Raw genomic sequence first — 57671 nt, 5'->3', positions numbered from 1 at the left:
TTTCTATATTTAGGGGATAAATATAGTTAAGTACCTTGCAATGAACAGTACTAAGTGGTATATTATGGATAAAATAGGTACCGTGTATTAAACAGTACTAAAATAAGAAAGGAGGACTGTCCTTGAACGTTCAGTTTAAAAAAGGTGTGTTAGAACTGTGTGTATTGGCACTTGTAAAACGTAAAGATTGTTATGGCTATGAACTGGTTCAACAAATCTCTAATAAGTTTTTAATATCAGAAGGATCAGTATATCCGTTATTGCGTCGTTTAACGAAAGAGGGATATTTTCAAACATATTTAAAAGAGTCTACGGAAGGGCCGCCTCGTAAATATTATCAACTAACTGAGCAAGGTGAGACGCAACTTCATTTATTAGTAGCAGAGTGGCGTGATTTTGCGAAAGGTGTACAAGAAATTATTGAAGGGGTGAATTGGGATGAATAAAGAACAGTTCCTTCGGGAATTATCGAATCAGCTTAGAAAGTTACCGGAAGAAGAGAGGAAAGACATTTTATTTGATTATGAAGAGCACTTTCAGTTTGGGGTAGAAGAGGGGAAAACTGAATCGGAGATAATAAAAGGACTTGGTTCTCCGAAAGTGATTGCAAAGGAATTACTTGCGATGTATCGCTTTGATGAAATGAAAAAAGATCCATCGACTTCAAATGTGACAAGAGCTGTCATGGCGGCGATTGGACTTAGTTTGTTTAACTTTATTATTGTGTTAGGCCCATTAATTGCAATTATTGCTACTATATTTTCTCTTTGGGTTGCGGGGATTTCTAGTGTAGTGACGCCATTTTTCGTTATTTTAAAAGTGTTTATGGGTACTTTTTTATGGATTGACTTATTCGTTAGTATCACGTTTGTTGGAGTTGGTTTGTTGTTATGTATTGCAGCTTATTATAGTACGAAGTGGTTTAAAAGATTATGCGTACGATATGTAATATGGAACTTCAAAATGATAAAAGGGGAGTAGATGATGAAAAAAATATTGTTAGTAGCTATCGCTTGTATCATTATTGGAGTAATAGGGATTTCACAAACATATGAAAAAGCAGTACAAACTGCAGAAAAAGGAAATAAAGAAGACGTAATTAAAAACGAAACGCTAAAAAATGTAGAAGTTAAGTTAGATGCTGGAGATATTGTTGTCCGAAAATCTCCTGATTCCTCTTTTTATGTAAAGCAATCAGGAGATTTACGTAAACAGGAGATTCGTATTGCTGAAGATGGTGACACATTAAAAATTAATGGAGAAATAGAGAAAGGTGTTTCATTTGATTTCTCATTTTTTACTTTCAATTTTCAAACGCCTACATTGACTATATTTGTACCTGAACGTTCTTATCAAGAGATAAAAGTAAATTCAGCCGCTGGACAAATAGAAATAAGTGATGTGAAAAGTGACCGCGTAAGTGTTGGAACACTCGCTGGAGAAGTGGATTTGAAACATATAACAGCTAAGAATGTGGATGCAACTTCAAAAGCTGGTAGCGTGAATATTAAAAAAGTAATAGGGAAAGTAACAGCAAAAACGGCTAGTGGTGATGTGGATGTTATTGATCATGATTCTAAATATGATCTAGAGGCAAGCTCAACTGCTGGAGATGTAGATATTACTTTATTGGAAAAACCGAAAGACGCAGTTATAACCGGGCGAAGCGCTGCTGGAGAAGTGACAATTTTTAATGAGGAAAATAAAAATATAACAATTGGTAATGGAAGTACAAAGATTAGTGGGAAAACTTCTGCTGGAGATGTTACTATTGAAACGCGTTAATAATTAATTAGATGTATTCGTTCAATTAGTTTTTAAATGAACGGAAATCTATCAAAATACAAAAAGAAGAAAATTACTTATATAAATAAGGTAATTTTCTTCTTTTTATTATTTTTAGTGTAAATCGCGATATACGCCAATTACTTTTCCAATAACTGACACTTGTTTTAAAATGATAGGTTCTAATGAAGAGTTTTCCGGTTGTAGACGGAAATGATCTTTTTCTTTATAGAAACGTTTAACAGTTGCTTCATTGTCTTCGGTTAAGGCAACTACAATTTCACCATTGTATGCAGACTGTTGTTGGCGAACAACGACTAAATCACCATCAAAGATACCAGCTTCAATCATACTATCTCCAGAAATTCGTAACATAAACACTTGATCTGCTCCGGCAACAATGCTAGCTGGAAGCGGGAAGTGCTCTTCTACACTTTCGACTGCTGTAATCGGTAAACCAGCAGTAACTTTTCCGACGATTGGAACTTGAATAACAGATTGTGTTTCTGTTTCCATTCGGTTGTCACCTAAAATTTCAATTGCTCGTGGTTTTGTTGGGTCACGTCGAATATATCCTTTTTCTTCTAGTCGTGATAAATGTCCGTGCACTGTAGAACTAGAAGCGAGGCCGACTGCTTGACCGATTTCACGTACGGAAGGTGGATATCCTTTTTCTTGTACTTTTAGCTTAATAAAGTCGAGAATGTCTTGCTGGCGTTTCGTTAACTTTTCCATGTTTTCTAACACCTCGTTTTCTTTCATTTTTCTTATTAATAAGTATAACATGTGAAAAAACATTCTACAAACATAAGTTCGAACGAAAGGCGGATTTATGATACACTAGAGGGAAAATATAGTGAGAAAGAGGGGTTCGAAATGAATGCAATTATTTATGCACGTGTGAGCACAACAAAAGAAGCGCAGGAAACATCATTATTGCGTCAAAAAGATGAATTATTGCATTTAGCTGAGCGCTATCAAATGAATGTTATAAAGGTAATTGAAGAGCAGGCTAGCGGTTATACAATTGAACGTGATGGCATATTAGAAGTGCTAGATACAATTCGAGATGAACAAGTTGATGTGCTTCTTATACAAGATGAAACGCGTCTTGGTAGAGGGAATGCGAAGATTGCGTTAATGCATTGTTTACATAAAGAGGGAATAAAAGTTTATACGCACACGCATAGTGGTGAATTACAGCTTTCGGATTCTGACTCGATGGTGTTAGATATAATTGGGATTGTTGAAGAGTACCAAAGAAAGATCCATAATTTGAAAATTAAACGTGGTATGCAAAGAGCAGTGGAGAAAGGATTTCGTCCAGAGAATAATTTGAAAAATCGTCATTTAAGCGTAGGACGTGAGAAAAAAGAAGTGCCTATTGAAGAAATTGTACGTTTGCGTAGGAGTGAATTAACTTTTGAAGAGATTGCAGCAACACTTCGTGGTTTTGGTCATAATGTTTCAAAAGCAACTGTACATCGAAGATATGTAGAATATACAAAGCAATTGCTTGATAAAGAAGACTAACTATTGTATGATAATAATCAGTTTTGAGTAGAAGGGGGATTCGAGATGCTAAGTCACGAACTCATTGAACGCATTAACTTCTTAGCGAAAAAAGCAAAAGCTGAAGGCTTAACTGAAGAAGAACAACGTGAGCGCCAATCGCTACGTGAACAATATTTAAAAGGATTTCGTCAAAATATGTTAAACGAATTAAAAGGAATTAAAGTCGTTAACGAAGAAGGCACTGATGTTACACCGACGAAATTAAAAGCTTTAAAAAAGCAAGATAATGCAAAATTAAATTAAAAGATGGGCGTAGCCCATCTTTTTTTGATATTAATAGACAGATTCGCTATTTAATAACTTTCCAGTTATGATTTGTTGTTGCTTCTATCGTTTTATGCTTCAATATATAGTTAGCGATAAGTTCAGACATATCTATTGGTATGTCTTTTATAATGGGCTTATTTTGATACATAAGGAAGTTTCCGCCACCACTTGCACGATAATTATTCATAACGACATCGTATTCTTGCTTCATGTTGATTGGAAGTCCATCATATTCTAAAAAAGTAACTCTTTCGCCAATTGGTTTTGAAATGTTTAATACGTATGAAATTCCTTCCCACATATCGTAATTATAGTGCTGCGGTTTCGGTTCTATGTATGTAGGATTTACAATGATGTTTCCGCCCCCTTGTAATGTGAAATAGGCAGCAGAGAGTTCGAGAGCTTCTTTTATATCTGCTCCAGTCACTCGAATAACTTTTAATGTATTTGGATAAATATAATTTGAAACGATGTCACGCATTGTGACATGTTTTGGAAAACCCGGAGATTCATTGTGAAACAAACTTGTGCAAGAAATAGCAACTTCTGCTACATCCATCTGTATTTTATTAATAAATTCAATAAAGGGATGGTCTCGTAGACGCGTTTGCAGAGCATCAGAAATTTGCATATCTCCATTGATAACCCCAATGGGCTGATCAAGCCACTTTTGTGTTTTATCCTCGTAATCACATACAACAGAAAGGATAGCTTTATCTTCCTGAATCCCTTGTACAGACAATATTTCTGAATGACATTCTGTCGTAATCCATTCATTATTATTTCTTTCAAATGTCACTTTCATTTTTCCTAATGAATGCCCATTACAGCCGACTTGTAAAATTGTAACACCATTCACTTTTGTGTTTGTAATCGTTCGGTGTTGATGACCTGTTAGTAAAATATCTATATCGTCAATTTCATGACACATTGCATAACCTTGATTTTCACCTGTTAAAGCTTCAGTAGGTTCTCCAGTTTGTAAATCGCGTTCAAATCCTCCATGGTAGGCAACGACGAGTAAGTCAGGTTTTTCGTTTTCACGGATGTAAGAAACCCACTTTTTTGTTGTTTCTAGTGCATCTTCAAATAATAAATCTTCAATATGATGAGGTTGCTCCCAATTTGGGATGTAATGCGTTGTTACCCCTAAAATAGCAATTTTTATATTCGGCTCAATTTGCTTTATGATATATGGTTTTCCAAAATACGGTTTCTTTCTGTTTTTATCTAAAATATTGGCTGATAAATAGGGGATATTGGCAGTTGAAATAGCATTGTTTAATATGTCCATCCCGTAATTAAATTCATGATTTCCGATAATTGCAGCATCATAATCTAGATAATTGGCTAATAAGGCCATTGGGTTCTCTTTATCTTTTTCATAAGTAGCATAATGATAAGTGAAAGGAGTTCCTTGGATGAAATCACCGTTATCAATTAAAATCACATGTTCATTTGTAGAACGCTCTTTTTTAATGAGTGTGGAAATTTTGGATAGTCCCACGTCTGCTGGTAAGTTATTTTGATAGTGAATTGGATAAACATTACCATGTATATCGCTCGTTAATAAGATGTTAATAGTTACAAATCGATTTTGATTCAACATAATCCACCTTTTCTATTGTTATCTTACGATCAATCATATCAGATATGTGAAATGAAGTTTGATTGGAATGTTTAGAATGTGTAAAAATTCTGTAAATAAATAATTGTATGGGAAAATATGTGATATATTTCTACGTGTTTACAAAAAGTAAATTTATAACAAGGAAAATGGAGGCTTTAACATGTTGAAAAAAGTTTTTGCAATGGGTACATCGGTTGTATTAGCGGCGGGATTATTAAGTGGTTGTGGGGCGAAGGAATCAAGTACAAATAAAAGTGAAGATACGAAAAAAGGTTATGTACCCAAGACTTTAAATGTTCAATTTGTTCCATCGCAAAATGCTGATACGTTAGAAGCAAAAGCAAAACCACTAGAAAAACTGTTAAGTGATAAGCTGAATATACCTGTAAAAGTTAGTATTTCGACGAATTACAATACGATTGTAGAAGCGATGGCATCAAAACAAGTAGATGTAGGTTTCTTGCCTCCAACGGCATATGTATTAGCGCATGAAAAAAAGGCCGCAAATGTAATTTTACAAGCACAACGATTTGGAGTAGATGATGCAACAGGAGCTCCAACAAAAGACTTGGTAGATTATTATAAGTCTGAGTTTGTTGTAAAGAAAGATTCTAACATTAATAGTGTGAAAGATTTAAAAGGTAAAAAAATCGGGTATCAAGATGTAACATCTTCAGCAGGATATGTGTGGCCTGCAGCTGTATTGCTGAAAGAAGGGATAGATCCATTAAAAGATGTGAAACCTGTTACATTAAAAGGTCATGATCAATCTATTATCGCTCTATTGAATGGGGATGTAGATGCTGCGGTTGTATTCCAAGATGCTCGTAATATTGTAAAAAAAGACTATCCTAATGTGTTTGATCAAACAAAAATTGTGAAATTCACAGAAAAGATTCCTAACGATACTATTTCTGTACGCTCCGACTTAGATGCTGAATGGAGTGAAAAATTACAAGACGCATTTATCGAAATTGGAAAGAGTGAAGAGGGACAAAAAATTATTAAAGAAGTATATTCGCATGAAGGATATATTAGATCTGATGATAGTAAATTTGATATTGTTCGTGATTATGGAAAGAAAGTAAAAACGCAATAATACATACGGATATTTTACAGGTTCAGTGAAAATGGCGACTAACTGGAATTGTGTGTGTTTTCAGTTAGTGGGCCGTTTTTCGATTTTTATTATTAAGTAGAAAGTAGGTAAAAGGCGTGATTGAGTTTCGAAATGTTTCCAAAGTTTATCCGAACGGTACAAAAGGATTGAATAATATTAATATGGAAATTCAAAAAGGCGAGTTTGTCGTTATGGTAGGGTTATCTGGGGCTGGAAAATCAACACTTCTCAGATCGATTAATCGACTTCATGAAATTACAGGTGGAGAAATTATTATTGATGGAGAATCTATTACTGTTGCGAAAGGAAAAGAGTTACGACGTATGCGACGAGACATTGGTATGATTTTTCAAAGTTTCAATCTTGTGAAGAGATCTACTGTTTTAAAAAATGTATTAGCCGGACGTGTTGGATATCATTCTACATTACGTACAACGCTCGGGCTATTTCCTAAAGAAGATGTAGAGCTTGCTTTTCAAGCCTTGGGACGAGTGAACATCTTAGAGAAAGCATATACGCGGGCCGATGAGTTATCAGGAGGACAACAGCAACGTGTATCAATTGCAAGGGCACTTGCGCAAGAGGCAAAAATTATTTTAGCTGATGAGCCAGTCGCTTCTTTAGATCCGCTTACTACGAAGCAGGTAATGGATGATTTAAAGAAAATTAATCAAGATTTTGGAATTACAATGATTGTAAACTTACATTCTATCGATTTGGCTAGAGAGTATGCGACGCGCATTATTGGGTTACATGCAGGTGAAATTGTATTTAATGGACCTGTAGTAGAGGCAACGGATGAAAAATTTGCTGAGATTTATGGGAACTCCATTCAGAACAGTGAATTGTTAGAGGTGGCAGTCAAATGAATGATGTGACTATACATTCGAAAACGATACCGAAACCCCCTAGTAAACTGAAGCATATGTTAACTGCTGCTATTATCATTTTATTATTGTGGAGTAGCAGTGTACAGGTAGATGCATCATTTTCGAAACTTGTAACTGGCTTTCCAAATATGATGGATTTGCTGAAGGAGATGGTACCACCAGATTGGGGCTATTTTCAGGTAATTACAACGGCGATATTAGACACAATTCGTATGGCTATTATTGGAACGACTTTAGGTGCCATTTTAGCTATTCCTCTTGCATTATTCGCGGCGAGTAATGTGTTTTCAAATATGGCTTTATATGGTCCGGCTCGATTCGTTTTAAATTTAATTCGAACGATACCAGATTTATTATTAGCAGCTATTTTTGTAGCGATTTTTGGAATTGGACCACTTCCAGGTATTTTGGCGCTTACTTTTTTCTCTATTGGGCTTGTTGCGAAGTTATTATATGAATCAATCGAATCGATTGATCCAGGTCCATTAGAAGCAATGACCGCTGTAGGAGCAAATAAGGTGCAGTGGATTGTATATGCAGTAATCCCGCAGGTGAAGGCACACTTCGTTTCTTATGTTCTGTATACATTTGAGGTGAATGTACGTGCAGCCGCTGTTTTAGGGTTAGTTGGAGCAGGCGGAATTGGATTATATTATGATCGAACGCTTGGGTTTTTACAATATCAACAAACTGCTTCTATTATTATTTATACACTCGTTGTTGTATTGGGAATTGATTATATAAGTACATTGTTACGGGAGAAATTATGATGAGTGAACCGAAGATGGTGGTACCGAAACCAAGGAAACCGAGTTTATATCGTTGGGTTATTTTTATTGCACTTGCAGTTCTCTATATATGGGCATTTTCCGGAGTACCGCTAGAAGGAATAAAGGATACAGCTGGCGAAATTACAAAAGCGATCATGACAGGGGTGTTACATCCAGATTGGTCGTACGTGTCATTACCGGATGGCGAAGACTTATTGCAGGGTTTAATTGATACGTTAGCAATCGCAATATTAGGTACATTTATATCAGCATTTTTATCTGTCCCATTTGCATTTTGGGCAGCAACAAATATGAGTACGGAAAAAGTGACTTCTGGAACAGGGAAATTTGTACTAAGTTTTATTCGTACATTTCCGGAGTTAGTTATGGCACTATTATTTATAAAGGCTGTTGGTCCAGGTTCTTTTGCGGGTGTATTAGCTTTAGGACTGCATTCTATTGGAATGTTAGGGAAACTGTATTCGGAAGGGATTGAAAATATAGATAAAGGGCCGACGGAAGCGTTGATTGCAACAGGAGCGAATCGTCTTCAAATACTTTGGCATGCAGTATTACCACAAGTATTACCGGATTTCTTGTCATATACGTTATATAGGTTTGAAATTAATGTACGCTCCGCTTCAATTTTAGGAGTTATTGGAGCAGGCGGAATTGGTACACCCTTAATTTTTGCACTAAGCTCACGAAATTGGTCTCGTGTAGGTATTATTTTACTAGGTATTATTTTGATGGTAATTATTATTGATTTTATTTCGAGTTCGATTCGAAAGAGAATCGTATAAGTGTTTTTTGAAGCACCCACTCAAGGTGCTTTTTTTGCATAATAAGAGAAATAATTCGGATAGTATTTAATAACACGGGTATATTTCACATTTGTGGATGTAGTGTTTTGTATAAAAATACAGATAATTCTCTTTCTTCCTAAAATAAAAACATTGAAAAAGTATGTCATATTGAATGCCCATACATTGCCGGAATCATTGATTTTTTTATAAAAAATCAAAAAAACATCAACATATTTGTCGATACATGTTGTATAATCTTGCGTGGGAAGCTATCATATAAATGTATAAAACGTTTACTAATATAAGCGAAGGGAAGAATAGCATGTCACATTCAATCGAACAACTTTCTATCAACACGATTCGCACATTATCCATTGATGCGATTGAAAAAGCAAACTCTGGTCACCCAGGAATGCCAATGGGTGCAGCACCAATGGCTTATACATTATGGACTCAATTTATGAAACACAATCCAAATAACCCAACGTGGTTTAACCGTGATCGTTTCGTATTATCTGCAGGTCATGGTTCAATGTTATTATACAGCCTACTTCACCTATCTGGTTACGATGTAACGATGGATGATTTAAAGAACTTCCGTCAATGGGGAAGCAAAACTCCAGGACATCCTGAGTATGGTCACACAGCAGGTGTAGACGCAACAACTGGTCCACTTGGACAAGGTATTGCAACTGCTGTTGGTATGGCGATGGCTGAAAGACATTTAGCAGCAAAATATAACCGTGATGCGTACAATGTAGTTGATCATTTTACGTACGCTATTTGCGGTGACGGCGATTTAATGGAAGGCGTTTCTGCTGAAGCATCTTCATTAGCTGCACACTTAGGATTAGGTCGTCTTGTAGTGTTATACGATTCTAATGACATTTCTTTAGATGGCGATTTAAATCGTTCATTCTCTGAAAGTGTAGAAGATCGTTACAAAGCATACGGTTGGCAAGTAATCCGTGTTGAGGATGGAAACGATATTGAAGCAATCGCAAAAGCAATTGAAGAAGCGAAAGCTGACGAAAAACGCCCAACGCTAATTGAAGTAAGAACGACAATTGGTTTCGGTTCTCCAAACAAATCAGGAAAATCAGCTTCACACGGTTCTCCACTTGGTGTAGACGAAACAAAATTAACGAAAGAAGCATATGCTTGGACTGCTGAACAAGATTTCCATGTATCAGAAGAAGTATATGACAACTTCCGTAAAACAGTACAAGATGTTGGTGAAACTGCACAAGCTGAGTGGAACACAATGTTAGGTGAATATGCACAAGCATATCCAGAATTAGCAAACGAGTTGCAAGCAGCAATGACTGGTCTTCTTCCAGAAGGTTGGGAGCAAAACTTACCAACTTATGAATTAGGATCAAAAGCAGCAACACGTAATTCTTCAGGTGCTGTAATTAATGCTATTGCAGAGTCTGTACCATCATTCTTCGGTGGATCTGCTGACCTTGCTGGTTCTAACAAAACATACATGAATAACGAAAAAGACTTCACAAGAGCTGATTACAGCGGTAAAAACATTTGGTATGGTGTTCGTGAGTTTGCGATGGGTGCAGCAATGAACGGTATTGCACTACATGGCGGTTTAAAAACTTACGGTGGTACGTTCTTCGTATTCTCTGATTACTTACGTCCAGCAATTCGCCTTGCAGCATTAATGCAATTGCCTGTAACGTATGTATTCACACACGACAGTATTGCTGTTGGTGAAGATGGTCCAACACATGAACCAATCGAACAATTAGCAGCACTTCGTGCAATGCCAAATGTTTCTGTTATTCGTCCAGCTGACGGTAACGAATCAGTTGCAGCTTGGAGATTAGCTCTAGAATCTACAAAAACACCAACTGCATTAGTGTTAACTCGTCAAGATCTTCCAACATTAGAAGGCGCAAAAGACGATACTTATGAAAAAGTGGCAAAAGGTGCATATGTAGTTTCTGCAAGTAAGAAAGAAACTGCTGATGTAATCTTAATTGCAACTGGATCTGAAGTAAGCTTAGCAATCGAAGCGCAAAAAACTCTAGCAGCAGACGGCGTTGATGCAGCTGTTGTTAGTATGCCATCTATGGATCGCTTTGAAGCTCAAACTGCTGAGTACAAAGAATCTGTATTACCAAAAGCAGTAACGAAACGTTTCGCAATTGAAATGGGTGCTACAATCGGATGGCACCGTTACGTAGGTCTTGATGGAGATGTACTAGGTATCGATACATTCGGTGCTTCTGCTCCTGGTGAGAAGATTATGGAAGAGTATGGATTTACTGTAGAGAACGTTGTTCGTAAAGTAAAAGAAATGCTTTAATGATTTTAGAAAAATCTCTCCAGCATGGAGAGATTTTTCTATGTAATTGAGTTTTTTCGACAGAAAAAGTTTTTTCTCTCTCCATAGTCAGACAATCATTGCAAATTTTCTTTTATATAATGTAGGGAAAAGGTTGTCCAGATCGGGAGGGAAAAAATGAAAACGTATGAATTGTATTTAATTCAAGAGGATATTGCGAAAGCTTACTTTGGTCGTGAATATTTGTTTTTTGATTTATTTGCTCGATTTTCAGAATCTGGGTCCCTTTCGGAGAAAAAAGTGTTATATAAGCAAATGATGTATATTACAATGCCGTTACAAGTAATGAAAATTCATCATAAATTAGAACAAGCCTTGCGTGTTATTGGTAAATATGAAAGAACACATCACGCGCATACACTTTATACGGGAGCGGAATATGGTGAAATAATGGTAAAATCACAATATATTCGAATGAATACTTCTGGAAATGTATCTATGGAAACAACTTTCTTTGAGGTGCTTAGAAAGTGTGAGTTAACATTTTTAGCAATGGATTATGAGAATAAAAAGTATGGTTGGTTAAATCCTCTCAAACAAGTACGGACATATGTGTAAAAAATGTCGAATAGTATCTTGTCTTATTGAAATGGTTTTAGTACACTGTAAGGTAGACAACATGAAGGAGGAAAATATATGTCAATTTGGTTAGGTGTTCTAGTGGGCGTAGTAGCACTAGTAGCAGGCGTGGCATTAGGATTTTTCATTGCACGCAAATACATGATGAATTACTTACAAAAAAATCCACCAATTAACGAACAAATGTTAAAAATGATGATGATGCAAATGGGACAAAAACCTTCCCAAAAGAAAATCAATCAAATGATGAGCGCGATGAACAAGCAACAAACAAAATAAGCGCTAAAGGGCACTCTTACCGAGTGCCCTTTCCTTTTGAATCTTGAAAGTGTTTAAAACTTTTAAAAATTCTGTATTTTTGTTAAACTGAAAACATCGCTCATTTTAAGGGAGGAGGATAAATATGAAAGTGTTTTTAAATTTATCTTGGTTTTTTAAACAAGAAAAACGAGCATACATAATCGGAATTATTATGTTATTTGGCGTCGCGCTTCTTGAACTTGTAGCACCCAAAGTACTAGGGATTGTAGTAGATGAAATTAATAATGGAACATTAACGTCTGAAAAATTGTTGAAATGGGTCATTCTGCTAGTAGTTGTAGGGATTACTATGTACATATTACGTTATTTATGGCGAATTATGATATTTGGATCATCGTTAAAACTAGCCCGTCAATTAAGAAAAAATTTATATGAACATTTTACAAAGATGAGCCCAACTTTCTATCAATCGCGTCGTACGGGCGATTTAATGGCACATGCGACGAATGATATTCAGGCGATTCAGCAAACTGCTGGATCGGGTGTTTTAACACTTGTTGACTCATTAGCAGTTGGAGGATGTGTACTCGTAGCGATGGGGTTTACAATTAGCTGGAAGTTGACGTTATTAAGTTTAATTCCGATGCCAATTGTAGCGATTTCTACAAATTATTATGGAACTTTATTGCATAGAAGATTTCATAAAGCGCAGCAATCGTTTTCTGAAATCAATGATAAAGTACAAGAAAGTATGAGTGGGATGAAGGTAATTCGCTCGCTCGGACAAGAGAAAGAGGATTTACAAGCGTTTCGGAAGAAATCGGAAGATGTCGTACATAAAAATATGTTAGTCGCACGTATTGACTCGTTATTCGACCCAACGATTGCACTTATTGTCGGATTTTCGTTTTTAATCGCAGTTTGTTACGGATCACTATTAGTAGTACGGGGCGAATTAACTGTAGGGGAACTAGTAACATTTACAACATACCTAGGGACTCTTGTATGGCCAATGTTAGCCTTTGGGTGGTTGTTTAATATTATGGAGCGTGGACGCGCTTCATATGATCGTGTGGAGAAAATACTTTCACAAACTTCAGATGTAGTGAATAGGGAAAATGCTATACATACTATAGCGAGTGGTGATGTTTCATTCGCTGTTGATTCGTTTTCTTATAAGAAAAATGAACTATTAAACTTAAAAGATATTTATTTTAACTTAAGAAAAGGTGAAACGTTAGGGATTGTAGGACGTACTGGTGCAGGGAAGACGACGTTGTTAAAATGTTTAATTCGTGAGTATGACCATTTTAATGGTGAATTAAAAGTTGGTGAGCGGGATATTCGAGATTTAACACTTCACGGTGTACGCTCTGCAATTTCATATGTGCCGCAAGATCATTTTTTATTTTCAGCGAGTATTGGGGAGAACATTGCGTTTGGAAAGGCCGATGCTACATATAAAGAAATTACCCGTGCTGCTGAGATTGCTTGTATTCATAATGATATTATTCAATTTCCAGAAGGATATGACACGGTAGTAGGTGAAAGAGGGGTTTCGCTATCAGGAGGCCAAAAACAGCGAATCTCCATTGCGCGTGCGTTATTAACGAATGCTGAAATTTTAATTTTAGATGATTGTTTATCGGCTGTAGATGCAAAAACAGAAGAAACGATTTTAACTGCATTGAAACGGGAAAGAGCAGAAAAAACGACAATTATTACTGCGCACCGTTTAAGTGCGATTCAGCATGCAAATCTTATTCTTGTTATTGATGAAGGTATGGTTGTGCAGCGAGGAACACATGAGCAGCTAATGAACGAAAATGGTTGGTATAAAGAAATGTACGAAAGCCAGCAGTTAGAGGCGTTGGTAGAGAAAGGAGGCGTATGATGGCTAAGAAAAAGCGGAGTGATTTAAGGAGATTGCTTTCTTATATGAGGCCATATAAAGGGTTATTATCGCTAGCATTTATATTTCTAGTTGGTGCAACTGTAACTGAAATGATGGGTCCTTTTTTGATTAAACAATTTCTTGATGAACACTTAGTACCACGCAACTTTGAACAATCGGCACTTGTTACTCTATTTGTAGTGTATATTATTGCTCACTTATTAAAAGTGTTATTTACTTATTTAGACCTATTGTACTTTCAAAATATCGCTTTTAAGATTGTTCAGGATATGCGAGTTGAAGTGTATGAACACGTTCAAAAGTTGTCATTAAGTTTCTTTGATCGTACGCCGATTGGTACGCTCGTATCTCGCATAACGAATGATACGGAAGCGATTAAGGATTTTTATGTTAGTGTACTATCAACATTCGTGAAAAATGTAGTCTTTTTAGTAGGGATTTTAGTAGCGATGTTTTTATTAGATGTAAAATTAGCGCTATTTTCTCTCATATTAATTCCAATTATGTTTACGATTATGGTGCTGTATCGCCGGAAAAGTGCAGCTTTTTATTTAGAGGTACGTAATCAACTAAGTATATTAAATGCAAAGTTAAATGAGTCCATCCAGGGGATGAATATTGTTCAAGTATTCCGACAAGAAAAGCGGATGAGAAAAGAGTTTGAAGAAGTAAACAACAAGCATTATAGTGCTGGGCGCCGTACATTAAAATTAGATGCATTACTTTTACGTCCAGCAACAGATCTTGTTCATATTGTAGCAATTGCGTTAGTTCTTGGGTTATTTGGAATCGACGCTTTAAAGAGTCCTGTTGAAGTAGGAGTTTTATATGCTTTCGTTAACTATATTCACCGTTTCTTCCAGCCCGTAAATGAAATGATGATGAAATTGTCTTTCTTCCAGCAAGCGCTCGTTTCATCATCGCGTGTATTTCATTTAATGGATGATAAAGATTTAGCTCCTGTTCAAATGGGGAGTGAAAATCCACGAGTAGATAAAGGAGAAATTCAATTTAAAGATGTTACCTTTTCATATGATGGGAAGCGTGACGTATTAAAAAATGTATCTTTTCACGTAAAGCCAGGGCAAACGGTTGCTTTCGTTGGACACACTGGTAGTGGTAAGAGTACAATTATGAATTTATTAATGAGGTTTTACAATATTAAATCAGGGAATATTGTAATAGACGGAGTCGATTTAGAGAAGTTTGGAGAACAAGAAATTCGGAAGAAAATTGGTCTTGTGTTACAAGATGCATTTTTATTTGCGGGAAATGTAAAGCAAAATATTCGTATGTATAATGAAGAAATTACGGATGAAGAGATAGAAGAAGCAGCACGATTTGTGCAAGCGAATACGTTTATTGAAAAATTACCAGAGCAGTATGATACAGAAGTAGTCGAAAGAGGAGCTGCATTTTCTAGTGGTCAAAGGCAATTAATTGCTTTTGCTAGAACGATAGCAACCAATCCGAAAGTATTAGTATTAGATGAAGCGACGGCAAATATTGATACAGAAACTGAAGAGGCTATCCAAACGGCATTACAGCAAATGCGAAAAGGTAGAACAACGATAGCGATTGCACACAGATTGTCTACAATCCAAGATGCGGATCAAATATTTGTTATGCATGAAGGGGAAATCATAGAAAGAGGAACACATCAAGAGTTACTTAGTAAACAAGGACTTTACTACAATATGTACTTACTACAAAATAAAGGGAGTTTACAAAAGGCCTTGTAATTACAAGGATTTTTTGAGGTATTAATGGAGCAAGTGGTGGAGGTAATGTTTCTCCACCTAATAATGCGACTCCAGTATACGGAGTTGCTGTAATTAATGGAGATAATGTGAATTTACGAAGTGGACCATCTTTACAGTCTAGTGTAATTCGCCAATTGAATCGTGGCGAATCATATGAAGTTTGGGGAGAACAAGATGGATGGCTCGGCTTAGGGACAAATCAGTGGGTATATAATGATTCAAGTTATATTCAGTATAAACATTATGTGGCAACTATTACTGGCGATAATGTGAATCTACGAGACGCTCCATCATTAAACGGGAATGTTATAAGACAGTTACATCATGGCGAATCATATCGAGTATGGAGTAAGTAAGGTGGATGGTTTTGCTTAGGGACAAATCAATGGGGATACTATGATTCAAGTTATATTCAATATGGTATGCAATAAAGTGAAATTTTATTGATGAGGATTGTCCACACTGATTATTGGACAATTGACCAGTACCAATTGGTTTTTACCAGCAGTCTTACTATAAAACGGTATCTTACTTGAGGTGCCTTTTTATAAAAAAATATAATTTTTATAAAGTGTATATTAAAAGCATAGTATAATATAATCGATATATTTATAAAAATAATCGGAAATGAAATAAAGGAGAAAAAACATGGAGTATGTGCTAATAGGTGGAATTTTAATATTATTAGCTGCAGTGTTTGTACTGTTTTATAAAAATAAACAGTTAGAATCAGAGAGTCAGCAAGTAGAATTCGAAAAGAAACAAGCGATTGAAACGTATGAAAGTGAAATTGCAGCTACGATTACAGAGCATAAAGAACAACAAAGTACTTTAAAGAATATGGAACAGAAAAAATATAATGATTTACAAGTGAGTACAGCTAGAGAACTTGAAAATATGCGTATGATGAAAAATCAACTAGCTGTTCAACATAGTAAAGAACGCAGTGAAATGCAAGATAGGCATAGTAATGAACTACATATGTTTCAAAATTTAATTGCAGATTTACGAGAGTATGCCAAAAATAGTGCTGAAGTGAATACACATGAAACATTACATTATATGAAACGAGGTTTTGTTGAACAAGGAATCATACTAGAAGATGAGTTTCATATTATGCCGAACGTTTTTATGAGAAGTAATAAATATAGAGATAAACGTGAAATAAACGATAATCGAATCCATCACCTCATCTTATGCAAAACTGGCATTTATCTAATTGAGACGAAAGAATGGACAGGGAAATTAATCCATGGCTTAACGAGAGAAAATGCGGGTATATATTCATTTATGATTGATGAAATCGGCAAGTATCAATATGAAATTGAAAAAGAAGAGACATTTGAATTTATTACGGATGGAACTTCATTAACTTTGCAAGTAAGAAATGAAGGGAATCCAGCATATAAAGCGAAAAAATTAGCTCAAACTGTATATAATTATTTGGAAGGAATACAAGTAGATATTGTAAAGGAAAAAGTGAAACCGGTTGTATATTTTGAAAATGAGAGTGGCAAAGAAATTATTGACCTTTCTAATGAAAAATTGCCGAGATTAAAAGATAGAGAGCAAATTGTAACGTTTTTCAGAAATGAAATTTTAACAGGTAAAGTAATATATACAGCACAAGAACTACAAAAGATTAGAGATATAATTGGCCAGATGAATTATGTTACGAAGTGAAAAGTAAAGTGAGACTTTAGTCAGTGAGGGTATCCATCCTACGCTGATAATTAGTTATACCAATTGGGCTTTTACGGGCAAACTAATTTCCACTTAATTTCTTTGCTGTACGGCCGAATTTTGAGGTGTGAGTCATACTGAGCTTAAATAGTGGGATAAAGTAGGTGTGCTGGGTGAAGAAAGGTAAAAGTTCTATATTGTGGGGGATATTGTACATTTATTTTTGTTTGCATATATTAATGTACATTACGTTTATTATCGTTATTAATATGGTTCATGTGTCATTGAGTGTAATGAGTGTTTTGGTAGTAGGAATACCGTTTATTTTATTAGTTATTATTCAAAAGTCTATCTTACATGTTTCGGAAAGGCGTAATAAAGATAAGAAACAACTGTTCACAGTAATGATGGTGGGTCTCATTCCATTAATAGTGTGCACTGTACAATTAAGTATAAATGAATATACTTCAAACTTTAATCAGAATCGGTGGTTAAATTATGAAGAAAAACGGGTACATATGGTAGATGACCTATTACAGCAGTATAAATTGATAGGAAAATCCAATGATGAAATTATAAAATTGTTGGGGGCCCCTACGGAAACAAGAGGTTTGGAAGAGGGAATTACTACTTTGTATTATCTTGGGAATGAACGTGGTTTCATTTCTATAGATAGTGAATGTCTTGTGTTGCAATTCGATAGAGATGGTAGGGTTATAGACTATAAGGTGCAACGAGATTGAAATAGTGAGAGGAAGAAGCTATACCTTTTATAGCTTCTTTTCAATATTCCAATATAGAAAAAGTAGGCAAATAGTAGTCATTCCTATCTATACGAATGGGGTAGAGTTTGTTATATTGTATATGGCTATCTAGTTTAGAAGTTTACTAGATAGGATTAAATTTTTAGATTAGGGAGGGAAGTTAACACGAATTTTGATATAAGCGTGTTAAATAATTAGTATGAAAAAAGGATTTTATAATGTTTTAGCTGCATCAATTGTATTTAGTTTGGTAACGATTCCAAGTTCTTCCTATGCTGACACAGTAGAAAAGACCGTAACAATTTCAACTGACGAGCAAGCTTTAAAAAGTATTGAAACCCATATGAAAGATGAAGATGGGCGTGGAGAGGACAAAGGAATAACAAATGAAGCGCAAGGAGATTTTCTTGTACATATAATAAGTTCAACACCTTTATATGATTCTGCTGATTTACAAAAAGCGACAGGTGTTCAGATTTCAAATCAAGTAGTGAAAGCTGAGAAACGAAAAGGAAACGCTTACTATGTTGAAACATCATCTGGAGCTGGCTGGATACAAAATAGTGAAGGAAATGTAGAGGTTAAGGGAATTTATCACTTATCAAACGAACAGTTAGTAATTAATGAAGAAACAGCTACATATTCCGCACCATTCAATTCATATAAAGAAGAGAAAATATTACAGCCGCAAACAATTATTGCTATTGGACAAGCTGGAGAGTGGTTCCAAGTCCAAATAGATAATGAGGTGAAATGGATCTATTCACCTTCAGCAAAATTTGAGGGTACAAAAGCATCTCTTATTCAAAGCACAACCCCAACTCGTAAGAAACGTGAAGCAGTTATGTATGCAGCACCATCAGCAGAGAAAACAACGGATATTTACGGTGTACCATTAAAGGAAATGATTGTACCGACAGGAAATGAAAATATTCGTCCAGGCTATGCGATGAAACCAAAATACATTACAATTCATGAGACAGATAATTATAGTGTTGGAGCAAATGCTAGAAACCATGCACAATATTTATACAGTCAAGCAACAGGAACGACTGATCGTTCGGCATCTTGGCATTTTACAGTAGATGATAAAGAAATTTATCAACATCTACCATTAAATGAAAATGGCTGGCATGCTGGAGATGGAGCAGAAGGAACTGGTAATAGAGAATCAATTGCTATTGAAATTGCTGTCAACCAAGATGGTGATTATAATAAAGCTGTGGAAAATGCTCGCAAACTAGCGGCTTATTTAATGGGGGAATTAAATATTCCTTTAGAAAATGTGAAAAAACATCAATTTTGGAGCGGGAAAAATTGTCCGGCTATTATGATAAAGAATAATGCATGGGAACCATTCTTACAGGGAACAAAAGCTTACTATGATGCAAATCATAAAGATGATATTACAGGCGGTTGGTATGAAGCTGATATTCGTGAATTAAATAAAAGAGGTATTATGGTTGGAGATGGAAATGGTTCTTATTGGCCTGAGCGTCTTGTAACACGCGGGGAATTTGCGAATTTAGTTTCAAGATCATTACAATTACCAGAGGGGAAATCGAATTTCAAAGATTTAAACACAGCGCATCCATCGCTAGTAGATGGTATTAATCGTGCAGCTAGTGCTGGGATTATAAGTGGACGAGGAAATGACCTATTTGCACCGAATGATACGATTAAACGTGATGAAGCTGTCATTATGATTGATCGAGCGTTACAATACAAAAATATTAAGGGTAATTTAGTTCAATTACCATTCACGGATCAAAATTTAGCGTATGATAAGCAAGCTGTTCAACGTGTTTATGGGCTTGGAATTGTAAAAGGAAATGAGAACAATGAGTTTATGCCGAAAGGTTCCGCAACACGTGGAGAATCGGCAGCATTTATTAATAGAATGCTAAAAGTAATAGAGAGTAAATAATATAGAAAGGCATTCGCTTTAGCGAGTGCTTTTTTATTTTTCAATATGTTATAGAAAGGGGATGTGAATTTTGACTGGAATAAGGAATGAAAGCGGAGGTGATGCATATATTTAGATGCATTGGGTAGTTTTTTGTAATATTGTATAAAATGAAAAGGAGGTAAGACGGTGAAAAAGATACCGACTGATGTCCTGAGTAAGGAATTGATGGAAAGAGAAGGGGTTATATCTATTACAGTGAATGAATTTGAAAAGATAGAAGTGGCAGGAGTAGTTGTCTCTGGTCCAGCTGTTATTTTAATTAATCAAGATTAAGTACATATTATCAATAAAGAAAAGTAGTAAGAGCATCCGTTTAGGATGCCTTTTATTTGTATGGAAGAGAGGATATATTAGATAATTGGGGTACTGGAGGGGGATTATGTGGCAATTATTACAACTATGTTATTAATGGGTGTTTTATTAGGATTTGTTGGAGCGGGAGGAGCAGGATTTATCATCGCGATACTTACTTTAGTATTCCATATCCCTATTCATGTTGCGCTTGCAACATCTTTAACTGCTATGGCATTTACGACATTATCCGGAGTAGTAAGTCATTACCGAGAAGGGAATGTTGTACTTGTAATAGGCGGGATTGTTGGGGGATTCGGAGCAATTGGTTCCTTTATTGGTTCAAAGTTTGGTTCGCTAATACCAGCGAATCTTCTACACTGGTTTACAGCGGGGATGTTATTTTTATCTGCAATTTTTATGTTTATTCGTTTGATTATGTTTCAAAACAGGGAGCAGTCGTCTTTAAAAGGGCATAAAGAACTTTCGAATGATAACTTGATTAAATGTATATGTCTCGGACTGGTTACTGGAATGTTAGCTGGTTCATTTGGGATTGGTTCAGCACCCTTTATCCAACTCGGATTAATGGTTCTATTAGGTTTAACGATTCGGCAATCTGTAGGGACGACAATGCTTGTTATATTACCAATCGCAATTGGAGGGGGATTTGGATATAGTTCGGAAGGGTATTTAGATTATGTATTATTAGTACAAGTTTTAATTGGGACAATGTTAGGAGCATATATAGGAGCTAAGTTTACAAATTATGCACCTCGTGTGCTACTAAGGTTTTCGATGATTATGACACCGATATTAGCTGGGTGTATGTTGTTAGTCTAGTGAGAAGTATATATAGAAAACTATTAATATGTTTTACGAATGAATTATGTAAGTAATTCATATTTCCCATATAAAAGGATTTGCTTTAATATAATGAGTGTAAAGTTCGAGTATTCGAAGTATTACTTGAATTATATCCCTATCCCTTTTCTAAAAATGCGAACAAGTTTTGCCCTATTCTATTCAATAGTTTATTGTATAGAAATATATTGTTCGATGACCATTATGGAACGCACATAATGGAAAAATCCCGATCCTTAAAGAGGATGCCCCTAATCTTCATGTGAAAATATGATCGGATGAAAGCTGGCCAATTTATGGTCAGCTTTCTTTTGGTTCAATAAGTAATTCTTCTCTAATCTCTGTTTGTAATAATAAAGTTTTTCCAAAGCGGCGTTTGCACTCAGCTCTTACCTTTTGAATTGCCAGTAGCTGAGAAGTGGCGGGCACTGTGACAATGGCTTGCCGAGGTTTTCGATTTTCTTCACAAAAGACACACTCCACAACATATTTAGAAATCATACTTTCATCCTTCCATATTGAATTTCTAAGAAGGGACTGCTCATGAAGTTGATGTAATCTTTCGTCATCTTTTTACTTTTTTCCTCTTTTTTTCAAGGATAAATATAAAGGAAGATCGAAATTTAGTATGGGGGGAGATGGGATGAAAAGATGGATTGGTACGGCAGCTATATGTATGAATGAAAAGAATGAATTTTTAATGGTACTACAAGGAAAAGTAGATGAAGAGAAACGATGGACTGTGCCAAGCGGGGGACAAAAAGAGGGAGAAACACTTGAAGAGTGTTGTGTTCGTGAAGTATGGGAAGAAACGGGGTATGAAGTGGAAATTATAGAAAAACTATGCGAAAAGAAAGGGGTAACATATGGGGTACCAGTTCATGTGCATTACTATATTGTAAAGTTAATAGGCGGTAACATGAAAATACAAGACCCCGATGAGTTAATACATGAAATAGATTGGAAAGGAATAGATGAAGTGAAAGAATTACCTTTATCTTTTCCAGAGGATCAAGAGCTTTTAAATAAATACATAAATGAAAAAGCAAGTGTTTAAACACTTGCTTTTTTAGTGTAACCAAGATAAAAAAAGTGGAACGATAACTAAGCTAGCGCCGGCTGTTAAAAGCATTGATAAACTTGCAATTGTACCTTCTACAGGACCGATTTCAAATGCTTTTGATGTTCCGGTTCCATTTGCACTAGTACCTAGCATTATACCTTTAGCGAGCGCTGTTTTAATGCGGCATATTCGTATGAGAGAAGGGCCGAGTAATGCACCAGTTAAGGCAGTTAATACGACAAAAACTGCTGTTAATTGTGACATGCCACCAATCATTTCGGAAATAGCCATTGCAATAGGTGTCGTTACAATATGTGGTGCTAAACTCTGTTCTATTGATGAATCAATTTGAAAAAAATTAGCTAGTAGTGCTGAAGTAATAACTGATAGAAAAGAACCGACAATGACATTAATTAAAATAGCAGTTCCATGTTTTTTTAATAGATCAAAGTATTTATAAATTGGCCATGCGAAAGCAACTGTTGCAGGTTTTAATAATTCAGTTAGCCAATGACCACCCGATTCGTAGGTTTCGTATGGTGTATCTAATCCGAGTAATAAAGAAATTAAAATGATTGGGCATACAAGAAGTGGGGAAAGTAAGCTCCAATTCCAGCGTTGGTACATTTTTTTAGATATCCAATATGTGAATAGTGTTAATAGTAAACAAAGAAAGCCGATCATTGCGTTGATCCTTTCCGCTTTAATAGCAATTCAGTTAAAAGTCCTGTTACGAGAGTGACACAAAGTGTACTAATCACGATAATTAAAATGAGATCGATTCCATATTGTGATAACGTATCTTTGTAACGAATGACAGCGACTGCAGAAGGGATAAAAAATAAAATAAGTTCTTTTAATAAAAAGTCTGCACCGTCTTGAATCCATTCTTTTTTCACTATGTTAAATTTTAATGAGATTAATAATAGGAAAATACCGATTATACTTCCTGGAACTGGGAGGTGTGCCTGTTTTGCAATCCATTCACCTGTCCAAGCGAAACAAAATAATAATAATATTTGTCCGCTTAACTTCCACCATTTCATACAGTAACCACCTCTTTCTTTTTTTACATAAAAATTGTAATAAAGAATTAACAATTTCTACTATACGTTCATTCAAAAAGTTTGTCTAATATATAAATTGTATGTTATTAATATATTAGATGTATTAATTGAAAGTGAAAAGGGTGTCCGAAATGGAATTACGGCATTTGCAATATTTTGTTGTAGTGGCAGAAGAGTTACACTTTGGACGAGCAGCTGCTCGTTTACAAATGACACAACCACCGCTTAGTCAACAAATTCAGCAATTAGAAAAAGAAATGGGAGTTATGTTATTTTCAAGAACGAAGAGAAAGGTTGAATTAACAGAAGCAGGAGAAATGTTTTTAAAAGAAGTAAAAAAAGCGTTTGAACAAATTGAAAAAGCAGTAGAAGTTGCACAAAGTGCTCAAAGGGGAGAAGTTGGATCACTTTCAATTGGATTTGTAGGTGCGGCGATATATGATATTTTACCGTCAATCGTCAGAGAGTATAGAAAGAAATTTCCGAGAGTGTCTGTGGCTTTACATGAATTGTCAACACCGGATCAAGTGCATGCACTTCATGATAATCGAATTGATATTGGATTTTTACGTCCGCCAATCTCGACGCAATTACTTGAGTTAGAACCAATTCAAAAACTTTCGTGTACGTTATGTTTACCAAAGGCACATCCGCTTGCTGAAAAGGATGAAATACATATCGAAGATTTAAGAGATGAACCGTTCGTTTTTATTACGAGACCGGTATGGCCAGCTTTATACGATACAATTTTATCGCTTTGCCGCGATGTAGGTTTTAGTCCACGTATTGTACAAGAAGCAACGGAGTATCAAACTGTCATGGGCCTTGTAGCAGCAGGTATTGGTATTACGGTAATACCTGTATCAGCAAATAAATTGTATAAAACAGAAGTGGTATATAAGGAACTGTGTGATTCTAATTTTGTAGCAGAAATGTCGGTAGCTTACAAAAAAATGAATAGTAATCCAGAGCTGTTAGAGTTCTTAAAAATTGCAAGAGAGAAAAAAAGAATTGAAGTGGAAGATGCGAGGATTGAATAATTGATGGAGTTATAAGGCATTCATGATAATTAAGTTATATAAAGATTCACCTCGTTAAACAAAAGGTGGAAGTGCAATTAAAGTGCATTTCCACCTTTTGTTTCTTTTTTATGTTCAACTGTAAAGAGGTAAACATGTCCGTTTTCTAGGACTAAAGGCTTAGTAAAGATTCCGATTGTAGTGCGATGTTTAAAATGTCATATTTTTATACACTAGTAGTATAGAGTACGTATGTTATGAAGTAAGGTAGGGGAAGAAATTTATGTCTTTATTTCGGTTGGCGAAAAAAAATATACAAACATTTGCTACCAAAAGGTTAAAACAATTTATGTGGATCGCTATGAATACAATGATTTGTTTTTTTATGATATCATTCCGATTCAATGAAGTTGTAGTAAGTAAAGCAGGATATACACCTATATTTGTGAATTGGTTTTATGTTTTATTTTTATTTGTAGTTTTTGTGTGTACTTTCATTACTTATAAAATGACAGCCTCTCTTTTACAGGTAAGAAGAGAGGAGTTTAAATCGTATGAAGTGGTGAATATGACGAGAAAAGAAATGTTTTGTTTATTATGTCAGGAGCAATTATTAACTTATGGAGGAGCCTTTGTTTTTGGATTAATTCATGGCATGTTATTTTTGAAATTATTTACTATTATTTTTATGAAAGCAGTAGGAATCCAAGGAGTAACAAATGCTCCGATTACGATGTATGCGATAGTGGTAACAGCAGTTGTTATGATAATCGTCATTATAATATCAATGTGGCAATGTTGTAGATTTACACAAAGGCTAAAGGGTGAAAAGTCACACGAAACGAGGAGAAAGGTATGAGAAATCATGGCTTTTTCTTCATTTATAAATTCCAACAACCATCCTGGACTGAATTTATCGTTCAAGATGGAAATATTATAAATCAAAACATTTTCGTGGAAGCAAGTAAATATTACATTTTATCTTGGTTACCAACTCTTGTGTATGCGGCATTTGCCTTTATGCTTTCCGTTTTAACGAGATCAAGTGGAGGCGCAATCGGTATTTCTTTATTTCTGGCTTTATCAGGAGGAATAGTACTAATTCCAGCGGCGAGATATGAATGGGTGAAATATTTATTGCCAGCGAATACAGATTTATATGGGATTTTGAAGAGTGTAAGCTTTATTAATGGGGTAACATTCCCATTCGCTTCTTGTATGTTATTGCTATACCTTTTTGTATTTTTAGGAATTTCCTATACTGTATTTTTAAAACGAGATTTAACAGCATAAGAAAAAGCCGTTAAGGAGAGAACTTAACGGCTTTTTGTTTGTAATAATTGATGAATAGCTTCTTCGGCTAATAAGGCGAAATACTCTGCGCTAATAGGCAATGCTTTTTCATCTACTGTAAAAGCAGGATGATGCCATTCGTGTGTACCACTTGTGCCCATAAAGACGAATGAACCTGGTGCTTCTTGTTGGTAAAAAGAAAAATCTTCTCCTGCCATGGATGGGTTCGGAGAGATAACGTTTAGATTCATTTTCTCTGCAATCTGAATAGAAAGATCAGTGAGTACTTTATCGTTTTGAACAGCAGGAGGGCCTGGATAAAATCTGAATTCTGTTTTTACACCTAGTGCATCAGAAACGCCTTTAATAATACGTTCCATTAATGCCGGAATCTTTTCGCGTGTTTCAGTTTGGAATGTACGAACAGTTCCTTCTAATGTAGCTTTTTCAGGAATAACGTTCCACGTATTCCCTGAATGAATGTTTGTTACACTTACGACAGCGTTATGAGAAGAACTAATATTGCGGCTTACAATTGTTTGCAAAGCCATAACGATTTGAGATGATGCAACGATAGGATCGACGCCAGCATCAGGTACAGCTGCATGTGTTCCGACGCCGTGGATTTCAATTTCAAATCGATCGACTCCGGCCATTAGTGGACCGTCTTTAATACCGATTGTACCTACTGGTAAATCAGGTTTATTATGCATTCCAAAAATGGCTTGTACATTCTTTAAATGTCCAGCTTCAACAACTTTACATGCTCCGTTTCCGCTTTCTTCAGCAGCTTGAAATATAAAGCGAACAGTTCCGTTAAGGGATGCTTCTTTTTCTTTTAATAAGTAAGCTGCACCCAACATAGCAGCTGTATGAAAATCATGCCCGCAAGCATGCATTTTGCCGTGTATTTTTGAAGTGTATGGAAGGTCTGTTTCTTCCTGAATCGGGAGGGCATCAATATCTGCACGAAGCGCCACAACAGGCCCGCTTTTATTACCAGAAATTTCAGCGATAATTCCTGTTTCTAAATTGGAATCAATAATAGTAATATTAGCTTCTTCTAACCAATTTTTTATCGCTTTTGTCGTTTCAAATTCTTCGTACGATAGTTCTGGGTATTCATGTAAATGTCGACGAATAGAAATAAGTTTTTCTATTAATTGATTTGGAATAGATGCCACTTATTATACCCTCTTTCTTAAATGAAATATTTGTATTCATTATATAACACAATAATAAAAGAGAGGATTCTCAAATGAAAATCCTCTCTCGTTTATGCGGCAACTTTTTTATGAGTATGCTGTTTTCTATAACGTCCACGCATTGCATATGCAATTTGCGGGATTGCGATACCGACTAAAATAAGTGATACACCGAACCATTGTGAAGAAAGCACAGCTTCTTTTAAAACGAATACAGACATAATTGTTGTAACAGGTAGTTCGGCTGCACCAAGAATAGTCGCTAGACCAGAGCCGATTTTTGGAATGCCGATTGTAAAGGCAATGGACGGAATAACGATACTAAATGTTCCTAATCCTAAGCCGTATTTCCAAAGGCCTTGAGAAATTGCCCCGCTAAAAAGAAATGTTGGCGGGAATACGATCATAACTAAAGTTAAAGCACCAGCCATTAAAAGAACACCACGTGGTAATGAAGGTACTTCAACAGCAACTTTACCACTTACGAAAATGTATGTTGCAAATGTAATAGCAGATAATAAACCTAAAATGATTCCAGTCGTATCGAAATCACCTGCTGATTTTTCTAATAACCCGCTTGATAAAAATGTACCTGCAAGTAAGAAAATAACCGAAATTACTTTTTCTTTTGAAGGCAATGTTTTCGTTGCGACTGCCTCAATGATAATCCCAACCCAAACGAACTGGAATAAAAGTATAATTGCAATAGAAGCTGGTACAGTTTTTAAGGAAGCGTAATAAAAAATACCAGTAAAACTTGCAGACGTTCCTGCGACGAATAAAATTAACATTTGTTTAAGTGGAACACGATGCCTAGAAAATAGAAGTGTAATAGCAAGTAAAATAATCCAACCGAACAAATACTGGCTACCAATTACCTCTCCAAGTGAAAATCCTTCTGCATATGCAAGTTTAACAAAAATAGCTAAAACCCCATAACTACACGCTCCTAATAAAACTAAAAGAGAATAACGAAGCATGAAAAATTCCTCCCCATCTATATGAAACTATTCCGTAACGGACATATATAACTAGAGGGAAGTATACAAAATTAAAAATGTAGGGTCAAATAAAAGAAAAGTGTGACATTTTATAGAATAATAATAAAAGTATGATATTTATGCATAATCTTGAAATTAATAATAATGGAAGTATTGTAAAATCAGCTTTGTATTGTATAAAGACAGCATTTTTAAAAAATATTTTTTAATGTCAATATGTGTGTAATCAATCGCAATGTGCTAATGATTTGAGAAACTATGGAACCTTTGTTATGTTAGTAACAATTAGAAAGAGTTTCAAAATTCGATTGAGATTTTTCTATATAATAGAAGGAAATGAAAACGTTTTATTAGAAAGTGTGTGAAAGGGTAGTTTTACTCATTGTCATGTTGGAAAAGTTAGTTCATGAATTGTCCATAGCATTTTTATTTGTTTTTGCTACAATATTGAGGAGGAGAGGAGTGGAATAATGCAAGATATTAGTATATTTTTAGCGTTTGGCGCTGGGTTCTTATCATTTATTTCCCCATGTTGCTTACCGCTTTATCCGGCATTTTTATCATACATAACAGGTATGTCGGTTTCTGAATTGAAAGAAGAAAATGCAATGCTTCGCAAAAGAAGTATGATACATACAGCGTTTTTCTTACTTGGATTTTCAATTATATTTATTGCAATTGGATTTGGTACAAGTTTTATCGGAGGAATCTTTACGGACTATAAAGATTTAATTAGACAGTTAGGTGGTATATTTATCATCGTGTTCGGACTTATTATTGTCGGTGTGTTTAAGCCGAAATTTTTAATGCAAGATCGTAAATTTACTTTTAAAAACCGTCCGAGTGGTTATTTTGGTTCAGTTCTAATTGGATTAGCATTTGCTGCAGGATGGACACCTTGTACAGGGCCCATATTAGTGTCTGTAATTGGATTAGCTGCAACAAATCCAGAATCAGCAATGGTTTACATGATCGCCTACATACTTGGATTTGCTATCCCATTTTTCCTACTTTCATTCTTTATTACGAAAATGTCTTGGATTAAAAGAAATAGCATGACATTCATGAAAGTCGGAGGATACATTATGATTGTCATGGGGGTCTTCCTGTACTTTAACTGGATGACGAAAATTATCGTATATTTCTCAAGTTTATTTGGTGGTTTTACCGGTTTCTAGTATTATTCCGTGAAAATGTTGGAAATACTAACGGAAAAGCATATAATGAAATTATATTTTGCGTATAGCCACAAAAAAAGGATGAGAAAATATGAACATAGTCGTTTTATCAAGTATCGTTGCTGTTTGTATGGCCGTTGGTGCGATGTTTATTCGTTTAAAAGCAGCTAAGAAACCTGCAACTTTGAAAAAAATTATACTCCCACCGTTTTTTATGAGCACGGGAGCATTGATGTATGTTTTTCCTGAATTTCGATTAACTCCGGCAGAAATGTTAGAAGCAATTGGTGTCGGTTTGTTTTTCTCTATTTTTCTTATTAAAACATCTAAGTTTGAAATACGCGGGCAAGAGATTTATTTGAAACGTTCAAAAGCATTTGTATTTATTTTAATTGGATTACTTGTAGTGCGTATCGTGTTTAAAACGTATTTAAGTCAATCTCTTGATTTAGGACAACTTAGCGGCATGTTCTTCTTACTAGCGTTCGCAATGATTGTTTCGTGGAGAATTGCGATGTATCGTTCCTTTACGAAATTGCAGAAGGAAATGGAAAAAGAAGATGATTTTTATAATGAAAAAGATATGAAGCTAACTTGAAAACTGTATATGTATAAAATAAAAAAGACAGCGTCAAAGGCGCTGTCTTTTTTATCGAAAATAATGTGAAGTTACTTTGCGAGTAAAGATTTATAGTTAGAATAATCAATCTCTTTTTCTTGCAGTTTTTTAACTAAAAATTTATGGTCACGCTTTGGTGTAGCAACGATATATCCTTTAATAATTAAATCTTGTGTAATTCTAGGTGCATTTTCTTGTAATGCAAGTTCGCCAATTTTACCAGCAATTTTTGATTTAGCAACATCACGAAATAGTTCAGGAACGGGACTCACTAGTTCCTCTAATAATTGTTTTTGTTTGTCATCCCATAAATGTCTAGTTTTATTAATATAGTGCTCTTCCCAATCTAAAATGGACATACCGTCTTCTTTCGGTAAACGTTTTAGGAATTTTCTGAACATAAAATATCCACCAATAGACATAAGTCCTAATAATACAACAGTCCAAACGACTATAAACCAACTAAACCAACCTTCAAGCAATTGCATGCCCTCCTTTAATGAAAGCAGTAGTTTTCTATTATTTATATTATAAGCAGTGAGATTCATAGAAAGCAAGAACGCTTGGTCAGTTTGACCAAGCGTTATAGTTTAAACGAAGTATAGTTGTTCAACACATAAATTATTATTATCGTCTTCAACGTATTCAATAATAAGTGTGCCAACTTTACGATCTTTATCTTCAGTTGTGAAAATAGAGTAAGAAGTAAAACGTGTTGTTGATAAGCCGCTTATATGTGTAGGTAAAGAAATGTAGTCGTTATCGCGGAAGAATTCCATGAGTTCAACATCTTCAAATTCTTTTCGGTCAACTTGTTTGTTTGTATATTGGCGTTGAAGTTGCTTTAAAGATTCATTCCAAGAAATTGCTTTTGTGTCGTATACCATTGTTCTATCTCCTTACTGTATGTAATCATTTAGAACATACGTTCTATGCTAGTATACTCTTTTTATAAGAAAAGTGGAAGCAAAAAATAATGTAAGCTTGGAAATCCAAGCTTACATATAAATGCGTTCATAATCATTACTATTTTTCATTATAAGTCAGATGGGAATAGGAAACAAGATGATAAGTATTTTGTTGATAGTTTTCAATATTCTGTATATTATAAAATTAGTTTACTATGAGGGAAAAGGAATGAGAGGTATGACTTATGTAATTTCACTTCAAGGACCGATGGCAAGTGGAAAAACAACATTGGCTAAAAGGTTAGAGCAATATGGGCTTTCGGTTATATATGAAAATCCATATCCAATTGTAGAAAAACGAAAAGAATTGAATTTAGATATGAACTCAAAAGAAGGGTTTATTACAAATCAAAAAATGTTTATTGAAGCAAAAATAAAGGGATTTCAAAATGTGAAAGGTTCGGTCGTGATTTTTGATCGTGGGCCGGAAGACATTGAATTTTATACACTATTTTATTCGACGATTATAGGAGAAGAATGGGATATAGAAACCGAATTAAAAGATGAATTATATAAATTAAGAGAATGTCGTTCGGATGCAATTTTTTATTTAGATGTTTCAAAAGAGAATGTATATGATAGAAAAAAGAATGATATAACAAGAAATCGAAGTACATTTGAGGAACAATTTAAATTAGTAGAAACCGAAAAAGAATGGTATAAAAAATTTCCTGTAACTTATGTGGACACGAATACATTATCAGTGAACAAATTAGAAGCATATTTTATGGAATGGTTAAGGGAGAAAGGAATATGAAAAAAATACTTTTATTCGTATACCCAACATTTGCGGAGTTTGAAATTACGGTAGCAACGGCATTACTGAAAAATAATTATGAGATTATTACAGCGGGTTTAACGAAAGAAATGATTATAAGTGAAACAGGCTTACAAGTACAGCCGCATATAGAATTAAATGAAGTGTGTGTAGAAGAGTTTGAGGGGATTCTTATTCCAGGAGGAGACGAAGTACATTTGAAAGATGCAGAACTGCTCTTTTCAGTTATTCGTCAATTTCATGAACAAGAAAAATTAGTGGCAGCAATTTGCGCTGGTCCGTATGCGTTAGCAAAAGCAGGTTTATTTAAAGAAATCTCTTATACAGTGACGATAGATTATCAAAAATTAGATTGTTTTCCAGTCGGAAATTTTGTGTATACAGAAGTTGTACAGCACTCAAATATTATTACAGCGCAAGGACATGCATTTGTACCATTTGGAATAGCGATTGCCTCTTATTTTGGGGTAGCGAATGAACATAATACAAATTTTTATCGTGGAAATGGCAATATAATGATGGAGAAACTTTTAGCGGAAAATGTGTAAAAGCTAGCAAATGCTAGCTTTTTTCCTTTTTACATCGATAAATCGCTAACGTTTTCGGATCGCTCCATATACCGTCATGAAGAGTTAATTCATTTTCTATTTCTTTTTTCAACCAGTCCTTCATTTCGGCGTGAAGGTATATATTATCAGGTATATTCAGAGACGGAAACATGCTAGAAATATAGTTTACGATTGGAGTGGCATGATGAAAAATAAGTGCATTATGAATAATTGTTTCTTCAACAGTTGAAAAAACAGATTGTAATAGCTCTTTACCATTTTCTAAACAAAATGGAGCTGCGGATGGTGATGTTTTTGGTAAATCAAATGCAACTAACATTTTGTTACACATTTCATCTATACGAGGTAATGAAACTTTAGAATTTGTTGTAGCTAAAAGGGCGCCGCCGGGACGAATTACTTTATGGAATCCTTGAATTGTTTTTTCGACATCTTTCATGTGATATAACATATGCCTTGCGACTATCCAGTCATAACAATTAGCTTCGAAAGGAAGTTTATTAGCATCACCCAGTTTCCATTCAATTATGCTATTCTTTATTGCAGCTTCAGAAAGCATAGTTTCCGATTGATCAAAACCGGTTAGATGTCCTGTATGACCATTCGTTTGCAAAAGGGAAAGAAATTTTCCGTTAGCGCACCCGACCTCTAATATTTTTTCTTTCCCTTGGAGTTGTAAATGTTCAATGACGACTTCATCTACATTCACTCGTTTCTTTTCAAAATGTTTATGCGTATCGATACGTGTTTGTAAATGGTTGCTTACGTTGTATTGGCGTTTTACATCATTCATTTTTTCATATTCCACCTTCGTACAAAATTGCTGGATTGCATGTGTTAATACGTCTGTTTTATTTAAACCTTCGTAATGGAGTGCCGCGTCAAATCTTTCAAGTAATTTTTCTTCAATTCGAAAATGAATATCTTTTCGCTTCGCCACTGAAATCTCGCTCCTTTGCATCTGTTAGTGCGACTATAGCACGCTTGAAAAATTTGTGTAAATAATTTGTGTACACAAATTGGAGAAAATTAAAAAAATATTTGAATCATCATTTAAACTATTGACGATTTAAACGTTTTCATATATTCTTAAATTAAGTAATATTCAAATAATTCAAAAGAAATGAGAGAGTCACATGCTTCTTCAAGGAACACATCGAATTGGTCGGATGGCCATGCTGTTGGCACTTGCGGATGAGAATGAAAGCCCTGTATTATCTATTCCAAAAGGTTGGAAATATTGTACGGGGAAAGTGGGTTCGATGAATTCGCAAAAAGTTGTAGCAGCAATGGAAACAGCGGCTAAGAGCAACCAAGTTATTGAAACAGACGTTTACAGAGAAACACATGCACTTTATCATGCAATAATGGAAGCTTTGTACGGAGTGACGAGAGGTCAAATTCAGTTAGCAGACGTTCTTCGTACAGTAGGACTTCGCTTTGCGATAGTGCGCGGTACACCATACGACGGTAAAAAAGAAGGCGAATGGGTTGCTGTTGCATTATATGGAACGATTGGTGCACCTGTAAAAGGATCTGAGCATGAGGCGATTGGTTTAGGAATTAATCACATATGATTTGCCCATAGTCTATTAGTTAGAAGGGGGCCTTGCTTTTTAGGACAGAAGTCTGTCTTAAAAAGGTAAGGTCCCCTTTTGCTTTTTTTAAGGAGGAAAAATGATGATTACGTTAACAGGACACACATTGACAGTTGAAGAAATGAAGAGGTTGTTACTTGAAGGTGAAGGTGTAACAGCTTGCCCAACTAGTATGCAAAAGGTAGCGGAGTGCCGTGAAGCAGTTGAGAAAATCGTAGAAGACGGAAAAGTCGTTTACGGTATTACAACTGGATTTGGAAAGTTTAGTGATGTGCTTATTCAAAAAGATGATGTAAAGGCACTTCAGCACAATTTAATTCAATCACATGCGTGCGGGATAGGTGATCCATTCCCAGAAGAAGTATCACGCGGTATGTTAATTTTACGAGCTAATACGATGTTAAAAGGAGTATCTGGCGTTAGACCACTTGTTGTAAATATGCTTCTTGAGTTTGTAAATCGCAAAATCCATCCAGTCGTTCCGCAACAAGGGTCACTAGGAGCGAGCGGTGATTTAGCACCTTTATCTCATCTTGCTCTCGTTTTATTAGGTGAAGGTGAAGTGTTCTACAAGGGAAAACGAGTTCATGCGATGGTTGCTCTTACAGAAGAAGGACTTGAACCTATTGAATTAGAAGCGAAAGAAGGTCTTGCGTTAATCAATGGTACACAAGCGATGACAGCGCAAGGAGTACTTTCTTATATAGAAGCAGAAGCAACGGCTTATCAAGCTGAATTAATAGCTTCTATGACAATTGAGGGATTGCAGGGCATTATTGATGCATTTGATGAAAATGTTCATAAAGCACGTGGTTATAAAGAGCAAGTTGAGGTAGCAAGCAGAATTCGTGACATCCTTCATGATAGTAAACTTGTGACAAAACAAGGAGAACTTCGTGTGCAAGATGCATATTCACTTCGTTGTATCCCGCAAGTGCACGGTGCTTCTTGGCAAGTTTTAAATTACGTGAAAGAAAAATTAGAAATTGAAATGAATGCAGCAACAGATAATCCACTTATTTTTGATGGCGGAGAAAAAGTAATTTCAGGTGGTAACTTCCACGGTCAACCGATTGCGTTTGCGATGGATTTCTTAAAAGTAGGAATGGCGGAGCTTGCAAATATTTCAGAGCGCCGAATTGAGCGCCTAGTAAATCCGCAATTAAATGACTTACCACCATTTTTAAGTCCAGAACCTGGCCTTCAATCTGGTGCAATGATTATGCAATATGCAGCGGCTTCGCTCGTTTCTGAAAATAAAACGTTAGCACATCCGGCGAGTGTAGATTCAATTCCATCGTCAGCTAACCAAGAAGATCACGTAAGCATGGGAACAATCGCTTCACGTCATGCGCATCAAATTATTCAAAATGTAAGACGTGTTCTTTCAATTGAGATGATTTGTGCGATGCAAGCAGCAGAGTATCGTGGTATTGAAAACATGAGTACAGTGACGAAAACGTTCTATCATCAAGGCCGTCAGCAAGTGCCTTCTATTACAAATGACCGCATATTCTCAACCGATATTGAAAATATCGCGCATTGGTTAAAAGCGAACTATTCAATAAAAGAAAGATTAGATGTAAACGCAGCAATATAAAACGAGAAAAGGGAGAGATTGAAATGGAAAAAGTAAAACAAACAATTCGTGCGCAAAGAGGTACTGAGTTACAAACGAAAGGATGGGTTCAAGAAGCTGCACTTCGAATGTTAATGAACAATTTAGACCCTGAAGTAGCTGAAAAACCAGAAGAATTAGTTGTATATGGCGGAATTGGCCGTGCAGCTCGTAACTGGGAAAGCTACAATGCAATTGTAGATTCATTAAAAACGTTAGAAAGTGATGAAACGTTACTTGTTCAATCAGGAAAGCCGGTTGCAATTTTTAAATCACATGAAGATGCACCTCGCGTTCTTTTAGCGAACTCAAACTTAGTACCGAAGTGGGCGAACTGGGATCACTTCCGTGAACTAGAGAAAAAAGGCCTTATGATGTACGGACAAATGACAGCGGGTAGCTGGATTTACATTGGAACACAAGGGATTTTACAAGGAACATATGAAACATTTGGTGAAGCGGCACGTCAACATTTCGATGGTTCATTAAAAGGTACATTAACACTTACTGCTGGTTTAGGTGGTATGGGTGGTGCACAACCTCTTGCTGTAACGATGAACGGCGGTGTTGTAATTGCTATTGATGTTGATAAGCGCAGCATCGATCGTCGTATCGAAAAGAGATATTGTGATATGTATACAGAATCTTTAGAAGAGGCATTAACTGTTGCGAACGAGTATAAAGAGAAGAAAGAACCAATTTCAATTGGATTGTTAGGAAATGCAGCAGAGATTTTACCAGAACTAGTGAAGCGCAATATTACGCCAGATTTAGTTACGGATCAAACATCTGCTCATGATCCATTAAACGGTTATATTCCAGTAGGTTACACATTAGAAGAAGCAGCGAAACTTCGTGAAGAAGATCCAGAACGTTACGTACAATTATCAAAAGAAAGTATGAAAAAACATGTGGAAGCAATGCTTGCAATGCAAGAGAAGGGCGCGATTACATTTGATTATGGAAATAACATTCGCCAAGTTGCTTTCGATGAAGGATTAAAAAATGCTTTCGATTTCCCGGGATTCGTTCCAGCATTTATCCGTCCGTTATTCTGTGAAGGAAAAGGACCATTCCGCTGGGTAGCTCTTTCTGGTGACCCAGAAGATATTTATAAAACAGACGAAGTTATTTTACGCGAGTTCGCGGATAATGAGCATTTATGTAATTGGATTCGTATGGCTCGTCAGCAAGTTGAGTTCCAAGGTCTTCCATCACGTATTTGTTGGCTTGGTTACGGAGAGCGTGCAAAATTTGGCCGCATCATTAATGAAATGGTGGCAAATGGTGAATTATCGGCACCGATCGTTATCGGTCGTGACCATTTAGATTGCGGATCTGTAGCATCTCCAAACCGTGAAACAGAAGCGATGAAAGACGGTAGTGATGCAGTAGCAGACTGGCCAATTTTAAATGCATTAATTAACAGTGTAAACGGTGCGAGCTGGGTATCTGTTCACCACGGTGGTGGCGTTGGTATGGGTTATTCACTTCATGCTGGAATGGTTATTGTTGCAGATGGAACTGAAGCAGCAGCAAAACGTATTGAACGCGTATTAACTTCTGACCCTGGTATGGGTGTTGTTCGTCACGTTGATGCAGGATATGACTTAGCTGTTGAAACAGCGAAAGAAAAAGGCGTTAACATTCCAATGATGAAATAAGGGGGAAGAAACATGCTGGACACTTTACTAATAAATATCGGTCAATTACTAACAATGGATCAAGAAGATGGCTTGTTAAGACGGGAAGCGATGAACACGCTTCCTGTTATTGAAAACGGTGCTGTTGGAATTGAAAACGGCGTAATTACTTTCGTTGGAACAGCGGAAGAAGCAAAAGGATTACAAGCGAAAGAGGTTATTGATTGCGGCGGGAAAATGGTTTCTCCTGGTCTTGTTGATCCGCATACGCATCTTGTATTTGGTGGATCTCGTGAAAATGAAATTGCGCTGAAATTACAAGGAGTTCCGTACTTAGAAATTTTAGAACAAGGCGGAGGTATTCTTGCGACTGTAAATGCAACGAAACAGGCATCGAAAGAAGAACTTGTTCAAAAAGCAAAATTCCATTTAGACCGTATGCTATCTTTCGGTGTGACAACTGTAGAAGCGAAAAGTGGTTACGGATTAGATGATGAGACGGAATGGAAACAATTAGAGGCAACTGCACAATTACAAAAAGAGCATCCAATCGATTTAGTTTCAACATTTTTAGGTGCTCATGCAGTTCCGAAAGAGTACAAAGGAAAATCAAAAGAATTTTTACAATGGATGCTAGATTTATTACCAGAAATGAAAGAGAAGCAATTAGCTGAGTTCGTTGATATTTTCTGTGAAACAGGCGTGTTCTCTGTAGAAGAATCAAAAGAATTTTTATTAAAAGCGAAAGAACTTGGCTTTGATGTGAAAATTCATGCAGATGAAATCGACCCTCTTGGTGGTGCTGAAGCAGCGGCTGAAATTGGTGCAGCATCAGCGGACCATTTAGTTGGCGCTTCTGATAAAGGAATTGAAATGCTTGCAAATTCTAATACAGTAGCAACATTATTACCAGGAACAACTTTTTATTTAAATAAAGAAAGTTTCGCACGTGGACGCAAAATGATTGATGAAGGTGTTGCGGTTGCTTTAGCTACAGACTTTAATCCAGGTAGCTGTCCAACTGAAAACATTCAGCTTATTATGAGCATTGCGATGCTGAAACTGAAAATGACACCAGAAGAAGTTTGGAATGCGGTAACAGTTAACTCTGCTCACGCAATTAATCGTGGTGATGTAGCGGGGAAAATTAGAGTTGGTCGTAAGGCAGATTTAGTTTTATGGGATGCTTATAATTATGCTTACGTACCGTACCATTACGGTGTTAGTCATGTAAATACAGTATGGAAGAATGGTAATATCGCATATACAAGAGGTGAACAATCGTGGAGCACGGCCACTATTTAAAGAAGAATGCAAAGTTTATCGATCGTGAAGTGACGAAATGGAGCGAAATGATTAAAGATTGGGAGGAAGGTGTAGAAATATTCGGTGCTGCCTTAATTGGAGCACCTCTTTCTAAACCATCCATTAGTCATTCAGGGGCATGTTTTGCACCGAAAACGATTCGTTCAATGTTAGATGCATATAGCACATATGCAATTACAGAAGAACACGACATGAAAGAAAGTGTCCTGTATGATTGCGGTGATATTACGATGCATGTTACAGATATAAAAGAAAGTCATAATCGAATCGCGAAAACAGTTGGTCACTTAACGAAAGTGAATCCGAAAATGATACCAATCGTTCTTGGTGGTGACCATTCTATTAGTTTTCCGAGTATAAGTGGTTTTGCAAATAGTAAAGGAAAGATCGGTATTATTCAATTTGATGCCCATCATGATTTACGTAATTTAGATGATGGTGGCCCATCAAATGGTACACCGTTCCGTAGTTTACTAGAAAATGATGTCATTACAGGAAAACAACTCGTTCAAATTGGGATTCGTAATTTTTCAAATGCACGGGCGTATCATGAATATGCAAAAGAGCATGGCGTGACTGTGTATACAATGAAAGATGTAAGAGAGCGAGAAATAAAAGATATTATTACAGAAAGTATTGAAGTATTAAGAAAACAAGGCGTGACTTCTATTTATATTTCTCTTGATATGGACGTATTAGACCAAGCGTTTGCGCCAGGTTGTCCAGCAATCGGCCCTGGAGGAATGGATAGTACGACTTTACTTGATGCGATTGAATTCCTTGGAAAAGAGCCGCTCGTTCAAGGGATGGATATTGTAGAGATTGATCCAACTCTTGATTTTAGAGATATGACGAGCCGAGTAGCAGCGCAAGTTATTATGAGTTTTCTTTTAGCGCGAGAAACGATTGAGAAAGAGATTCGTATATAAGGAGGAACCTCTCTATTGTTAGAGGGGTTTTTTTCTATATACGAATATTTCTAGATAAGAGCGTATAAATTGACGTTACTATTTAAAAGTAAGTATGATGCGATTATAGTAAGTTTTTTATAAGGGGGAAGAAAAATGGCAAGTTCAAACAATAAAGCAGCAAATATTTATGCAGGAACAAATATAAATAATTGGGGAGCTTTTGAAAACGTTGAAGAAACGAAGCTATTTGATCCGATTCAAATTGGATCTTGGTCTCTTCGTAATCGCATAGCGATGGCACCGATGACGAGATGTTTTGCAAATAATGAGACGGGAGTAGTTGGTGCTGACGTAGTAGAGTATTACCGAAAACGTGCTGCTGATGGGGTTGGATTAATTATTACAGAGGGAATCGTCATTAGCCCAAGAGCAAAAGGGAATCCAGGAGTACCAGGTATTTATACGAAAGAGCAAGTGAATTCTTGGAAGCCTGTTACAGAGGCAGTACATAAAGAAGGCGGAACGATTATTGCGCAAATATGGCATGTCGGACGCATGAGTCATCATGAAATAATTGGTGGCCAATTGCCGCAAGCACCGTCAGCAATCGCTGCAGAGGGAAATGTTCCGCGTTTCCGAAAACCGTTTGATACACCAGAGGCAATGACAATAGAAGAAATAAAAGAAGTTATCGGTCAATATGCACAAGCTGCGAAAAATGCGATCGAAGCTGGATTCGATGGCGTTGAAATTCATGGTGCACACGGATATTTAATTGATCAATTCACTTATGAATTCGCGAATAAGCGAACAGATAAATACGGTGGAGACTTAAAGCAAAGGCTAACATTTATGAAAGAAGTAACAGAGGCTGTTATAGAAGCAGTTGGAGCTGATAAAATACTTCTTCGCTTCTCTGCCTTTAAAGGTGATAACCCTACTTATATGTGGGAAAATCCAGAACTTGCGATTGAGACTTTTGTAAATATGTTCAAAGAAGTTGGATTAACAATGATCCATCCGTCAACGATGAATTATACAACAGTTATTGCTGACGGAAAGAATTTTCATCAATTAGTAAGAAAATATTGGGATGGTACTATCGTAGGAGTAGGGAATTTGAATCCGAAAGAGGCAGAAGAAGCATTGCAAGAGGGAACAATTGATGTAGTGGCATTTGGAAGACCGTTAATTGCGAACCCAGATTTTGTTCATCGAATTAAAAATGCTGAAAGTTTAGTCGAATATGATGCGAAAGAGCATCTTGCTACGTTAGTGTGAATAAGGATAAAAAGAGAACACATCGAGTGTTCTCTTTTTATTATGGAACTTCATATATAGGGGGACGCAGAATGAATGAAGCGCTACTCGTTATTATTAGTATATTGCTCTTTTTGATGCTACTTCTAATTATCTTTTTTATCATTACATTTTTTATTAAAAAACGGACGCATCATTCTATATTAAAATTGCATCCATATTTAGGAAGGATGCGCTATTTACTTGAAAAGATAGGACCGGAATTCCGGCAATATTGGTTTGACCATGATACTGATGGAAAACCTTTTTCGCGTTACGATTTTCAAAGTGTTATGTTTTTAGCAAAATATCGTTCTGAAATACTTGGTTTTGGATCAAAACGAGATTTTGATGCTTCTGGCTATTATATTGCTAATACATTATTTCCAACATTAACAGATGAATTAAGTGTGAATCTAACGCAAGAGCGTGAGGGAAAAAAGTATGTGATTCAAAAAGAGGGATTATTTTCAAGAAGAGAGAAATTGACAGCGGATACAACAAACCTTTGGTTATACGAAGAAGACGATGCAATTATAGTCGGTGAAAATCGTAAATATCCATGGAAACTACATGGCATGTTCGGTGCATCAGCGACTTCTTACGGTGCAATTGGAGAAAATTATATTTTATCAACTGGGTTTGGAGCGAAAATGGCAGGTGGTTCATGGATTAATACTGGGGAAGGGGGCGTAATACCAGAACATTTACATACAGGTGCAAATATTATCGCACAAATTGGTCCGGGGTTATTCGGATATCGTGATGAGGATGGTAATTTTTCAATGAAGGAATTTATTGAAAAAGCGAGAGAAAGCAATATTAAAGCATTTGAGTTGAAATTTGGGCAAGGAGCAAAAATACGTGGTGGTCATTTAGAAGGACAGAAGGTAAATGAGAAAATTGCTTCCGTTCGGAAAGTACGAGAAGGAGAGACGATTAATTCGCCAAATCGATTTTCATTTATTAATAATGCGGTAGAGGCTTTATATTTTATTCAAAATTTGCAAGAAAACGGCGGTAAACCAGTCGGTATGAAAATTGTAATTGGTCAACAGGAGCCGTTGGAAGACTTATTGAAAACAATGAAAGAATTAAACATCTATCCAGATTTTATTACAATCGATGGTTCAGAAGGTGGATCAGGTGCAACGTATAAATCGATGGCAGATAGTATGGGACTTCCACTTATTCCAGCATTAATTACATTTATTGATACAGCGAATCATTATGGGGTCCGGGATAAATTAAAGGTGTTTGCCTCCGGGAAATTAGTCACACCAGATAAAGTGGCAATCGCTTTAGCAATTGGAGCAGATGCTGTAAATTCAGCCCGTGGATTTATGATGGCAAGCGGCTGTATTATGGCACTCCAATGTAATTCAGGACAATGTCCATCAGGTGTTGCGACGACGAATCCTCACTATCAAAAAGCGTTAGATCCGTATGAGAAGAAATGGCGAGTAATGAACTATATAATTAGTATGAGATATAGTTTGTTTTCATTAGCAGCGGCAGCGGGAGTAAAGAGTCCGCGCCATTTAACGAGAGAGCATATTGTGTTTAAAGATGAGACTGGGAGGGTGATTTCTCTTTCGGAATTGTTTCCCGATGTAAGCGAGAAGTAAATGTGTAAGGATGTAGCTAAATAAAAAATGTTGGTCAAAAGTCATACATTTGTATGGCTTTTTTGATTATAGGAATATAGGGAAGTTAGAAAAATATTGCTCGAATATTTCCGCTTGTCGTTTGTACCTTTTATAATATATAGTTAATATACAGCAGTTGTCAGAAAAATATTTTTGATGAAAAAATTAAACGGGATCCTCATTGACAATGAAAAATAATTAGATTATAATAAATCTCGAATTCAAGATAATTTCGAAGGTATTCTAAATAATAAAACCGATATTTTATATAATAGTAAACTAAGCATATTGTAGGAAATGTAGTTTTTTTTGTTAATTATCTCGAATTCGAGATAATTTTAAATAGGGTGGAATGTGTGAGTTTTTAAGGGGTATCTCAAATTCGAGATAAAATGACATTACGGATTGAACTTAATCAAATGGACAAAATGAATAATGAATTTTAGCGTATAGCAGTTCTTTAAAAATGAAATAAAAAAAGGAGTGGGCGAAATGGAAAAGAAAACAATGGGGATTCATCATATTACAGCAATCGTAGGTCATCCACAAGAAAATGTAGATTTCTATGCAGGTGTATTAGGTTTGCGTTTAGTAAAACAAACAGTGAATTTTGATGATCCAGGTACGTATCACCTTTACTTTGGGGATGAAGGAGGAAAGCCAGGAACAATTATTACATTTTTCCCTTGGGCAGGTGCTCAACAAGGTGTCATAGGAGATGGGCAAGTAGGAATAACTTCATACGTTGTACCTAAAGGTACTATAGGATTTTGGGAAAAGAGATTAGAGCACTTCGATATTTCATATACAAAAATGACCCGCTTTGGAGAACAGTATTTAGAATTTGATGACCCGCATGGTTTGCATCTAGAGATTGTTGAAAGAGAAGACGGCGAAGCGAATAATTGGAGTTTTGGAGGAGTTACGCCAGAAGTTGCGATTAAAGGATTTGGTGGTGCTGTCCTTTTATCTGCACAGCCTCAAAAAACTGCCGAACTGTTAGAACATGTAATGGGACTTGAAAAAGTTGGAGAAGAGGGAGAGTTTGTTCGATTCCGTTCTTCAGCTGAAATTGGAAATGTAATTGATTTAAAGTTAAATTCTATTGGACGCGGGCAAATGGGTGTTGGTACGGTTCACCATATTGCATGGAGAGCTATTAATGATGCTGATCAATTAGACTGGAAAGAACATGTTTCACGCTTCGGATATGGTGTTACTCCTGTTCAAGATCGAAATTATTTTAATGCCATTTACTTTAGAGAGCACGGGGAAATTTTATTTGAAATTGCAACGGATCCTCCGGGATTTGCACATGATGAAACGCAAGCAACGATGGGTGAAGAATTAATGCTTCCTGAGCGATATGAACCACATAGAAAACAGATTGAACAAGTACTATTACCAATTGAAGTAAGAGAATTAGACTAATTATATAAGTGATTGAAAGGGGATAAAGGATAATGATGAAACATGTTTTTCAAAAAGGAAAAGATGCGTCAAAACCAACACTATTATTGCTACATGGTACGGGTGGAAATGAATTAGATTTATTACCGCTTGCCGAAAGAATTGATCCCGAAGCTTCTGTATTAAGTGTTCGTGGGAATGTGTTAGAAAATGGAATGCCTCGTTTCTTCCGTAGATTAGCAGAAGGTATTTTTGATGAAGAGGATCTCGTTTTCCGTACGAAGGAATTGAATGAATTTTTGAATGAAGCAGCAAAAACATATGGATTTGATAGAGATAATATTGTAGCTGTTGGGTACTCAAATGGAGCAAATATTGCAGCGAGTTTATTATTCCATTACGAAAATGCATTAAAAGGTGCCATTCTTCACCACCCAATGGTACCGAGAAGAGGGATAGAACTGCCTAATTTAGTAGAGAAAAAAGTGTTTATTGCTGCTGGAACAAATGATCCGATTTGTTCATCAGCAGAGTCAGAGGAATTAAAGGCGTTACTAGAAAATGCGAATGTTAGTGTAACAATGCACTGGGAGAATAGAGGGCATCAATTAACGATTAATGAAGTAGAAAAAGCAACAGAGTGGTATGAAAGAGTGTTTCCACATGCATAAATAATAGGCTAAATCGAGTGTGAAATCATAAAGATTTTATACTCGATTTTTTTGTTGCTATTCAGGGTGTGAAAAAGAACAGGAAAGTTATGTTAAAATATGAAGAAAAGCAAAGGGGTTCCTGTTGTGTTAATGAGCAGGAGTGTAGAAAAATCGGCAATTTGTTTTAAGAGTGTCGATTTTTTAATAATGGAGGGGAATTATTAGATGTCAAACTACGAAAATGAAGAAATGCTAACGGGAGGGAATGTCTCAAACGTATATCGTTCAGAAGATACTGTTCGACGAGAATTAAAGCAGGGCAGTACAAAAATTCATAACCTATTAAACCATTTGGAAAACAAAGGGTTTAGTTATGCACCAAAGTTTTTAGGGATTGATGAAAAAGATAGAGAGATATTATCATTTTTTGAAGGAGAAGCTGGTAATTATCCTTTAAAAGAATACATGAGGTCTAATGATGTTTTAAAAGAGATAGCGAAGATGCTCCGTCTTTATCATGATGCTGTGAGTGACTTTCCGTTATTAGATGATTGGAAACCGATGGATAATACTCCAAATAAAATAGAGGTTGTATGCCACAATGATTTTGCAATATACAACATTATTTTTAATAACGAAAAACCAGTAGGTATTATCGATTTTGATGTTGCTGCTCCGGGTCCAAGACTTTGGGACATAGCGTATACTCTTTACACTTGTGTCCCTTTAAGTAGAGTTTATTATACAGAAACAGGTGAGGCAGTTTATTATAATTCATTACAGCATGCTGATTGTATAAAGCAAAGAGTTAAATTGTTTTTTGAATCATACGGTGATGATATGGAAGAAGATTATTTGGAGATGGTATTGCTCCGATTAGAAGGGTTATGTAAATACATGAAAAGAAAAGCTAAAGAAGGCGATATGAACTTTCAAAAAATGATAGATGAAGGACACCTTGAACATTATGAAACCGATATTAAATTCATTCGTGAACATGGAAGAGAATGGATGTAATGAAATGCGTTTTATACAAAAAAAGCTCAGAGTCATATAGGGACTTTGAGCTTTTTAGCGTGTTATTTTAGATGTTTTCCATAATAACTGAAATACTTATAACAACTAGTAGGTATCTTTTATTATATTGACATAGCATAGTTAAGAGTTTGTTACAGGCTGAGATGCAGCGATGGGTAATTGGATATCAACAGTTGTTCCTTTGTTTAATTCACTTGAAATGAATAATTTTCCGTGATGCTCTTGGATGATTTTATAGCATATCATTAAGCCGAGACCAGTTCCTTTTTCTTTTAAGCTATAAAAAGGTTCTCCAAGACGTGACATGCGCTCTTCAGGTATTCCACATCCTTCATCAATAATGCGTATTGAAATAAAATCATTTTCTAACGATGTTGTTTGGATGAAGATGTTACCGCCATTTGGCATCGCCTCGATGGCATTTTTTAATATGTTAATAAAAACTTGTTTTAATTGATTACTGTCACATTGAATGTCAGAAGTATGATTAAAATGGTCCATAATGATATGAACGCTATGCATAATAGCAGTTGGTAAAATAAAAGTTACTACTTCTTCAATTAATGTTTGTATGTTGCAAGTATGAATAGCAAGCACTTGTGGTTTAGACATCGCCATAAATTGGCTTGTTATGGATTCCATTTGTGAAATTTCACTTAGCATAACGTCTACATACCATTTATTTTCCTCATTTATCTCTGGATGTAATAATGTTAAAAATCCTTTCAATGAAGTTAGCGGGTTTCTAATTTCATGTGCAATTCCAGCTGTCAGTTGTCCTACTACTGCAAGCTTTTCGGATTTTCTTAATAATTTTTCAGTTTCCTTTAGTTCGGTAACATCCCTTCCCATCACTATAAGACCTTTGCGGGAGCCATCAGGGTGGAAGAGTGGGACTTTTGAAATACTTAAAATTAGGTCGAAATCATCTCTATGTATAATAAATTCTTCACCGTGAAGAATTTGTCCTTTTTGCCATGTTAGTTCATCAACTTCTTCACAATGTAAAAAAGCTTCTCGGTACGCTTCGTTATATTGAATGAGTTCCCCATCTTTCTTTCCGTGATAGGGTACATTATGGAAATCGAAGCAAGAAAGTGCATAGTCATTCGCTTCAAGCCAGCGTCCTTCATGATCTTTAAATATAACAAACGCAGGCATTGAATTCATTAATGTGCGCAATCGTTTCTCACTATCTTTTAATACTTTCTCAATTCTATCTGATTTTTCAAGGGGTTTCATAATGGCGTATACACCTGTTAAACGGTTTTCAACAAAAATAGGAACTAATTTTGTTACGACATCTAGTAAATATCCGTCTTTATGATAAATAGAGATAATATACTCTTTTTGATCATTAGCTACAGTATTTTTTATGTATTGTAGCACTTGATCAGAAATATGTGCTTCTAAAATAGAAGTGATTGTTTTACGCTCTAATTCGTGAGAAGTGTAACCTAATATTCTTTCAGCAGAGGGATTAATATGTAAAATAACTCCTTCTAAACTCAATGAAATAATACTATCAGGATTATGTTCAAAAAGAGAGGCATACATTTCTGCTAAAGAACGACTTTGTATATGGTTTCGCAAGCGTCCAGATACATTCGGATGACGCTTTTTTTGAGTAGATGAATATTTTTTACGACTCATAATATTTCCTCCGTACAATTAGCATCTAAAAAAGATGGATCTATTAATAACTATAATATAGGTGTGACATGTATTTCTATAAAAAATGGAAATTACATAATAAAATTTCTTTTTTTATTATTAGTAGAAGGTATAAAAGGTAGTAATAAGAGAATCTTATATTGCTTTATTAATTTTCTGTAAGTTACATGAATGTGTTTTCGTTATAACATTAGAATAGAAGAGGGGGAGAAAAATGAAAAGTTATATTCAAGGAATTGATCATGTACAAGTAGCGGCACCTGTAGGATGTGAGGGAGAAGCAAGAGAATTTTATGGTAATAAAATTGGTATGGAGGAAATTCCGAAGCCAGAAGAGTTAAAGAAGCGTGGAGGATGTTGGTTTAAGTGTGGAAATCAAGAAATTCATATCGGAGTCGAGCAAAACTTTATACCAGCTAAAAAGGCGCATCCAGCTTTTTATGTTTCTAAAATTGACGAATTTAAACAAGAATTAATACAACAAGGTATTGAGGTAATAGATGATAATGCACGCCCAGATGTAATTAGATTTTACGTATCAGATCCATTTGGAAATAGAATTGAATTTATGCAAAATAAAAACTAGGTGGAGTTCCACCTAGTTTTTTACGCTTTTCTAAACAATCCTAATACTTCAACAGTTTCTGTAATATTAACGAATGCATGAGGATCAATTTCAGAAATAGTTAGTTTCATACTTGCTAACTCTTCACGTGAAACGACAGTCATAAGTACACGTTTTTTCTCGTTTGAATAAGCACCTTCGCCGTCAAGAAGTGTGATTCCACGTACAACAGTAGAAAGGAGTTTCTTTTTCATTTCTTCAGCTTGATTTGTTACAATCATAAGTGTAACTTTACGATGTTTCGTATGAACGGCATCAATTACTTTACCAGTTACATAAATTGAAAGTAAGCTTGTTAGTGCTACATCCCAGGTGAAGAAAAATCCTGCAATGACAACAACAACTGTGTTTAACAGAATAAGGAAACCGCCAAGTTTAATATCTCTTTTACGAGATAACAACATACCGATAATATCAAAACCACCAGTTGAACCATGGCAGTTAAAGACAAGGCCAATACCAGCTCCGGCGATAACACCTCCAAATACAGATGATAAAAGTGGATCTGTTGCTACGACTTTTACAGGAATATAATATAGTGCAACAGATAATACAATTACAGAGACAACTGTGTTAAAAATTACTTTTTTTCCAAGACCTATGTATCCTAAAATGAGGATTGGTAAGTTCAATACGAAGTTAATAATACCTGTGTTTACAGGGGTTACAATTCCTAAAATAATAGCAATTCCGCCAATTCCACTACTTAAAATTTTATGGGGGATAAGGAAAAGATTAAAGGCAATTGCAATAATAACAGAACCAAAAATAACACCAAGAAATCTGACCATCTTTTTCCCGTCCTTCATTAAATAATCATATTATTTCAAGATTATATATGAAATTAAAAGTTTTAGGGGAAAACAGTTTATTTCGAGAAATTAGATTAATCTAAAAAGTTTGAGTATTTGACAATTTGGAAGGGGATACAAAAAATGAAGATAACAACGTATCAAAAGAAAAGTCCTTTAAAACACGAATGTGAGGATTCATTTTTTTGTAATGAAGATAATATAGTTTACGGTGTATGTGATGGTGCAACGCCACTTGTCCCATTTTGTGATGAAGAAGGACATAATGGGGCATACATCGCTTCGCGTTTATTTGCAAGTTATTTTACTTCGTTACGGGAGAATATCAGTTTACAAGTTGCAGTTGCAAAAGCGAATGAATTATTGCAGAACAAAATGCTAGAATATAAGGTTGATACGGGAAAAAAAGATCATTTATGGTGTACATGTATAGCAGCAGTTCGAGTAGATGGCGAGAAACTTGAATATGTGCAGCTAGGTGATTGTATGATTGTTACGATACATCAAGATGGAACGATGCAAGTATTAACGAAAGATACAGTTAAAGGAATTAGTAAACGCGCAAAAAAGAAAAGAGAAGAAGACCGTAAAAAAGGGCTATCTGTACCGGAAGAACACGTTTTTCAGGATGTTCGAGAGCAGTTAAAATACAATCGTTATCTTGCAAATATGCCGAATGGCTACTCAGTCGCAAATGGTATGAAGGAAGCGATGATCTATTTACAACATGGGGAATTACATGTAGCCGACGTAAGTGGGATCGTTATTTGTTCAGACGGATTGTTTCACTCAGATTGGTCACTAGAACAAACTGTGGCATATATAAGAAAGAATAGTATAAAAGAATATGTAGCAATCATTGAAGAGTTAGAAGGGGAAAACAGAATAAGACCAGATGATAAAACAGTTATTATGATCGATTTTTAAGAGGAGGACGTTCATATGGAAATTAAATGTGCAAATATAACATTTCAAGATGAGTTAGTTCCTTTAGAAAAAGTAAATAAACTTATTATCCACCATACGTCAGAAGTTGGATGGGATGTGTATAAAACTCACGAATTTCATCAAAAAGTAAGAGGGTGGAGCGGAATTGGCTACAATTATTTTATTGAAGAAGATGGAACTGTAGTCGAAGGACGAGGTTTACATATTGGAGCACATGCGAAAGATAATAATAGTGATACAATTGGAATATGTATGACGGGAAATTTTGATACATACGATCCTACTACTGCGCAAATGAATTCACTATATTCTTTATGCAAGACATTAATGAATCAATTTTCTATAAGTAAAGAAAATATACTTGGTCATCGTGAATTAGAAGGAGTTACAAAAACTTGTCCAGGAAATCGCTTTTCTATGGTAGAGTTAAGAAAAGTATTATCTTAAATATAGAGGAGTAACGAATGATGATGAACATAAAAATACCGACTGATAAAAAAGAAGAGCTTGTAGCACAAATCCAGCAGTTTTTCGTTGAAGAAGATTTAGATGAGATTGGACGTTTCCAAGCAGAACGTTTAATAGAAGAAATGATAAAGTTAGTAGGACCATTTGCATACAATCAAGCAATTGGAGATGCAAGAAAACTTGTAACTGAAAAACTATCTAATATTGAAGAAGATTTGTATGTGTTAGAGAAGAGCGAAAATAAATAAAAAAGAGCCATTTGGCTCTTTTTTATTTATTTTCTTTATGCTCTTTATATTCATGTACTTTTTCTTTTACATTACCGACAGTAATTTTGGCAGTACCTTTTATCTTATCCCATTTTCCTTCAGCTTGTAATTTCTTATTGTCTGTTACTTTCCCGACAACTTCCTTTACTTCGCCTTTTACTTTATCAATGGTACCTTCTACTTTTTCTTTTAAACCATGCTCATGCTTTGTCATACATTTCTCCTCCATGTAGTTTGATTAGAATTCTCTTTTCATATAGCAAGTTGAATGATGTATCTAGTAATAGCGTAACAAATGAAGTTTGAATATTCAAATGATTAATAGGGTAGAAATGGAATTGTCATAAAATGTATACATTCGTAATGGTAAGAAAAAGAAAGTTAATTATAAGTATTTCGCAGTCCATATTGATTTTGTATAAGCGATTTTCAAATGAGCGCGTTCCATGTTATTTTGACTACTGCTACCAAATCGAGTTTGTCCGACTATTAAATGACAGTTTGTTGCTATAGCTGTTTCTATTCGTTTCTGAATTAATGCAGTATGACAACCTTTACACTGAAATTCTGGCAAAGTAGCAGAAGCAGCTAGTGAGGCAATGCCTTTATTTATATATATGACACCGATGCTTGCTGGAATATTTTGCACTTCGGCTATGAAAAAATGCCATCCCTGCTGATTATAAAGAATTTCGTTATTTTGACGAACGCCATCTTTTGTAAATGATGGCATATTAAATCCTCGAACATAAATGTCTGCAAAAGTATGAAACTCATTTTCTTTGAGTTTGCGTACCAAAATATTAGAAGGAAGAGGAGATGAATTTTGTCTAGGTTTATTATATAAAGTTGTATGGAAGCTAGATTGAAAAAATCCCTTTTGTGATAAATATTGAAATAGTTCAGTTGTGGCTTGAGCTGGTGTAATTTCAAAACGGCAAGTGATTTGTAGTGAACGATAATAAGAGATGATTTCATCTATCTCATTTGTATTTGTAAATGTAATGCCTTTTACTGTATTAAAAGTAGGACCAGAGATTACTTTTGATGAGAATGCAGTTGCACTTCCGAATTTTTCTATTTGTACTTGCATTGGATTTTCTGCTATCGCTTGTAATGCCTTTAATCTAGAAGAGAGCATATCAATTTCTGCGCTTTCAATTTCTTTTGCTATATCGAATGTCATAATAGTATTCATAAAATTCCTCCATCAATAAATATAATACATAGTATAAATACGATTTTTGTGCTAGGATTCCTGTTGCAATTTAAGAGAATTACAGGTTTTTTGGAAGGGAATTGGAAGTGCACTGTCGAAGGAAGTAGAAATAGATTAAAGGTGGTGCTCTCATGAGGAAGAACGACGTGCAGACATGCTCTAATTGCGGTTCTCATAATATAGGAGAAGGTGAGTTTGTCGGTTATGCACAAATACGGAAAAAAGAGACGATGTTTACATCATCTCCGGTAGATGCTTACGTTTGTACGGATTGTGGTCATATCCTTTTATTAAAAGTACGAAATTATGAAAAGTTTAAACAAAAGCCGTTATGATTGTTGAGAATTGGTCGTATCCAACGTTGTATACGGAACGTCTCATATTAAGAAAACTTGATATAAGTGATATTTTACATATATATGAGTATGCCTCAGATAATGAGCTGACAACTTATACTGTATGGGATGCTCATCAATCGTTACATGACACATACAAATTTATAGAAGAAATTGTGAGTCAATATGAGAAAGAAAAAGTAGCTCCCCTTGGAATCGTATTAAAAGGGGAACAAAAACTTTTAGGAACGTGTGGATTTATAAAATATGATCAAACTACACATAAAGCAGAAATTGCATACGCCTTATTAAGAAAATATTGGGGAAGAGGATTAGCTATCGAGGCTGCGTTAGCTTTTTTTAGCTATGGTTTTAATGAGTTACATCTTAATAGCATTGAAGCGAGATGTAATTCAGAAAATGAAGCATCTGAGAGATTAATGAAACGATTGAATATGGAGTATGAGTGTACGATTAAAGAGGATTTGTTCGTTAAAGGTAAGTATCGTAATACGGAAAGATATAGTATATCGAGAACCTAATATATAAATGAATAGAAAGTTTTATATGGAAACCTCCTTTAAATTAAATTGTTTAGGGGAGATTTTTTTATTTATTATAACAAATATTCCCTTTAATTGTTATAATTGGTTACTGTAGAGGCTGATTTTTGGTGAGGTTGTAAACATACAAGATAGACAGTTAAATCGTATATAAGCACCTTATATAACACAATCGCAACCGTAAGTTGACAAAGTGCAACCGCAGGAAGATAGAGATAAAAGCAATGTTTACATACAATTTAGTTAAGAAAACAAAGGGGGACACACATATGAGATTTGGTGAAAAACTTTTTAAGTTAAGAAAGGAAAAGGGCCTTTCTCAAGAAGCGTTAGCTGAGAAATTAAACACAACAAGGCAAGCAGTTAGTAAATGGGAAAACGGTCAAGGTTTTCCTGAAACTGAAAAATTAATAATGATTGGAAATGTATTTGAAGTATCCCTTGATTACTTATTAAAAGAAACCGCTGAGCAAAGTAATGAAAAGGAACATGGCTATTACGTAAGTAAGGAAATGGCAGAAGGTTATGTAGTGTATGGACAAAAAATTTCTAAATATATCGCGTTAGGATTTAGTTTGCTCATTTTATCTACAATACCGTATTTATTATTTAAGGAAAATGTAACAATGTCTACATTCCTTGTAATTATTATTGCTGTCCTTGGAATTGGAGCAATGATGGTACCTGTAACGATAGAAGAGAGTCGATACAATGTATTAAAAAAGGAAGAACTATTATTTGATCAAAACTTTCTAAAAGAATTGACAAAAAGATATGCGACTATTAAGAAGAAGTATGCTGCAGTAGTGATCGTTGGATTTTGTTTCATAGCAGCGGGTGCAATACCATTTTTATTTGAGAAGAAGCGTATCACTTCAGGAGAGTTAGTACAGTATTATCCTTACTGCGTTGTACTTATTGCGATTGGTTTCTATCTTTTTGTTCGTGTTTTGGGAGTGTTAGAAACGTACAGAATTTTAGTGGAAAATAAAGAATATAGTAATCGTTTCATTTTTAAACTGAAAAAGAAAGTGAGAAAAAAGGTAGATAATTTATAAATATGAAAAAACATGTTTTGGATCATTGTATTCAAGACATGTTTTTTTGTTTCTGAATTATTTCCAAAGAAATAATTCAGAAAATACAGAAAAATATCGTAAATATTTGTAGAAGTCTGTTATAATGAACGAAATGAAAACGCTTTAAAGGGAGGCTGTAAACATTATGATGATGAATGTACCGCTAACAATTAGTTCTATGATGGAAAGGGCAGAAAAACTATTCCCGAAGAAAGAAATCATTTCACGGACACATGATACAGTTACGACATTGACGTATAAGCAGCTAGGAGAAAGGACAAGAAGACTTTCAAGTGCGCTAACAAATCTTGGAATTAAAGAAGGTGAGCGCATCGGAACATTAGCGTGGAATCATCATCGACATGTGGAAGCATATTTTGCTATTCCAGGTATTGCTTCCGTTTTGCACACAATTAATATTCGTTTATCTCCTCAACATATATCATATATTATTCAGCATGCAGAAGACCGCATTTTACTTATTGATGAAGATCTTGTACCGCTCATTGAGAATATCCAATCTGAATTATCCACTGTACAAGCATATATTATTATGACTGATAAAGATGAGCTCCCAAAAACTACACTTCATCCTGTATTCCATTATGAGAAACTTTTAGCAGAAGGCGATCCGAAATTCCAATTTGTAAAAGATATTGATGAAACTACACCTGCGGGTATGTGTTATACGTCAGCGACTACAGGAAATCCAAAAGGTGTTGTTTATACACATCGTAGCACAGTGCTGCACTGTATGGCACTCGGATTAGCAGATACGACAGCTTTATCAGAAAGTGATGCAGCGATGGCCATTGTACCAATGTTTCATGTGAATGCTTGGGGACTTCCTTTTGCAGCAACTTGGTTTGGGGCAAAACAAGTTCTTCCAGGACCGATGTTTACTCCGAAAATTTTATTAGAAATGATTCAAACAGAAAAAGTAACGATAGCAGCGGGTGTGCCGACAATTTGGCTCGGTGTTTTACAAGAGTTAGAAAATAATAGTTACGATTTATCTAGTATTACGAGAATACTATGCGGAGGTGCAGCTGCACCGAAAAGTGTTATTAAAGCATTTGAGCAAAAATATAATGTTCCTTTCGTACATGCATATGGCATGACTGAAACAAGTCCACTTGTAACGCTTGCGCGTCTAAAAAGCTACGAAACAGATTTGGCGTATGAAGAACAACTGGAGATTCGTTCGAAGCAAGGATATCTTGTTCCTGGTGTAGAGATGAAGGTAGTTGGTGCAGAGGGTGAAGTGAAGTGGGATAGTACTGAAATGGGAGAACTATGTTTACGAGCACCTTGGATCGCTGCAAGCTATTATAACGATGAGCGTACGGTGGAAGGGTTCCGTGATGGATGGTTATATACTGGCGATGTCGTTACAGTCGATGAGGAAGGTTGCGTAAAAATTGTTGATCGTACGAAGGATGTTATTAAAAGCGGGGGAGAGTGGATTTCCTCAGTTGATCTTGAAAATGCTTTAATGGCACATGATGCTATATTTGAAGCGGCTGTTGTTGCAGTACCTCATCCGCAGTGGCAAGAGCGCCCAGTTGCCTGTGTTGTTCAAAAGAAAAATAGTACTGTTACAAAAGAAGAACTATATGAGTTTTTAAAACCACAGTTTGCAAAATGGTGGTTGCCAGACGATATTGTATTTATGGAAGAAATACCGAAAACATCTGTTGGAAAGTTTTTAAAACAGGCGCTTAGGAAAGAGCTTGAGCATTTGCATAAAGGTAAATGAATTTGAAAAGGAAATCTCCGCTTGTAAACTTATAATATAATTAAGTTGACAAAAGGTAAGTAGAAAGATAAGATAACACCTGTAATATGTTATCTGAAATTATTTTTAAGTTTACAAATAGGAGAAGTACACATGAATACAAAAAACTTAGTTTTCGTCGCTTTATTTAGTTCTATTATGGGAGTGCTAGGATTAATACCTCCAATTGCTCTTTCTATTACACCAGTTCCTATTACATTACAATCACTTGGAGTTATGCTTGCGGGTGGATTGTTAGGATCACGCCTTGGTGCACTGAGTCAGCTTATTTTCTTACTTATTGTAGGTGCTGGAGCGCCACTACTTGCTGGCGGGCGTGGAGGTCCAGGAGTATTTGTTGGTCCAAGTGCAGGATATTTACTTGGTTATATTGTTGGTGCATTTGTAATTGGTTATTTAATTGAGCGTTTACGTGAAGTTTCTATTATAAAAGTATTATGCATAAATATAATTGGTGGTATTTTCGTTGTTTATGTATTTGGTATTCTTGTACAAGCTTTCGTAATGGATATTTCCATATGGCAAACGATGAAAGTAAGTGTCGTGTTTTTACCAGGTGATTGCATAAAAGCGATTATAGCAGCAATTCTCGTGACAAAATTACATCGTTCATTGAAACATATTATTACGCCTGCTTTGAAAAATGGAAAATTTACAAATGCGGGATAAGAAAGAGGGGAAACACGTTAATCGCGTGTTTCTTTTTGTTATTTTGTAAAGAAAGGAAGTCTCATATGGGAATTACAGAAGAATACAAAAAATATGCTTCTTTACAACCGAATAAAATAGCGATTAAAGAAAATGATAGAGTTTTAACATATAAAGATTGGTTCGAGTCAGTTTGTAGAGTAGCAAATTGGTTGAATGAAAAAGAATCGAAGAATAAAACAGTTGCAATAGTTTTAGAAAATCGTATTGAATTTTTACAAATATTTGCCGGAGCAGCGATGGCAGGTTGGATTTGTGTACCGTTAGATATAAAGTGGAAACAGGGTGAGCTTGAGGAAAGAATAGCAATTAGTAACCCGGATATTATTGTGACGGAACAGTATAAGTTAAATGATATACCGGGGGAAGAAGAAAGAGTAGTTGAGATTGATGAATGGAAAGAAATGATAGAGAAATATCTTCCTGCATATCATCTTGTAGAAAATGTACAAAATGCTCCCTTTTATATGGGATTTACATCAGGATCAACAGGAAAAGCAAAAGCGTTTTTACGTGCGCAACAATCATGGGTCCATAGTTTTCATTGTAATGTACATGACTTTCATATGAAAAAGACAGATTCTATTTTAATAGCTGGAACACTTGTTCATTCTCTTTTCTTATATGGTGTAATAAGTGCATTGTATTTAGGTCAAACGGTACACGTTATGAGAAAGTTTATTCCAGATCAAGTGTTGTGCAAGTTAGAAACTGAGAATATTTCCGTAATGTATACAGTCCCGACAATGCTTGAGTCTTTGTATAAAGAAAATAAAGTAATTGAAAGTGAAATGAAAATTATTTCGTCAGGAGCGAAATGGGAAGCTGAAGCGAAAGAAAAAATAATGAATATGTTTCCTTATGCAAAAAGATATGAATTTTATGGTGCGTCTGAGCTAAGTTTTGTAACAGCATTGGTCGATGAAGAGAGTGAAAGAAGGCCGAATTCAGTAGGGAAACCTTGTCATAATGTACAAGTTCGAATAGGTAATGAAGCTGGAGAAGAAATACAGGTAGGCGAGGTAGGAACTGTTTATGTAAAAAGTGATCAGTTTTTTATGGGCTATGTATCGGATGGAGCTATAATCCCGCAATTGACCAAAGATGGTTGGATGACAGTGCATGATGTAGGCTATCAAGATGAGGAAGGTTTTATATATATAGTTGGTAGAGAAAAAAATATGATTCTATTTGGAGGAATTAATATTTACCCAGAGGAGATAGAAAGTGTGTTATATACGCATCCAGCTGTTGAAGAAATTGTTGTTGTTGGTATAAAAGATAGTTATTGGGGTGAAAAGCCTGTCGCAATAGTCAAAGGAAGTGCTACAAAGCAACAATTAAAGAGCTACTGCTTACAACGACTATCATCTTTTAAAATACCTAAAGAATGGTGTTTTGTAGATGAAATACCTTATACGAGTAGCGGGAAAGTAGCTCGCATTGCAGCAAAAAGTATATTCGAAAAACGGGAGAAAATATATGAATAGAGCGGTTATTGTAGAAGCGAAAAGGACGCCTATTGGCAAAAAGAATGGGATGTTCAAAGATTATGAAGTTCAGCAATTAGCTGCACCGCTTCTTACTTTTTTAAGTAAAGGGATTGAGAGTGAAATAGATGATGTCATATTAGGTAATGTCGTTGGACCAGGAGGTAATGTTGCAAGATTATCTGCATTAGAAGCTGGACTTGGTTATCATATACCTGGTGTAACGATTGACCGGCAATGTGGTGCTGGATTGGAATCAATTCGTACTGCGTGTCATCTTATCGGGGGTGGTGCCGGTAATTGCTATATTGCTGGAGGAGTAGAGAGTACAAGTACGTCACCTTTTCAAAATAGAGCGCGGTTTTCACCTGAAACAATTGGAGACCCTGATATGGGATTGGCGGCTGAGTATGTTGCAGAGCGGTATAACATAACAAAAGAAATGCAAGATGAATACGCTTGTCTTAGTTATAAACGGACGCTG

General features: G+C 35.5%; 61 protein-coding genes and 2 pseudogenes (1 of these 63 cut by a window edge). 49 read left to right on the top strand and 14 right to left on the bottom strand.

All coding sequences use genetic code 11. The features are described from left to right. The first annotated feature begins 122 nt into the window (after positions 1-122). Genes MR109_RS01185 through MR109_RS01175 form a run of 3 tightly spaced genes read left to right on the top strand, consistent with a single transcriptional unit; the run spans position 123 to position 1785 of the window. The gene (locus tag MR109_RS01185) at positions 123-446 is read left to right on the top strand and encodes a PadR family transcriptional regulator (protein ID WP_048371500.1); all 324 of its coding nucleotides are present in this window, start codon (positions 123-125) and stop codon (positions 444-446) included. Further along, positions 439-981 carry a DUF1700 domain-containing protein gene (locus MR109_RS01180; protein WP_048371498.1) on the top strand — a complete coding sequence of 181 codons (543 nt, stop codon included), beginning with the start codon at positions 439-441 and terminating at the stop codon, positions 979-981. Before MR109_RS01185 ends, MR109_RS01180 begins: the two co-directional genes overlap by 8 nt. Then, on the top strand, positions 982-1785 hold the full coding sequence (locus MR109_RS01175; protein WP_242270668.1) for a DUF4097 family beta strand repeat-containing protein: 804 nt from the start codon (positions 982-984) through the stop codon (positions 1783-1785). Positions 1786-1899: 114 nt separating this feature from the next. Here the strand turns inward: MR109_RS01175 and lexA are convergent, their stop codons facing one another. After that, positions 1900-2520 carry a transcriptional repressor LexA gene (gene lexA / locus MR109_RS01170; RefSeq protein WP_048371643.1) on the bottom strand — a complete coding sequence of 207 codons (621 nt, stop codon included), beginning with the start codon at positions 2518-2520 and terminating at the stop codon, positions 1900-1902. A 141-nt stretch (positions 2521-2661) separates the two neighbouring features. Between lexA and MR109_RS01165 the strand changes: the two genes are divergently transcribed. Then, complete coding sequence (locus MR109_RS01165) at positions 2662-3318, top strand: YneB family resolvase-like protein (protein WP_071718129.1); 657 nt, start codon at positions 2662-2664, stop codon at positions 3316-3318. Positions 3319-3363: 45 nt separating this feature from the next. Beyond that, positions 3364-3603 carry a DUF896 domain-containing protein gene (locus MR109_RS01160; RefSeq protein WP_002172959.1) on the top strand — a complete coding sequence of 80 codons (240 nt, stop codon included), beginning with the start codon at positions 3364-3366 and terminating at the stop codon, positions 3601-3603. Between the two features lie 46 nt (positions 3604-3649). Here the strand turns inward: MR109_RS01160 and MR109_RS01155 are convergent, their stop codons facing one another. Further along, positions 3650-5233, bottom strand: coding sequence for a bifunctional metallophosphatase/5'-nucleotidase (locus tag MR109_RS01155; RefSeq protein WP_242270667.1), 1584 nt, complete (start codon positions 5231-5233; stop codon positions 3650-3652). A gap of 184 nt (positions 5234-5417) precedes the next feature. Here MR109_RS01155 and MR109_RS01150 point away from each other — a divergent pair, with 184 nt between their 5' ends. From MR109_RS01150 to MR109_RS01080, 15 genes and pseudogenes are all read left to right on the top strand, one after another. Beyond that, on the top strand, positions 5418-6356 hold the full coding sequence (locus MR109_RS01150) for a phosphate/phosphite/phosphonate ABC transporter substrate-binding protein (RefSeq protein WP_098304063.1): 939 nt from the start codon (positions 5418-5420) through the stop codon (positions 6354-6356). Between the two features lie 116 nt (positions 6357-6472). Further along, a complete protein-coding gene (gene phnC / locus MR109_RS01145; RefSeq protein WP_048371485.1) occupies positions 6473-7246 on the top strand; it encodes a phosphonate ABC transporter ATP-binding protein in 774 nt (257 codons plus the stop codon). Further along, positions 7243-8037, top strand: a complete 795-nt coding sequence (phnE, locus tag MR109_RS01140; RefSeq protein WP_025148017.1) for a phosphonate ABC transporter, permease protein PhnE — start codon at positions 7243-7245, stop codon at positions 8035-8037. The genes phnC and phnE (MR109_RS01140) overlap by 4 nt, the downstream gene beginning before the upstream one ends. Next, on the top strand, positions 8037-8840 hold the full coding sequence (gene phnE, locus MR109_RS01135) for a phosphonate ABC transporter, permease protein PhnE (protein ID WP_242270665.1): 804 nt from the start codon (positions 8037-8039) through the stop codon (positions 8838-8840). The genes phnE (MR109_RS01140) and phnE (MR109_RS01135) overlap by 1 nt, the downstream gene beginning before the upstream one ends. Positions 8841-9165: 325 nt before the next feature. Continuing rightward, positions 9166-11166 carry a transketolase gene (tkt, locus tag MR109_RS01130; RefSeq protein ID WP_178939147.1) on the top strand — a complete coding sequence of 667 codons (2001 nt, stop codon included), beginning with the start codon at positions 9166-9168 and terminating at the stop codon, positions 11164-11166. A gap of 156 nt (positions 11167-11322) precedes the next feature. Continuing rightward, complete coding sequence (gene sirA, locus MR109_RS01125; protein WP_071718124.1) at positions 11323-11763, top strand: sporulation inhibitor of replication protein SirA; 441 nt, start codon at positions 11323-11325, stop codon at positions 11761-11763. Positions 11764-11841: 78 nt separating this feature from the next. Next, entirely contained in the window at positions 11842-12063 is a 222-nt protein-coding gene (locus MR109_RS01120) for a YneF family protein (protein ID WP_002172951.1), read from the top strand. Positions 12064-12187: 124 nt separating this feature from the next. Then, positions 12188-13939 (top strand): ABC transporter transmembrane domain-containing protein, encoded by a 1752-nt coding sequence (locus tag MR109_RS01115; protein WP_242270663.1) that lies wholly within the window; start codon positions 12188-12190, stop codon positions 13937-13939. After that, positions 13939-15702 (top strand): ABC transporter ATP-binding protein, encoded by a 1764-nt coding sequence (locus MR109_RS01110; RefSeq protein ID WP_242270661.1) that lies wholly within the window; start codon positions 13939-13941, stop codon positions 15700-15702. The genes MR109_RS01115 and MR109_RS01110 overlap by 1 nt, the downstream gene beginning before the upstream one ends. A gap of 23 nt (positions 15703-15725) precedes the next feature. Beyond that, positions 15726-16154 (top strand): annotated as a pseudogene (locus tag MR109_RS01105) (SH3 domain-containing protein); the annotation flags it as partial. A gap of 217 nt (positions 16155-16371) precedes the next feature. Then, positions 16372-17406: a nuclease-related domain-containing protein gene (locus MR109_RS01100; RefSeq protein WP_242270659.1), complete on the top strand. Its 1035-nt coding sequence runs from the start codon at positions 16372-16374 to the stop codon at positions 17404-17406. A gap of 173 nt (positions 17407-17579) precedes the next feature. Next, the gene (locus tag MR109_RS01095) at positions 17580-18149 is read left to right on the top strand and encodes a hypothetical protein (RefSeq protein WP_242270657.1); all 570 of its coding nucleotides are present in this window, start codon (positions 17580-17582) and stop codon (positions 18147-18149) included. A gap of 220 nt (positions 18150-18369) precedes the next feature. After that, positions 18370-20097 carry an S-layer homology domain-containing protein gene (locus tag MR109_RS01090; protein WP_242270655.1) on the top strand — a complete coding sequence of 576 codons (1728 nt, stop codon included), beginning with the start codon at positions 18370-18372 and terminating at the stop codon, positions 20095-20097. Between the two features lie 168 nt (positions 20098-20265). Then, a complete protein-coding gene (locus MR109_RS01085; protein WP_002172944.1) occupies positions 20266-20412 on the top strand; it encodes a BC1881 family protein in 147 nt (48 codons plus the stop codon). 108 nt (positions 20413-20520) lie between these two features. Then, positions 20521-21273 (top strand): sulfite exporter TauE/SafE family protein, encoded by a 753-nt coding sequence (locus tag MR109_RS01080; protein WP_025148027.1) that lies wholly within the window; start codon positions 20521-20523, stop codon positions 21271-21273. Positions 21274-21594: 321 nt separating this feature from the next. On the opposite strand, the gene MR109_RS01075 is transcribed toward MR109_RS01080, so the two are convergent. Beyond that, entirely contained in the window at positions 21595-21795 is a 201-nt protein-coding gene (locus MR109_RS01075) for a DUF3903 domain-containing protein (protein ID WP_071718118.1), read from the bottom strand. Between the two features lie 142 nt (positions 21796-21937). On the opposite strand from MR109_RS01075, the gene MR109_RS01070 reads away from it, so the two are divergent. After that, positions 21938-22351, top strand: coding sequence for an NUDIX hydrolase (locus MR109_RS01070; RefSeq protein ID WP_242270654.1), 414 nt, complete (start codon positions 21938-21940; stop codon positions 22349-22351). Positions 22352-22363: 12 nt separating this feature from the next. On the opposite strand, the gene MR109_RS01065 is transcribed toward MR109_RS01070, so the two are convergent. Further along, positions 22364-23041, bottom strand: coding sequence for an LrgB family protein (locus MR109_RS01065; RefSeq protein ID WP_048371462.1), 678 nt, complete (start codon positions 23039-23041; stop codon positions 22364-22366). Continuing rightward, positions 23038-23403 (bottom strand): CidA/LrgA family holin-like protein, encoded by a 366-nt coding sequence (locus MR109_RS01060; protein ID WP_000872360.1) that lies wholly within the window; start codon positions 23401-23403, stop codon positions 23038-23040. Before MR109_RS01060 ends, MR109_RS01065 begins: the two co-directional genes overlap by 4 nt. A gap of 152 nt (positions 23404-23555) precedes the next feature. Here MR109_RS01060 and alsR point away from each other — a divergent pair, with 152 nt between their 5' ends. The 3 genes and pseudogenes from alsR to MR109_RS01045 form a co-directional block, all read left to right on the top strand. Then, complete coding sequence (alsR, locus tag MR109_RS01055) at positions 23556-24464, top strand: acetoin biosynthesis transcriptional regulator AlsR (protein WP_178939150.1); 909 nt, start codon at positions 23556-23558, stop codon at positions 24462-24464. A gap of 262 nt (positions 24465-24726) precedes the next feature. Then, positions 24727-25302 (top strand): FtsX-like permease family protein, encoded by a 576-nt coding sequence (locus MR109_RS01050; protein ID WP_242270652.1) that lies wholly within the window; start codon positions 24727-24729, stop codon positions 25300-25302. A 20-nt stretch (positions 25303-25322) separates the two neighbouring features. Further along, positions 25323-25736, top strand: a pseudogene (locus MR109_RS01045) (ABC transporter permease); the annotation flags it as partial. Positions 25737-25759: 23 nt separating this feature from the next. On the opposite strand, the gene MR109_RS01040 reads toward MR109_RS01045, so the two are convergent. Continuing rightward, a complete protein-coding gene (locus tag MR109_RS01040) occupies positions 25760-26920 on the bottom strand; it encodes a M20 peptidase aminoacylase family protein (RefSeq protein WP_242270650.1) in 1161 nt (386 codons plus the stop codon). A gap of 92 nt (positions 26921-27012) precedes the next feature. After that, complete coding sequence (locus MR109_RS01035; RefSeq protein WP_242270647.1) at positions 27013-27921, bottom strand: EamA family transporter; 909 nt, start codon at positions 27919-27921, stop codon at positions 27013-27015. A gap of 491 nt (positions 27922-28412) precedes the next feature. Here MR109_RS01035 and ccdA point away from each other — a divergent pair, with 491 nt between their 5' ends. Together ccdA and MR109_RS01025 are read left to right on the top strand one after the other, a co-directional pair. Continuing rightward, entirely contained in the window at positions 28413-29120 is a 708-nt protein-coding gene (gene ccdA, locus MR109_RS01030; RefSeq protein WP_002172933.1) for a cytochrome c-type biogenesis protein CcdA, read from the top strand. 91 nt (positions 29121-29211) lie between these two features. Then, positions 29212-29718 carry a CcdC family protein gene (locus MR109_RS01025; RefSeq protein ID WP_002172932.1) on the top strand — a complete coding sequence of 169 codons (507 nt, stop codon included), beginning with the start codon at positions 29212-29214 and terminating at the stop codon, positions 29716-29718. Between the two features lie 71 nt (positions 29719-29789). Here MR109_RS01025 and MR109_RS01020 read toward each other — a convergent pair whose 3' ends face one another. Continuing rightward, a complete protein-coding gene (locus tag MR109_RS01020) occupies positions 29790-30221 on the bottom strand; it encodes a DUF2621 domain-containing protein (protein ID WP_242270645.1) in 432 nt (143 codons plus the stop codon). Positions 30222-30329: 108 nt separating this feature from the next. Beyond that, positions 30330-30626, bottom strand: coding sequence for a hypothetical protein (locus MR109_RS01015; RefSeq protein WP_002172930.1), 297 nt, complete (start codon positions 30624-30626; stop codon positions 30330-30332). Positions 30627-30876: 250 nt separating this feature from the next. Here MR109_RS01015 and MR109_RS01010 point away from each other — a divergent pair, with 250 nt between their 5' ends. Together MR109_RS01010 and MR109_RS01005 are read left to right on the top strand one after the other, a co-directional pair. Next, positions 30877-31464: an AAA family ATPase gene (locus MR109_RS01010; RefSeq protein WP_242270643.1), complete on the top strand. Its 588-nt coding sequence runs from the start codon at positions 30877-30879 to the stop codon at positions 31462-31464. Beyond that, entirely contained in the window at positions 31461-32033 is a 573-nt protein-coding gene (locus MR109_RS01005) for a DJ-1/PfpI family protein (protein WP_002172928.1), read from the top strand. Before MR109_RS01010 ends, MR109_RS01005 begins: the two co-directional genes overlap by 4 nt. Positions 32034-32046: 13 nt before the next feature. Here the strand turns inward: MR109_RS01005 and MR109_RS01000 are convergent, their stop codons facing one another. Continuing rightward, positions 32047-32994: a class I SAM-dependent methyltransferase gene (locus MR109_RS01000; protein ID WP_242270642.1), complete on the bottom strand. Its 948-nt coding sequence runs from the start codon at positions 32992-32994 to the stop codon at positions 32047-32049. Positions 32995-33190: 196 nt separating this feature from the next. Between MR109_RS01000 and hutP the strand changes: the two genes are divergently transcribed. From hutP to MR109_RS00950, 10 genes are all read left to right on the top strand, one after another. Further along, a complete protein-coding gene (gene hutP / locus MR109_RS00995; protein ID WP_000926516.1) occupies positions 33191-33631 on the top strand; it encodes a hut operon transcriptional regulator HutP in 441 nt (146 codons plus the stop codon). A gap of 103 nt (positions 33632-33734) precedes the next feature. Continuing rightward, complete coding sequence (gene hutH, locus MR109_RS00990) at positions 33735-35252, top strand: histidine ammonia-lyase (protein ID WP_242270640.1); 1518 nt, start codon at positions 33735-33737, stop codon at positions 35250-35252. 23 nt (positions 35253-35275) lie between these two features. Next, positions 35276-36934 carry a urocanate hydratase gene (gene hutU, locus MR109_RS00985; RefSeq protein ID WP_178939158.1) on the top strand — a complete coding sequence of 553 codons (1659 nt, stop codon included), beginning with the start codon at positions 35276-35278 and terminating at the stop codon, positions 36932-36934. 12 nt (positions 36935-36946) lie between these two features. Next, the gene (gene hutI, locus MR109_RS00980) at positions 36947-38218 is read left to right on the top strand and encodes an imidazolonepropionase (RefSeq protein ID WP_002172924.1); all 1272 of its coding nucleotides are present in this window, start codon (positions 36947-36949) and stop codon (positions 38216-38218) included. Continuing rightward, positions 38197-39168, top strand: coding sequence for a formimidoylglutamase (gene hutG, locus MR109_RS00975; RefSeq protein ID WP_048371439.1), 972 nt, complete (start codon positions 38197-38199; stop codon positions 39166-39168). The genes hutI and hutG overlap by 22 nt, the downstream gene beginning before the upstream one ends. A 135-nt stretch (positions 39169-39303) precedes the next feature. Then, positions 39304-40431, top strand: a complete 1128-nt coding sequence (locus MR109_RS00970; protein WP_242270638.1) for an alkene reductase — start codon at positions 39304-39306, stop codon at positions 40429-40431. A 71-nt stretch (positions 40432-40502) separates the two neighbouring features. After that, the gene (locus MR109_RS00965) at positions 40503-42077 is read left to right on the top strand and encodes an FMN-binding glutamate synthase family protein (RefSeq protein WP_178939163.1); all 1575 of its coding nucleotides are present in this window, start codon (positions 40503-40505) and stop codon (positions 42075-42077) included. Between the two features lie 513 nt (positions 42078-42590). Further along, a complete protein-coding gene (locus tag MR109_RS00960) occupies positions 42591-43529 on the top strand; it encodes a ring-cleaving dioxygenase (protein ID WP_048371435.1) in 939 nt (312 codons plus the stop codon). A 32-nt stretch (positions 43530-43561) separates the two neighbouring features. Further along, complete coding sequence (locus tag MR109_RS00955; RefSeq protein ID WP_178939165.1) at positions 43562-44179, top strand: alpha/beta hydrolase; 618 nt, start codon at positions 43562-43564, stop codon at positions 44177-44179. A 207-nt stretch (positions 44180-44386) separates the two neighbouring features. After that, entirely contained in the window at positions 44387-45178 is a 792-nt protein-coding gene (locus MR109_RS00950) for a phosphotransferase (RefSeq protein WP_242270633.1), read from the top strand. A gap of 141 nt (positions 45179-45319) precedes the next feature. Here MR109_RS00950 and MR109_RS00945 read toward each other — a convergent pair whose 3' ends face one another. Further along, positions 45320-46852: a BA3702 family sensor histidine kinase gene (locus MR109_RS00945; protein ID WP_048371431.1), complete on the bottom strand. Its 1533-nt coding sequence runs from the start codon at positions 46850-46852 to the stop codon at positions 45320-45322. Positions 46853-47087: 235 nt separating this feature from the next. Here MR109_RS00945 and MR109_RS00940 point away from each other — a divergent pair, with 235 nt between their 5' ends. Further along, positions 47088-47459, top strand: a complete 372-nt coding sequence (locus MR109_RS00940) for a VOC family protein (protein WP_242270631.1) — start codon at positions 47088-47090, stop codon at positions 47457-47459. Positions 47460-47479: 20 nt separating this feature from the next. Here MR109_RS00940 and MR109_RS00935 read toward each other — a convergent pair whose 3' ends face one another. Further along, positions 47480-48289, bottom strand: a complete 810-nt coding sequence (locus MR109_RS00935) for a YitT family protein (protein WP_242270629.1) — start codon at positions 48287-48289, stop codon at positions 47480-47482. 144 nt (positions 48290-48433) lie between these two features. On the opposite strand from MR109_RS00935, the gene MR109_RS00930 reads away from it, so the two are divergent. From MR109_RS00930 to MR109_RS00920, 3 genes are read left to right on the top strand one after another with little or no spacing between them, the layout of a single operon-like run. Continuing rightward, on the top strand, positions 48434-49237 hold the full coding sequence (locus MR109_RS00930) for a protein phosphatase 2C domain-containing protein (RefSeq protein ID WP_242270627.1): 804 nt from the start codon (positions 48434-48436) through the stop codon (positions 49235-49237). 15 nt (positions 49238-49252) lie between these two features. Next, a complete protein-coding gene (locus MR109_RS00925; protein WP_071718097.1) occupies positions 49253-49705 on the top strand; it encodes a peptidoglycan recognition protein family protein in 453 nt (150 codons plus the stop codon). 17 nt (positions 49706-49722) lie between these two features. After that, positions 49723-49974, top strand: a complete 252-nt coding sequence (locus MR109_RS00920) for a DUF2164 domain-containing protein (protein WP_242270618.1) — start codon at positions 49723-49725, stop codon at positions 49972-49974. A 22-nt stretch (positions 49975-49996) separates the two neighbouring features. Here MR109_RS00920 and MR109_RS00915 read toward each other — a convergent pair whose 3' ends face one another. Together MR109_RS00915 and MR109_RS00910 are read right to left on the bottom strand one after the other, a co-directional pair. Beyond that, positions 49997-50209 carry a CsbD family protein gene (locus MR109_RS00915; protein ID WP_025148056.1) on the bottom strand — a complete coding sequence of 71 codons (213 nt, stop codon included), beginning with the start codon at positions 50207-50209 and terminating at the stop codon, positions 49997-49999. A 171-nt stretch (positions 50210-50380) separates the two neighbouring features. Continuing rightward, positions 50381-51193: a GNAT family N-acetyltransferase gene (locus MR109_RS00910; RefSeq protein WP_242270615.1), complete on the bottom strand. Its 813-nt coding sequence runs from the start codon at positions 51191-51193 to the stop codon at positions 50381-50383. 152 nt (positions 51194-51345) lie between these two features. Here MR109_RS00910 and MR109_RS00905 point away from each other — a divergent pair, with 152 nt between their 5' ends. The 7 genes from MR109_RS00905 to MR109_RS00875 form a co-directional block, all read left to right on the top strand. Beyond that, the gene (locus MR109_RS00905; protein ID WP_048371406.1) at positions 51346-51549 is read left to right on the top strand and encodes a hypothetical protein; all 204 of its coding nucleotides are present in this window, start codon (positions 51346-51348) and stop codon (positions 51547-51549) included. After that, complete coding sequence (locus MR109_RS00900) at positions 51546-52091, top strand: GNAT family N-acetyltransferase (protein ID WP_242270613.1); 546 nt, start codon at positions 51546-51548, stop codon at positions 52089-52091. The genes MR109_RS00905 and MR109_RS00900 overlap by 4 nt, the downstream gene beginning before the upstream one ends. A gap of 290 nt (positions 52092-52381) precedes the next feature. After that, complete coding sequence (locus MR109_RS00895; protein ID WP_308197267.1) at positions 52382-53170, top strand: helix-turn-helix domain-containing protein; 789 nt, start codon at positions 52382-52384, stop codon at positions 53168-53170. 166 nt (positions 53171-53336) lie between these two features. Next, positions 53337-54950 (top strand): long-chain fatty acid--CoA ligase, encoded by a 1614-nt coding sequence (locus MR109_RS00890; protein ID WP_098473869.1) that lies wholly within the window; start codon positions 53337-53339, stop codon positions 54948-54950. Positions 54951-55082: 132 nt separating this feature from the next. After that, complete coding sequence (locus MR109_RS00885; RefSeq protein WP_071718094.1) at positions 55083-55658, top strand: biotin transporter BioY; 576 nt, start codon at positions 55083-55085, stop codon at positions 55656-55658. Positions 55659-55723: 65 nt separating this feature from the next. Then, positions 55724-57187, top strand: coding sequence for an acyl-CoA synthetase (locus MR109_RS00880; RefSeq protein WP_242270605.1), 1464 nt, complete (start codon positions 55724-55726; stop codon positions 57185-57187). Next, on the top strand, positions 57180-57671 hold the start of the coding sequence (locus MR109_RS00875) for an acetyl-CoA C-acyltransferase (RefSeq protein ID WP_242270604.1). Its footprint extends 606 nt past the window's final position; the window shows 492 of its 1098 coding nt (coding positions 1-492); the start codon lies at positions 57180-57182; the stop codon falls past the right edge of the window. Before MR109_RS00880 ends, MR109_RS00875 begins: the two co-directional genes overlap by 8 nt.

This window comes from Bacillus cereus group sp. BfR-BA-01310 (genome assembly GCF_022664325.1).
GTDB classification, from domain to species: domain Bacteria; phylum Bacillota; class Bacilli; order Bacillales; family Bacillaceae_G; genus Bacillus_A; species Bacillus_A paramycoides.
The sequence above is the reverse complement of the archived record's forward strand: the minus strand, read 5'-3'. Positions and strand labels throughout refer to the sequence as shown.

Coding starts and splice junctions, on each gene's coding strand:
- MR109_RS01180 (WP_048371498.1), top strand. CDS start 439: ATGAATAAAGAACAGTTCCTTCGGGAATTATCGAATCAGCTTAGAAAG.
- MR109_RS01175 (WP_242270668.1), top strand. CDS start 982: ATGATGAAAAAAATATTGTTAGTAGCTATCGCTTGTATCATTATTGGA.
- lexA (WP_048371643.1), bottom strand. CDS start 2,520: ATGGAAAAGTTAACGAAACGCCAGCAAGACATTCTCGACTTTATTAAG.
- MR109_RS01165 (WP_071718129.1), top strand. CDS start 2,662: ATGAATGCAATTATTTATGCACGTGTGAGCACAACAAAAGAAGCGCAG.
- MR109_RS01160 (WP_002172959.1), top strand. CDS start 3,364: ATGCTAAGTCACGAACTCATTGAACGCATTAACTTCTTAGCGAAAAAA.
- MR109_RS01150 (WP_098304063.1), top strand. CDS start 5,418: ATGTTGAAAAAAGTTTTTGCAATGGGTACATCGGTTGTATTAGCGGCG.
- phnE (WP_025148017.1), top strand. CDS start 7,243: ATGAATGATGTGACTATACATTCGAAAACGATACCGAAACCCCCTAGT.
- phnE (WP_242270665.1), top strand. CDS start 8,037: ATGAGTGAACCGAAGATGGTGGTACCGAAACCAAGGAAACCGAGTTTA.
- tkt (WP_178939147.1), top strand. CDS start 9,166: ATGTCACATTCAATCGAACAACTTTCTATCAACACGATTCGCACATTA.
- sirA (WP_071718124.1), top strand. CDS start 11,323: ATGAAAACGTATGAATTGTATTTAATTCAAGAGGATATTGCGAAAGCT.
- MR109_RS01120 (WP_002172951.1), top strand. CDS start 11,842: ATGTCAATTTGGTTAGGTGTTCTAGTGGGCGTAGTAGCACTAGTAGCA.
- MR109_RS01115 (WP_242270663.1), top strand. CDS start 12,188: ATGAAAGTGTTTTTAAATTTATCTTGGTTTTTTAAACAAGAAAAACGA.
- MR109_RS01110 (WP_242270661.1), top strand. CDS start 13,939: ATGGCTAAGAAAAAGCGGAGTGATTTAAGGAGATTGCTTTCTTATATG.
- MR109_RS01100 (WP_242270659.1), top strand. CDS start 16,372: ATGGAGTATGTGCTAATAGGTGGAATTTTAATATTATTAGCTGCAGTG.
- MR109_RS01090 (WP_242270655.1), top strand. CDS start 18,370: ATGAAAAAAGGATTTTATAATGTTTTAGCTGCATCAATTGTATTTAGT.
- MR109_RS01075 (WP_071718118.1), bottom strand. CDS start 21,795: ATGATTTCTAAATATGTTGTGGAGTGTGTCTTTTGTGAAGAAAATCGA.
- MR109_RS01070 (WP_242270654.1), top strand. CDS start 21,938: ATGAAAAGATGGATTGGTACGGCAGCTATATGTATGAATGAAAAGAAT.
- MR109_RS01065 (WP_048371462.1), bottom strand. CDS start 23,041: ATGATCGGCTTTCTTTGTTTACTATTAACACTATTCACATATTGGATA.
- MR109_RS01060 (WP_000872360.1), bottom strand. CDS start 23,403: ATGAAATGGTGGAAGTTAAGCGGACAAATATTATTATTATTTTGTTTC.
- alsR (WP_178939150.1), top strand. CDS start 23,556: ATGGAATTACGGCATTTGCAATATTTTGTTGTAGTGGCAGAAGAGTTA.
- MR109_RS01050 (WP_242270652.1), top strand. CDS start 24,727: ATGTCTTTATTTCGGTTGGCGAAAAAAAATATACAAACATTTGCTACC.
- MR109_RS01035 (WP_242270647.1), bottom strand. CDS start 27,921: ATGCTTCGTTATTCTCTTTTAGTTTTATTAGGAGCGTGTAGTTATGGG.
- ccdA (WP_002172933.1), top strand. CDS start 28,413: ATGCAAGATATTAGTATATTTTTAGCGTTTGGCGCTGGGTTCTTATCA.
- MR109_RS01025 (WP_002172932.1), top strand. CDS start 29,212: ATGAACATAGTCGTTTTATCAAGTATCGTTGCTGTTTGTATGGCCGTT.
- MR109_RS01015 (WP_002172930.1), bottom strand. CDS start 30,626: ATGGTATACGACACAAAAGCAATTTCTTGGAATGAATCTTTAAAGCAA.
- MR109_RS01010 (WP_242270643.1), top strand. CDS start 30,877: ATGAGAGGTATGACTTATGTAATTTCACTTCAAGGACCGATGGCAAGT.
- MR109_RS01005 (WP_002172928.1), top strand. CDS start 31,461: ATGAAAAAAATACTTTTATTCGTATACCCAACATTTGCGGAGTTTGAA.
- hutP (WP_000926516.1), top strand. CDS start 33,191: ATGCTTCTTCAAGGAACACATCGAATTGGTCGGATGGCCATGCTGTTG.
- hutH (WP_242270640.1), top strand. CDS start 33,735: ATGATTACGTTAACAGGACACACATTGACAGTTGAAGAAATGAAGAGG.
- hutU (WP_178939158.1), top strand. CDS start 35,276: ATGGAAAAAGTAAAACAAACAATTCGTGCGCAAAGAGGTACTGAGTTA.
- hutI (WP_002172924.1), top strand. CDS start 36,947: ATGCTGGACACTTTACTAATAAATATCGGTCAATTACTAACAATGGAT.
- MR109_RS00970 (WP_242270638.1), top strand. CDS start 39,304: ATGGCAAGTTCAAACAATAAAGCAGCAAATATTTATGCAGGAACAAAT.
- MR109_RS00965 (WP_178939163.1), top strand. CDS start 40,503: ATGAATGAAGCGCTACTCGTTATTATTAGTATATTGCTCTTTTTGATG.
- MR109_RS00960 (WP_048371435.1), top strand. CDS start 42,591: ATGGAAAAGAAAACAATGGGGATTCATCATATTACAGCAATCGTAGGT.
- MR109_RS00955 (WP_178939165.1), top strand. CDS start 43,562: ATGATGAAACATGTTTTTCAAAAAGGAAAAGATGCGTCAAAACCAACA.
- MR109_RS00950 (WP_242270633.1), top strand. CDS start 44,387: ATGTCAAACTACGAAAATGAAGAAATGCTAACGGGAGGGAATGTCTCA.
- MR109_RS00945 (WP_048371431.1), bottom strand. CDS start 46,852: ATGAGTCGTAAAAAATATTCATCTACTCAAAAAAAGCGTCATCCGAAT.
- MR109_RS00940 (WP_242270631.1), top strand. CDS start 47,088: ATGAAAAGTTATATTCAAGGAATTGATCATGTACAAGTAGCGGCACCT.
- MR109_RS00935 (WP_242270629.1), bottom strand. CDS start 48,289: ATGGTCAGATTTCTTGGTGTTATTTTTGGTTCTGTTATTATTGCAATT.
- MR109_RS00930 (WP_242270627.1), top strand. CDS start 48,434: ATGAAGATAACAACGTATCAAAAGAAAAGTCCTTTAAAACACGAATGT.
- MR109_RS00925 (WP_071718097.1), top strand. CDS start 49,253: ATGGAAATTAAATGTGCAAATATAACATTTCAAGATGAGTTAGTTCCT.
- MR109_RS00920 (WP_242270618.1), top strand. CDS start 49,723: ATGATGATGAACATAAAAATACCGACTGATAAAAAAGAAGAGCTTGTA.
- MR109_RS00915 (WP_025148056.1), bottom strand. CDS start 50,209: ATGACAAAGCATGAGCATGGTTTAAAAGAAAAAGTAGAAGGTACCATT.
- MR109_RS00910 (WP_242270615.1), bottom strand. CDS start 51,193: ATGAATACTATTATGACATTCGATATAGCAAAAGAAATTGAAAGCGCA.
- MR109_RS00905 (WP_048371406.1), top strand. CDS start 51,346: ATGAGGAAGAACGACGTGCAGACATGCTCTAATTGCGGTTCTCATAAT.
- MR109_RS00900 (WP_242270613.1), top strand. CDS start 51,546: ATGATTGTTGAGAATTGGTCGTATCCAACGTTGTATACGGAACGTCTC.
- MR109_RS00895 (WP_308197267.1), top strand. CDS start 52,382: ATGAGATTTGGTGAAAAACTTTTTAAGTTAAGAAAGGAAAAGGGCCTT.
- MR109_RS00890 (WP_098473869.1), top strand. CDS start 53,337: ATGATGATGAATGTACCGCTAACAATTAGTTCTATGATGGAAAGGGCA.
- MR109_RS00885 (WP_071718094.1), top strand. CDS start 55,083: ATGAATACAAAAAACTTAGTTTTCGTCGCTTTATTTAGTTCTATTATG.
- MR109_RS00880 (WP_242270605.1), top strand. CDS start 55,724: ATGGGAATTACAGAAGAATACAAAAAATATGCTTCTTTACAACCGAAT.